General features: G+C 68.8%; 61 protein-coding genes (2 of these 61 cut by a window edge). 30 read left to right on the top strand and 31 right to left on the bottom strand.

Going from position 1 to position 54,942, the window contains the following annotated elements; all coding sequences use genetic code 11:
• The 4 genes in view from AWB94_RS18520 to AWB94_RS18505 are tightly spaced (at most 53 nt apart) and all read left to right on the top strand, a layout consistent with a single transcriptional unit that may run on beyond the window.
• A protein-coding gene (locus AWB94_RS18520; protein ID WP_062656570.1) for a Clp protease N-terminal domain-containing protein crosses the window boundary here: on the top strand, positions 1-184 show its 3' portion. Its footprint begins 545 nt before the window's first position; 184 of the gene's 729 nt are visible here — the last part of the coding sequence; the start codon falls outside the window, past its left edge; its stop codon occupies positions 182-184.
• 8 nt (positions 185-192) lie between these two features.
• Positions 193-618, top strand: a complete 426-nt coding sequence (locus tag AWB94_RS18515) for a PPOX class F420-dependent oxidoreductase (RefSeq protein ID WP_062656569.1) — start codon at positions 193-195, stop codon at positions 616-618.
• Between the two features lie 53 nt (positions 619-671).
• On the top strand, positions 672-1,205 hold the full coding sequence (locus tag AWB94_RS18510; RefSeq protein ID WP_234811776.1) for a hypothetical protein: 534 nt from the start codon (positions 672-674) through the stop codon (positions 1,203-1,205).
• 5 nt (positions 1,206-1,210) lie between these two features.
• Entirely contained in the window at positions 1,211-1,735 is a 525-nt protein-coding gene (locus tag AWB94_RS18505; protein WP_062656567.1) for a GNAT family N-acetyltransferase, read from the top strand.
• Here AWB94_RS18505 and zapE read toward each other — a convergent pair.
• Positions 1,732-2,769 (bottom strand): cell division protein ZapE, encoded by a 1,038-nt coding sequence (gene zapE / locus AWB94_RS18500; protein WP_062656566.1) that lies wholly within the window; start codon positions 2,767-2,769, stop codon positions 1,732-1,734. The two genes, AWB94_RS18505 and zapE, sit on opposite strands and share 4 nt — an antisense overlap.
• A 35-nt stretch (positions 2,770-2,804) precedes the next feature.
• Between zapE and AWB94_RS18495 the strand changes: the two genes are divergently transcribed.
• Genes AWB94_RS18495 through msrB form a run of 4 tightly spaced genes read left to right on the top strand, consistent with a single transcriptional unit; the run spans position 2,805 to position 6,916 of the window.
• Positions 2,805-3,572: a pyrimidine reductase family protein gene (locus tag AWB94_RS18495; RefSeq protein ID WP_062656644.1), complete on the top strand. Its 768-nt coding sequence runs from the start codon at positions 2,805-2,807 to the stop codon at positions 3,570-3,572.
• Positions 3,573-3,630: 58 nt separating this feature from the next.
• Positions 3,631-5,187: an alpha/beta hydrolase gene (locus tag AWB94_RS18490; RefSeq protein WP_062656565.1), complete on the top strand. Its 1,557-nt coding sequence runs from the start codon at positions 3,631-3,633 to the stop codon at positions 5,185-5,187.
• Positions 5,188-5,207: 20 nt separating this feature from the next.
• A complete protein-coding gene (aftC, locus tag AWB94_RS18485) occupies positions 5,208-6,494 on the top strand; it encodes an arabinofuranan 3-O-arabinosyltransferase (RefSeq protein ID WP_062656564.1) in 1,287 nt (428 codons plus the stop codon).
• The gene (gene msrB, locus AWB94_RS18480; RefSeq protein WP_109762183.1) at positions 6,491-6,916 is read left to right on the top strand and encodes a peptide-methionine (R)-S-oxide reductase MsrB; all 426 of its coding nucleotides are present in this window, start codon (positions 6,491-6,493) and stop codon (positions 6,914-6,916) included. Before aftC ends, msrB begins: the two co-directional genes overlap by 4 nt.
• A 16-nt stretch (positions 6,917-6,932) precedes the next feature.
• Here msrB and hemQ read toward each other — a convergent pair whose 3' ends face one another.
• Genes hemQ through hemE form a run of 3 tightly spaced genes read right to left on the bottom strand, consistent with a single transcriptional unit; the run spans position 6,933 to position 10,031 of the window.
• Positions 6,933-7,625, bottom strand: a complete 693-nt coding sequence (gene hemQ, locus AWB94_RS18475; protein WP_062656563.1) for a hydrogen peroxide-dependent heme synthase — start codon at positions 7,623-7,625, stop codon at positions 6,933-6,935.
• A 4-nt stretch (positions 7,626-7,629) separates the two neighbouring features.
• Positions 7,630-8,985, bottom strand: coding sequence for a protoporphyrinogen oxidase (locus AWB94_RS18470; RefSeq protein ID WP_062656562.1), 1,356 nt, complete (start codon positions 8,983-8,985; stop codon positions 7,630-7,632).
• Positions 8,982-10,031: a uroporphyrinogen decarboxylase gene (gene hemE / locus AWB94_RS18465; protein ID WP_062656561.1), complete on the bottom strand. Its 1,050-nt coding sequence runs from the start codon at positions 10,029-10,031 to the stop codon at positions 8,982-8,984. The genes AWB94_RS18470 and hemE overlap by 4 nt, the downstream gene beginning before the upstream one ends.
• Positions 10,032-10,155: 124 nt before the next feature.
• On the opposite strand from hemE, the gene AWB94_RS18460 reads away from it, so the two are divergent.
• Together AWB94_RS18460 and AWB94_RS18455 are read left to right on the top strand one after the other, a co-directional pair.
• Positions 10,156-10,692, top strand: a complete 537-nt coding sequence (locus tag AWB94_RS18460) for a DUF3000 domain-containing protein (protein WP_234811785.1) — start codon at positions 10,156-10,158, stop codon at positions 10,690-10,692.
• Positions 10,692-11,948, top strand: a complete 1,257-nt coding sequence (locus tag AWB94_RS18455; RefSeq protein ID WP_062656559.1) for an HRDC domain-containing protein — start codon at positions 10,692-10,694, stop codon at positions 11,946-11,948. The genes AWB94_RS18460 and AWB94_RS18455 overlap by 1 nt, the downstream gene beginning before the upstream one ends.
• Here AWB94_RS18455 and AWB94_RS18450 read toward each other — a convergent pair.
• The 5 genes from AWB94_RS18450 to AWB94_RS18425 all read right to left on the bottom strand — a co-directional run bounded on the left by AWB94_RS18450 (position 11,928) and on the right by AWB94_RS18425 (position 19,463).
• Positions 11,928-12,818, bottom strand: a complete 891-nt coding sequence (locus AWB94_RS18450) for an alpha/beta fold hydrolase (protein WP_062656558.1) — start codon at positions 12,816-12,818, stop codon at positions 11,928-11,930. The genes AWB94_RS18455 and AWB94_RS18450 overlap by 21 nt on opposite strands.
• 215 nt (positions 12,819-13,033) lie before the next feature.
• The gene (dxs, locus tag AWB94_RS18440) at positions 13,034-14,944 is read right to left on the bottom strand and encodes a 1-deoxy-D-xylulose-5-phosphate synthase (RefSeq protein WP_062656556.1); all 1,911 of its coding nucleotides are present in this window, start codon (positions 14,942-14,944) and stop codon (positions 13,034-13,036) included.
• 27 nt (positions 14,945-14,971) lie between these two features.
• Positions 14,972-16,240, bottom strand: a complete 1,269-nt coding sequence (gene nhaA / locus AWB94_RS18435; RefSeq protein WP_062656555.1) for a Na+/H+ antiporter NhaA — start codon at positions 16,238-16,240, stop codon at positions 14,972-14,974.
• A gap of 62 nt (positions 16,241-16,302) precedes the next feature.
• Positions 16,303-17,475, bottom strand: coding sequence for a class I SAM-dependent RNA methyltransferase (locus AWB94_RS18430; protein ID WP_062656554.1), 1,173 nt, complete (start codon positions 17,473-17,475; stop codon positions 16,303-16,305).
• A complete protein-coding gene (locus tag AWB94_RS18425; protein WP_062656553.1) occupies positions 17,472-19,463 on the bottom strand; it encodes an APC family permease in 1,992 nt (663 codons plus the stop codon). Before AWB94_RS18425 ends, AWB94_RS18430 begins: the two co-directional genes overlap by 4 nt.
• 111 nt (positions 19,464-19,574) lie before the next feature.
• On the opposite strand from AWB94_RS18425, the gene AWB94_RS18420 reads away from it, so the two are divergent.
• Complete coding sequence (locus AWB94_RS18420) at positions 19,575-20,243, top strand: potassium channel family protein (protein WP_109762181.1); 669 nt, start codon at positions 19,575-19,577, stop codon at positions 20,241-20,243.
• A complete protein-coding gene (locus AWB94_RS18415) occupies positions 20,243-20,908 on the top strand; it encodes a potassium channel family protein (protein ID WP_062656552.1) in 666 nt (221 codons plus the stop codon). The genes AWB94_RS18420 and AWB94_RS18415 overlap by 1 nt, the downstream gene beginning before the upstream one ends.
• Here AWB94_RS18415 and AWB94_RS18410 read toward each other — a convergent pair.
• The gene (locus tag AWB94_RS18410) at positions 20,905-21,546 is read right to left on the bottom strand and encodes a DUF3159 domain-containing protein (RefSeq protein WP_062656642.1); all 642 of its coding nucleotides are present in this window, start codon (positions 21,544-21,546) and stop codon (positions 20,905-20,907) included. The genes AWB94_RS18415 and AWB94_RS18410 overlap by 4 nt on opposite strands.
• An 83-nt stretch (positions 21,547-21,629) precedes the next feature.
• Positions 21,630-22,001, bottom strand: coding sequence for an OB-fold nucleic acid binding domain-containing protein (locus tag AWB94_RS18405; RefSeq protein WP_062656551.1), 372 nt, complete (start codon positions 21,999-22,001; stop codon positions 21,630-21,632).
• 124 nt (positions 22,002-22,125) lie between these two features.
• Here AWB94_RS18405 and AWB94_RS18400 point away from each other — a divergent pair, with 124 nt between their 5' ends.
• Positions 22,126-22,833 carry a hypothetical protein gene (locus tag AWB94_RS18400; RefSeq protein ID WP_062656550.1) on the top strand — a complete coding sequence of 236 codons (708 nt, stop codon included), beginning with the start codon at positions 22,126-22,128 and terminating at the stop codon, positions 22,831-22,833.
• Here AWB94_RS18400 and AWB94_RS18395 read toward each other — a convergent pair whose 3' ends face one another.
• Both AWB94_RS18395 and dut read right to left on the bottom strand, forming a co-directional pair.
• Positions 22,834-23,529 carry a DUF3710 domain-containing protein gene (locus AWB94_RS18395; protein WP_084395115.1) on the bottom strand — a complete coding sequence of 232 codons (696 nt, stop codon included), beginning with the start codon at positions 23,527-23,529 and terminating at the stop codon, positions 22,834-22,836.
• Positions 23,529-23,993, bottom strand: a complete 465-nt coding sequence (dut, locus tag AWB94_RS18390; protein WP_036403206.1) for a dUTP diphosphatase — start codon at positions 23,991-23,993, stop codon at positions 23,529-23,531. The genes AWB94_RS18395 and dut overlap by 1 nt, the downstream gene beginning before the upstream one ends.
• Before the next feature lie 25 nt (positions 23,994-24,018).
• On the opposite strand from dut, the gene AWB94_RS18385 reads away from it, so the two are divergent.
• Positions 24,019-24,495: a DUF3093 domain-containing protein gene (locus tag AWB94_RS18385; protein WP_062656548.1), complete on the top strand. Its 477-nt coding sequence runs from the start codon at positions 24,019-24,021 to the stop codon at positions 24,493-24,495.
• Between the two features lie 7 nt (positions 24,496-24,502).
• Here the strand turns inward: AWB94_RS18385 and AWB94_RS18380 are convergent, their stop codons facing one another.
• Positions 24,503-24,805 carry a DUF4193 domain-containing protein gene (locus tag AWB94_RS18380; protein WP_024449775.1) on the bottom strand — a complete coding sequence of 101 codons (303 nt, stop codon included), beginning with the start codon at positions 24,803-24,805 and terminating at the stop codon, positions 24,503-24,505.
• Between the two features lie 160 nt (positions 24,806-24,965).
• On the opposite strand from AWB94_RS18380, the gene cei reads away from it, so the two are divergent.
• Entirely contained in the window at positions 24,966-25,616 is a 651-nt protein-coding gene (cei, locus tag AWB94_RS18375; RefSeq protein ID WP_062656547.1) for an envelope integrity protein Cei, read from the top strand.
• Here cei and AWB94_RS18370 read toward each other — a convergent pair whose 3' ends face one another.
• Positions 25,617-26,450 carry an inositol monophosphatase family protein gene (locus AWB94_RS18370; protein ID WP_062656546.1) on the bottom strand — a complete coding sequence of 278 codons (834 nt, stop codon included), beginning with the start codon at positions 26,448-26,450 and terminating at the stop codon, positions 25,617-25,619.
• A 71-nt stretch (positions 26,451-26,521) separates the two neighbouring features.
• On the opposite strand from AWB94_RS18370, the gene ppgK reads away from it, so the two are divergent.
• Both ppgK and AWB94_RS18360 read left to right on the top strand, forming a co-directional pair.
• Positions 26,522-27,310, top strand: coding sequence for a polyphosphate--glucose phosphotransferase (ppgK, locus tag AWB94_RS18365; protein WP_062656545.1), 789 nt, complete (start codon positions 26,522-26,524; stop codon positions 27,308-27,310).
• Positions 27,311-27,516: 206 nt separating this feature from the next.
• Positions 27,517-28,932, top strand: coding sequence for an RNA polymerase sigma factor (locus AWB94_RS18360; RefSeq protein WP_062656641.1), 1,416 nt, complete (start codon positions 27,517-27,519; stop codon positions 28,930-28,932).
• A 19-nt stretch (positions 28,933-28,951) separates the two neighbouring features.
• Here AWB94_RS18360 and AWB94_RS18355 read toward each other — a convergent pair whose 3' ends face one another.
• The 4 genes from AWB94_RS18355 to AWB94_RS18345 form a co-directional block, all read right to left on the bottom strand.
• On the bottom strand, positions 28,952-29,344 hold the full coding sequence (locus tag AWB94_RS18355) for a nuclear transport factor 2 family protein (protein WP_062656544.1): 393 nt from the start codon (positions 29,342-29,344) through the stop codon (positions 28,952-28,954).
• A 156-nt stretch (positions 29,345-29,500) separates the two neighbouring features.
• Positions 29,501-29,998, bottom strand: a complete 498-nt coding sequence (locus AWB94_RS18350) for a hypothetical protein (protein ID WP_062656543.1) — start codon at positions 29,996-29,998, stop codon at positions 29,501-29,503.
• Complete coding sequence (locus AWB94_RS35855) at positions 29,995-30,234, bottom strand: hypothetical protein (protein WP_234811775.1); 240 nt, start codon at positions 30,232-30,234, stop codon at positions 29,995-29,997. Before AWB94_RS35855 ends, AWB94_RS18350 begins: the two co-directional genes overlap by 4 nt.
• Before the next feature lie 26 nt (positions 30,235-30,260).
• Positions 30,261-31,055, bottom strand: a complete 795-nt coding sequence (locus AWB94_RS18345) for an SDR family NAD(P)-dependent oxidoreductase (RefSeq protein ID WP_062656541.1) — start codon at positions 31,053-31,055, stop codon at positions 30,261-30,263.
• A gap of 18 nt (positions 31,056-31,073) precedes the next feature.
• Here AWB94_RS18345 and AWB94_RS18340 point away from each other — a divergent pair, with 18 nt between their 5' ends.
• Positions 31,074-31,445 carry a RidA family protein gene (locus AWB94_RS18340; protein ID WP_062656540.1) on the top strand — a complete coding sequence of 124 codons (372 nt, stop codon included), beginning with the start codon at positions 31,074-31,076 and terminating at the stop codon, positions 31,443-31,445.
• On the opposite strand, the gene AWB94_RS18335 is transcribed toward AWB94_RS18340, so the two are convergent.
• Positions 31,430-31,801, bottom strand: a complete 372-nt coding sequence (locus AWB94_RS18335; protein ID WP_062656539.1) for a DUF952 domain-containing protein — start codon at positions 31,799-31,801, stop codon at positions 31,430-31,432. The genes AWB94_RS18340 and AWB94_RS18335 overlap by 16 nt on opposite strands.
• A 135-nt stretch (positions 31,802-31,936) precedes the next feature.
• On the opposite strand from AWB94_RS18335, the gene AWB94_RS18330 reads away from it, so the two are divergent.
• Positions 31,937-32,128, top strand: coding sequence for a DUF7455 domain-containing protein (locus tag AWB94_RS18330; protein ID WP_024449764.1), 192 nt, complete (start codon positions 31,937-31,939; stop codon positions 32,126-32,128).
• Positions 32,129-32,145: 17 nt separating this feature from the next.
• Positions 32,146-33,090 carry a YihY/virulence factor BrkB family protein gene (locus AWB94_RS18325; RefSeq protein WP_062656538.1) on the top strand — a complete coding sequence of 315 codons (945 nt, stop codon included), beginning with the start codon at positions 32,146-32,148 and terminating at the stop codon, positions 33,088-33,090.
• Here the strand turns inward: AWB94_RS18325 and AWB94_RS18320 are convergent.
• Positions 33,080-33,316, bottom strand: coding sequence for a DUF3039 domain-containing protein (locus AWB94_RS18320; protein ID WP_024449762.1), 237 nt, complete (start codon positions 33,314-33,316; stop codon positions 33,080-33,082). The two genes, AWB94_RS18325 and AWB94_RS18320, sit on opposite strands and share 11 nt — an antisense overlap.
• A 55-nt stretch (positions 33,317-33,371) precedes the next feature.
• Here AWB94_RS18320 and AWB94_RS18315 point away from each other — a divergent pair, with 55 nt between their 5' ends.
• The 3 genes from AWB94_RS18315 (at position 33,372) to AWB94_RS18305 (ending at position 35,723) form a co-directional block, all read left to right on the top strand.
• Positions 33,372-33,761, top strand: coding sequence for a DUF3099 domain-containing protein (locus tag AWB94_RS18315; protein WP_062656537.1), 390 nt, complete (start codon positions 33,372-33,374; stop codon positions 33,759-33,761).
• A 169-nt stretch (positions 33,762-33,930) separates the two neighbouring features.
• Complete coding sequence (locus tag AWB94_RS18310) at positions 33,931-34,890, top strand: sigma-70 family RNA polymerase sigma factor (protein ID WP_024449760.1); 960 nt, start codon at positions 33,931-33,933, stop codon at positions 34,888-34,890.
• 134 nt (positions 34,891-35,024) lie between these two features.
• Positions 35,025-35,723 carry an iron-dependent transcriptional repressor DtxR gene (locus AWB94_RS18305; RefSeq protein WP_062656536.1) on the top strand — a complete coding sequence of 233 codons (699 nt, stop codon included), beginning with the start codon at positions 35,025-35,027 and terminating at the stop codon, positions 35,721-35,723.
• A gap of 6 nt (positions 35,724-35,729) precedes the next feature.
• Here the strand turns inward: AWB94_RS18305 and AWB94_RS18300 are convergent, their stop codons facing one another.
• Positions 35,730-36,767 carry a DUF4192 domain-containing protein gene (locus AWB94_RS18300; protein ID WP_062656640.1) on the bottom strand — a complete coding sequence of 346 codons (1,038 nt, stop codon included), beginning with the start codon at positions 36,765-36,767 and terminating at the stop codon, positions 35,730-35,732.
• A 162-nt stretch (positions 36,768-36,929) separates the two neighbouring features.
• Here AWB94_RS18300 and sthA point away from each other — a divergent pair, with 162 nt between their 5' ends.
• Positions 36,930-38,345: a Si-specific NAD(P)(+) transhydrogenase gene (gene sthA, locus AWB94_RS18295; RefSeq protein ID WP_062656535.1), complete on the top strand. Its 1,416-nt coding sequence runs from the start codon at positions 36,930-36,932 to the stop codon at positions 38,343-38,345.
• On the opposite strand, the gene AWB94_RS18290 is transcribed toward sthA, so the two are convergent.
• Positions 38,342-39,112, bottom strand: a complete 771-nt coding sequence (locus AWB94_RS18290) for a trypsin-like serine peptidase (protein ID WP_062656534.1) — start codon at positions 39,110-39,112, stop codon at positions 38,342-38,344. The two genes, sthA and AWB94_RS18290, sit on opposite strands and share 4 nt — an antisense overlap.
• A 147-nt stretch (positions 39,113-39,259) precedes the next feature.
• Between AWB94_RS18290 and AWB94_RS18285 the strand changes: the two genes are divergently transcribed.
• The 3 genes from AWB94_RS18285 to AWB94_RS18275 are packed head-to-tail and all read left to right on the top strand — an operon-like array spanning position 39,260 to position 42,060.
• A complete protein-coding gene (locus AWB94_RS18285; RefSeq protein ID WP_062656639.1) occupies positions 39,260-40,261 on the top strand; it encodes a proteasome assembly chaperone family protein in 1,002 nt (333 codons plus the stop codon).
• Positions 40,262-40,305: 44 nt separating this feature from the next.
• Positions 40,306-41,328, top strand: coding sequence for an alpha/beta fold hydrolase (locus AWB94_RS18280; protein ID WP_062656638.1), 1,023 nt, complete (start codon positions 40,306-40,308; stop codon positions 41,326-41,328).
• A gap of 30 nt (positions 41,329-41,358) precedes the next feature.
• Positions 41,359-42,060 carry a PhzF family protein gene (locus AWB94_RS18275; protein WP_062656533.1) on the top strand — a complete coding sequence of 234 codons (702 nt, stop codon included), beginning with the start codon at positions 41,359-41,361 and terminating at the stop codon, positions 42,058-42,060.
• 19 nt (positions 42,061-42,079) lie between these two features.
• Here AWB94_RS18275 and nrdR read toward each other — a convergent pair whose 3' ends face one another.
• Together nrdR and AWB94_RS18265 are read right to left on the bottom strand one after the other, a co-directional pair.
• Positions 42,080-42,544, bottom strand: a complete 465-nt coding sequence (gene nrdR / locus AWB94_RS18270; RefSeq protein ID WP_062656637.1) for a transcriptional regulator NrdR — start codon at positions 42,542-42,544, stop codon at positions 42,080-42,082.
• A gap of 74 nt (positions 42,545-42,618) precedes the next feature.
• Positions 42,619-43,197: a LysM peptidoglycan-binding domain-containing protein gene (locus AWB94_RS18265; protein ID WP_234811774.1), complete on the bottom strand. Its 579-nt coding sequence runs from the start codon at positions 43,195-43,197 to the stop codon at positions 42,619-42,621.
• Between the two features lie 249 nt (positions 43,198-43,446).
• Here AWB94_RS18265 and lexA point away from each other — a divergent pair, with 249 nt between their 5' ends.
• Positions 43,447-44,121, top strand: a complete 675-nt coding sequence (gene lexA, locus AWB94_RS18260) for a transcriptional repressor LexA (RefSeq protein WP_062656532.1) — start codon at positions 43,447-43,449, stop codon at positions 44,119-44,121.
• A gap of 7 nt (positions 44,122-44,128) precedes the next feature.
• Here the strand turns inward: lexA and AWB94_RS18255 are convergent, their stop codons facing one another.
• Both AWB94_RS18255 and AWB94_RS18250 read right to left on the bottom strand, forming a co-directional pair.
• Positions 44,129-46,216: an LGFP repeat-containing protein gene (locus tag AWB94_RS18255; protein ID WP_062656531.1), complete on the bottom strand. Its 2,088-nt coding sequence runs from the start codon at positions 46,214-46,216 to the stop codon at positions 44,129-44,131.
• 134 nt (positions 46,217-46,350) lie between these two features.
• On the bottom strand, positions 46,351-47,508 hold the full coding sequence (locus tag AWB94_RS18250; RefSeq protein ID WP_062656530.1) for an acyl-CoA dehydrogenase family protein: 1,158 nt from the start codon (positions 47,506-47,508) through the stop codon (positions 46,351-46,353).
• A gap of 97 nt (positions 47,509-47,605) precedes the next feature.
• Between AWB94_RS18250 and AWB94_RS18245 the strand changes: the two genes are divergently transcribed.
• Positions 47,606-49,888 (top strand): molybdopterin-dependent oxidoreductase, encoded by a 2,283-nt coding sequence (locus tag AWB94_RS18245; RefSeq protein WP_062656529.1) that lies wholly within the window; start codon positions 47,606-47,608, stop codon positions 49,886-49,888.
• On the opposite strand, the gene AWB94_RS18240 is transcribed toward AWB94_RS18245, so the two are convergent.
• From AWB94_RS18240 to AWB94_RS18225, 4 genes are read right to left on the bottom strand one after another with little or no spacing between them, the layout of a single operon-like run.
• On the bottom strand, positions 49,861-50,463 hold the full coding sequence (locus AWB94_RS18240; protein ID WP_062656528.1) for a TetR/AcrR family transcriptional regulator: 603 nt from the start codon (positions 50,461-50,463) through the stop codon (positions 49,861-49,863). The genes AWB94_RS18245 and AWB94_RS18240 overlap by 28 nt on opposite strands.
• A gap of 8 nt (positions 50,464-50,471) precedes the next feature.
• Positions 50,472-52,700 (bottom strand): acyl-CoA dehydrogenase family protein, encoded by a 2,229-nt coding sequence (locus AWB94_RS18235; RefSeq protein WP_062656527.1) that lies wholly within the window; start codon positions 52,698-52,700, stop codon positions 50,472-50,474.
• A gap of 12 nt (positions 52,701-52,712) precedes the next feature.
• A complete protein-coding gene (locus AWB94_RS18230; RefSeq protein ID WP_062656526.1) occupies positions 52,713-53,123 on the bottom strand; it encodes a Zn-ribbon domain-containing OB-fold protein in 411 nt (136 codons plus the stop codon).
• Positions 53,124-54,329, bottom strand: a complete 1,206-nt coding sequence (locus AWB94_RS18225) for a thiolase family protein (protein WP_062656525.1) — start codon at positions 54,327-54,329, stop codon at positions 53,124-53,126.
• A gap of 154 nt (positions 54,330-54,483) precedes the next feature.
• Here AWB94_RS18225 and AWB94_RS18220 point away from each other — a divergent pair, with 154 nt between their 5' ends.
• Positions 54,484-54,942 carry the 5' end (the start) of a PE-PPE domain-containing protein gene (locus tag AWB94_RS18220; RefSeq protein ID WP_062656524.1) on the top strand. The gene runs 1,203 nt beyond the window's last position, so the window shows 459 of its 1,662 coding nt (coding positions 1-459); its start codon is at positions 54,484-54,486; the stop codon falls past the right edge of the window.

Genomic DNA, 54,942 nt, shown 5'->3' with positions numbered 1-54,942 from the left:
CCGCGAGGCACTTCGCTTGGGGCACAACTACATCGGGACCGAGCACATCCTGCTGGCGCTGCTGGAGTCCGAGGACGGCACCGGCCCGCTGCACCGCGTCGGCATCGACAAAAACCGCGCCGAGACCGATCTGGTGTCGCTACTGTCCTCACTGTCGGGAATGAATCAAGACGCGGCGGAGTAGACAATGCCATGACACTCAACGAAGCCGCGCGCACACTGATCGGGGCGGGCGCCGACGCCACGCTGGTCACCATCAACCCGGACGGCACCCCGCAGGTGTCGGTGGTATGGGTGGCCCTGCAATCCACCCCCGACGGCGACGAACTGGTTGCCGCGCACCTGTCCGACGCCTACAAGAAGGTCCGCAACGTGCGCCGCAACCCGAACGTGGCCGTGACCATCCTGGCTCCGGTCAAGCCCGGGCAGCAGCGCGAGTACCTGTCGGTGAACGGGACGGCGCGCATCGTCGAGGGCGGGGCCCCCGAGCTGCTCAAAGACCTGGCTACCGCGCTGCTCGGCTCCGCGGAACACTTCCCGCCCGCGGACGCTCCCGATGGCTTCCTGACCAGGATCCGCATCGATGCGGTGGGCGGGCACGGCCCCTGGGTCGACTAAAGCTCCCGACGCGCGCCAAGGCATGTGCCAAGATGCCAGACATGCTTCGCGCAATGGCGGCAATGATTGCTGGGTTGACGGCGGTGATGGCGTTCGGGCTGGCGCCGCAGGCATCGGCGGCGCCGAAGTTCACCGACGCCATCGCCCCGATCGGCAATCTGGGTGACACGTTGCACGTGCGATTCGACGATTTCGCCGCCGACGTCACCGTGCACGACGTGGTACCCACCGACGTCCCCCCGGGCTGGACCTGGAACGGTTCGCCGCGCTGGCGCGCCACCGGCGGGCCGTGGAAGGCGCCGATCACCGTGCACGTCATCTCCGCCCCCAACCCGTTCCAGCTCTCCATCTCCACCACTTTCAAAGGTGTCACCCCATACGCCGACGCCTACACCGCCAAGCACACCGACGCCCCGGACTCGCTGGAGACGGCACTGCTCAACGCTCCCCCGGGTTCGACCGTCGACGGCGCGGTGTATTGGGACGTCTACCGCGGTCTGGTGACCAACGTCGTGATGCTCAACCCGCAGACCGGTACGCACCTGGCGCAGTGGAACATCTGGCAGCCGGGCACCCCGCTACCGTAAGGGTCATGCGCGTCGAAGCCGCCACGCGCGAGGATCTGCCCGAACTGGCGCAGCTCGCCGCGACCACCTTCCCGTTGGCCTGCCCGCCTGCAGTGTCTGCCGACAACGTCGCCGCGTTCATCGCCGCCAACCTGTCCGCCGAGAACTTTGCGCGCCACCTCGACGACCCGCAGCGGGCGGTGCTGCTGGCCCGCGACGACGCCCGAATCCTGGGCTACGCCATGCTGATTCGCGGCGTGCCCGACGACGCGGGCGTGGCGGCGTCGGTGCCGCTACGGCCGGCCGTCGAGCTGTCCAAGATGTACGCGTTGCCCGACGTGCACGGGGCCGGGGTGTCGGCGGCGTTGATGACCGAGGTGCTGCAGCGGGCCGCCGCACTGGGCGCGGCCTGTGTCTGGTTGGGTGTCAACCAGGAAAACCAACGGGCCCAACGCTTCTACGCCAAGGCGGGGTTCACCGTCAGCGGTACCAAGACCTTTCGGCTCGGCGAGCACATCGAGAACGACTACGTCATGGTGCGGACTGTTTAAGCGTTCTGCGCGGCCGCGGTCAGCGCCAGTAGGCGCGACGTGGCACGCAGGTACTTCTTGCGAAACCCGCCCGCCAGCATCTCGGCACTGAAGATGGTGTCCAGCTTGGTGCCCGACGCCAGCACGGGGATACCTTCGTCGTAGAGCCGGTCGGTGAGCGACACCAGCCGCAACGCCACGCTCTGGTCCTCGATCGGGTGCACCCCGGTGATGAACACTTCACGCACCCCGTCGATCAGCGCGTGATAGCGCGACGGGTGCATGGTGGCCAGATGCGCGCACAACCCGTCGAAATCGTCCAGCGTCGCCCCGGGCACCCCTTCGGCGCGGGCCCGCACCTGGTCGTCGGACAGCGGTTCGGGCGCGGGCGGCAGTCCGCGGTGCCGGTAGTCGGGACCTTCCACCCGCACGGTGGTGAAGATCGCCGCCAGCGTGTTGATCTCCCGCAGGAAATCCTGGGCGGCGAACCGGCCCTCACCCAACTGCTCGGGCAACGTGTTGGAGGTGGCCGCGATCGACACCCCGCGCTCCACCAGCGCCGAGAGCAGCCGCGAGATCAGCGTGGTGTTGCCGGGATCGTCGAGCTCGAACTCGTCGATGCACACCACCACGTATTCGGCCAGCAGATCGATGCACTCGGTGAAACCGAACACCCCGGCCAGCTGCGTCAGCTCGCCGAACGTCGCGAACGCCGTCGGCGCCACGTCGGCCGCCGACAGCGCGTAATAGGTGGACGCCAGCAGGTGGGTCTTGCCGACACCGAACCCGCCGTCCAGATACACCCCCACCCCGGGCAACACCGCACGCTTGCCGAACAGCTTCTTCTTGCCGGCCCGCCGGGCCAGCGCCTGTTCGCAGAACGCGCGGCACTTCACCACGGCCTCGGCCTGCGACGGCTCGGCCGGATCCGGCCGGTAGGTGTCGAAGCTGACATCGGCGAAGGTCGGCGGCGGAACCAGCCGCGCGACCAGCTGTTCCGGCGTGACCTTCGGGTGCCGATCCACCAGAGCTTCGACACCTGCGCCGCTTTGCATGTCGTGCACCCTATCGACGTGCTGCAATGATCCCCATGCCGGATGCCGCCGCTGGGACAGAACTCACAACCCTGCAACCCACCGGGAGCACCACCGACGGCCAGCTCACCGAGCGTTACGCGTATCCGGACGGGCTCACCGACTGCTGGGTCCGGGCCAACTTCATCACCAGCCTGGACGGCGCCGCCACCACCGGCGGACGCTCCGGCGGGCTCGGTGGGGCCGGCGACCGGGCGCTGTTCGGCGTGATGCGCGAACTGGCCGACGTCGTCGTGGTGGGTGCGGGCACCGTCCGGACCGAGAACTACTCCGGGGCCCACCTGGGCGCCGGTGAACGTGCCCGGCGCCAGAGCCGCGGTCAGGCCGAAGTCCCGCCCATCGCCATCGTCACCCGATCCGGCCACCTCGACAACGATCTGCTGGTGTTCACCAACACCGAGGTGCCGCCGCTCGTTCTCACCTCACACAACGCGGCCGGCGGTGCGCGCGACCGGCTCGCCGGGCTGGCCGAGGTGCACGACTGCTCGGCCGGCGATCCCGACGAGGTGGACCCGCACGCCATGGTCGCCACCCTGGCCCGCCTCGGGCTGACCAGGGTGCTGGCCGAGGGCGGCCCCAGCCTGCTCGGCACCTTCATCGCGGCAGACCTGCTCGACGAGTTGTGCCTGACCATCGCCCCCTTCGTCGTCGGCGGCACCGCCAAACGCATCACGGACAGCCCGGGCGAGGCACTGCGCCGCCTGTCCCCCAGGCACGTGCTGACCGACTCGGAGGGCTACCTGTACACGCGCTACAGCCGTTAGTGCACCAGCGCACCGGATGACCATCGCTACTGTGGTCGGCATGCGTACGGCCCCGGGAATGCGTCCACTTGCGGCCATCGGTCTGGGCGTGACCGTCATGCTGCTCACCTCATGCGCTCCGCTGCTGGCCGCAAACCCGCGCTACGCCACCGACTCCGGCGCCCACCCGCAGGGCCAGCCGCCAACGACGAGCACGGTGGCCGGTCCGCCACCGATCGCCGTGCCGAAGAACGACCTGCCGGGCTGGCGAGACTGCACGGCCCAGACGTTCAGCGCAGCCTCGGTGGCGCCGGTCCCCGGCGTCAAGCTGGAGTGCACCACTTTCGACGCCGATCTCGATCCGATCAGCGGCGCCAACGGCACCCTCCCGATCGGCGTGGTGCGGGCGTCGCGGGCCGACACTCCCACCGACGCCGGGCCGCTGGTGATGACCACCGGAACCGACCTGCCATCGTCGATCCAGCTGCCCGCCTGGCTGACCCGCACTGGCACCGACGTCCTGAAGACGCACCCGATCGTCGCAGTGGACCGCCGCGGCACCGGCACCTCGGCGGCCATCAACTGCCGCGACGCCTACGACCGCCAGGAGATGATCGACCAGGCCCAGTTCGAGTCCGGCGACGATCCTGTCGCCAACCTGAGCGCCATCGCCCAGACCGCCACCACCAGCTGCACCGACACCATCGCCCCCGGTGACTCGGCCTACGACAACGCACACGCCGCCGAGGACATCGAACGACTGCGCAGCACCTGGAACGTCGACACCATCGCCCTGCTGGGCATCGGCAACGGAGCCCAGGTCGCCCTGGCCTATGCCGGGTCCCACCCGAACAAGGTGTCGCGGCTGGTGCTGGATTCGCCGCTACCGCTGGCGATCAACGCCGAGGCCACCGCGGAGCAGAAGGTGAAGGGCGAGCAGGCCGCCCTGGACGCCTTTGCCGCGCAGTGCGCCGCCGTCAACTGCCCGCTCGGGCCCGACCCCAAGGGCGCCATCGACGCGATCCTGGCCTCGGCCCGCGCCGGCAACGGGCCCGGCGGCGCCAGCGTCGCCGCCGTCGCCGACGCCATCAGCACCGCACTGGCCTTCCCGCGCGGTGACCGGGTGGCCGCCACCAATGCGGTGGCCGGCGCGCTCGCCGCGGCCCGCGGCGGTGACGCGGGCGGCCTGAACGATCTGATCAACCAGGCCGACGCGATGCGCCAGACCGACGGCCAGTTCGTCAACGGCTGCAGCGACGCCCTCAACCGGCCCACCCCCGACCGGGTACGGGAGCTGGTCGTCGCCTGGCCGAAGCTCTACCCGCAGTTCGGTGGGGTCGGCGCGCTGCGCATGGTGAACTGCCTCAGTTGGCCCAGCGGCAACGCCCCGAAAGACCCCAAGGACCTCAAGATCCCGGTGCTGCTGCTCGGCGTCCAGAACGACCCGATCATCGGCAACGAGGGCGTCGCCGCGGTGGCCGCGACCATCATCAACGCCGGTGCCACCAGCCGGCGGGTGATCTGGCAGGGCATCGGTCACGGCGCGACGATCTACTCCCCGTGCGCGCTGCCACCGGTGCTCGGCTACCTGGATACCGGCAAGCTGCCCGACACCGACACGTTCTGCCCCGCCTGAACGGAGCCCGGCACGCTGCGGTGTACGGTGCGCAGGTGGCGCCAACCGATCTCATCCTGAGCGTCTTTCGACCTCGCACGTCCGCTCCCAGCACCGCCAATGTGGTCCGGGCGGCCCTCTGGCCGATCGCGATCATGTCGATCATCCACCGCAGCTACGTGCTGTCCACCAATGGCTACATCACCGACGATTTCGGCCCGGTATACCGGGCCGTATCCAACTTCCGGCGGCACTGGGACATCTACAACGAGCACTTCAACTACGTCGACCCGCACTACCTTTACCCGCCCGGCGGCACGCTGCTGTTGGCGCCCTTCGGGTTTCTGCCGGAGTTCGCGTCCCGGTTCTGGTTCGTCGCGTTCAACTCCGTGGCGGTCATCATCGCCGCGTGCATTCTGGTACGGCTGTTCAAGTTCTCGCTGACCTCGGTGGCACTACCCGCCCTGCTGCTGGCCATGTACTGCACCGAATCGGTCACCAACACACTGGTGTTCACCAACATCAACGGCTGCCTGCTGCTGGCCGAGGTGCTGTTCTTCTACTGGCTGCTGTCGGGCAAGGTGAGCCACCAGTGGTGGGCCGGCGCCGCGATCGGGCTGACGCTGGTGGTCAAACCACTGCTGCTGCCGTTGCTGCTGCTGCCGGTGCTGAACCGGCAGTGGCGCGCGCTGGTGACGGCGTTCGCCGTGCCGCTGGTGCTCAACGCGGTGGCCTGGCCGCTGTCGGCCGACCCGATGGGCTTCGTGCGCAACACCGTGCCCTACATCTTCGAAACCCGCGACTATTTCAACTCGTCGATCCTGGGCAACGGCGTCTACTACGGCCTGCCCATGTGGCTCATCCTGCTGCTGCGGGTGGTCGCGGTGATCCTCGCCGCGGTGAGCTTGTGGCTGCTGTACCGGTACTACCGGGTACGCGATCCGCTGTTCTGGATGCTGACCTCGTCGGGCGTGGTGCTCATCGCATCGTGGCTGGTGTTGTCGCTGGCGCAGGGTTACTACTCGATGATGCTGTTCCCGTTCCTCATGACGGTGGTGCTGCCCAACTCGGTGGTGCGCAACTGGCCGGCCTGGCTGGGCGTGTACGGCTTCCTCACCATGGACCGCTGGCTGCTGTGGCGATGGCCGACGACGGGGCGGTTCCTGGAGTACATGAAGATCACCTACGGCTGGTCGCTGATGCTGGTCGTGGTGTTCTGCGTGCTCTACTACCGCTACGCCGACGCCAAGGCCGACGACCGGCTGGACACCGGTATCGACCCGCGCTGGATGACGGAGGACAAGCCACGCGCTAGCGTGGCGACATGACCGATGCAGGACTGCCGGCACCCCGCATCCAGCTGACCGATGACGAGTGGCGGGACAAGCTCACCGCCGCCGAGTTCGCGGTGCTGCGCCGCGCTGGTACCGAGCGCCCGTTCACCGGCGAGTACACCGATACCAAGACCCCCGGCGTCTACGAATGCCGGGCCTGCGGGGCCGAACTGTTCCGCAGCACCGAGAAGTTCGAATCCCATTGCGGCTGGCCGTCTTTCTTCGACCCGGCCAATTCGGACGCGGTGATCCTGCGCCGCGACGACTCGCTGGGGATGACCAGGGTCGAGGTGCTGTGCGCCAACTGCCACAGCCACCTCGGCCACGTCTTCGAGGGTGAGGGCTACCCCACCCCGACCGACCAGCGGTACTGCATCAACTCGGTCTCGCTGCGCCTGGTGCCCGCCGGCGCCTGACCCGTCGGTCGAGGGGTCAGGGCAAGCGGGCCAGCAGGTCCTCCACCGCGACGCGCGGACCGGTGAAGAACGGGGTCTCCTCCCGGACGTGGCGGCGGGCGTCGGTGTAGCGCAGCTTCCACATCAGCTCGACGATGCGCGCCAGATCCGGCCCCTCGAAGGCCAGGATCCATTCGTAGTCGCCGAGCGCGAAGGCCGGCACCGTGTTGGCCCGCACATCCGGGTACTCACGGCCGGCCATGCCGTGCTCGACGAGCATCTTGCGGCGCTCGTTGTCGGGCAGCAGATACCAGTCCAGCGACCGCACGAACGGATAGACGCAGATGTAGTCGCCCGGCGCCTCACCGGCGATGAAGGCCGGCACGTGGCTCTTGTTGAACTCGGCGGGCCGGTGCAGCGCCACGACACTCCACACCGGATCGCTGGCCAGACCCAGGGTGGTTCGCCGGAATGCGGTGTAGGTCGCCTGCAGGTCCTCGACCCGCTCGGCGTGGGTCCAGATCATGAAGTCGGCGTCGGCCCGGAACCCGGCGACGTCGTAGAGCCCGCGCACCACGACGCCGCGTTCCTCCTGTTGTTTGAGGAAGGTGGCGGTCTCGTCGATCACCGCGGTACGGTCGGCGTCCAGCGCCTCGGGCTGCACGGAGAACACCGAGATCATCATGTACCGGGTCATGGAGTTGAGCGCGTCGTAATCGAGCTTGGCCATACCGCTATCGTGCCACGCCCGAGCCGGTCAGTTTCTCGGCCGCCCGGGTGGCCGCGGCCACGCATGCGGGCACCCCGATACCGTCCAGGTAGCCGCCCGCGACGGCCAGCGTCGCGGGCAGTCCGCCGCGGATCTCGGCGACCAGATCGGCGTGCCCGGGGCCGTACTGCGGCATCGCGTCGATCCAGCGCTGCACCCGGCAGTCCACCGGCTCGGTGACGATGCCGAACAGTCGGTTCAAGTCTTCCAGCGACCAGTTCAGCAGCACGTCGTCACCCACGCTGCGGGCCAGCTGGTCACCGAACCGGCCGAACGAGAACCGCACCAGTTCGACGTTGCCGCGCCGGCCCCACTTCTGCGTGGTCAGCGTGATGGCCTTGGTGTGCAACGTTTCTCCGGCAGCGACGAGCACCCCGGACTGGTTGGGCAGCGGTGTCCCGCCGGGCAGCGCCAGGGCCACCAGCGCGGACGAGGCCACCTGTACCCGCCGTGCCGCCGCCGCGCTGTGCGGCGCCACGTGCTCGATGAGCCGACCCAGCCGCGGGGCCGGCACCGCCAGCACGACGCCCTCGGCGCTCCAGTGCCCGCCTTCGTCGTCGACCAGGTCCCAGCCGCGCGCCGACCGCATCACCCGCTCGATACCGGCCTGCACCCACCGCACCCCGGCCCGCCGGGCCAGTTCGTCGACCAGCACGCCGTAGCCGCCCGCGACGGCGCCGAACAGCGCCCCGTCCCGCGGCGGCGGCAGCGCCTCGCGTACCGCGGCACTGAGACTGGCCGCACCCCGGTCCAGGGCCGCGGCCAACGTGGGGACCGCCGAACGGATCCCGATGGTGTTCGCCGAGCCCGCGTACACGCCGGTGAGCAGCGGCTCCACCGACCGGGTGACCACCTGCTCACCGAACCGGTCACCGACCAGCTCGGCGACGGACGGATCCGCGCCGGCACGCCAACGCAGCGGCCGGCCCGGCTCGGCCGCGATGCGGGCCAGGGTGGCATCGTCCACCAGGCCGGCCACCGCGGAGGCCTGGGCCGGGATGCCCTGCAACGTCCCGGTGGGGACCGGGTGCAACTGGCCCTGGCTGTAGAGCAACGGACGAGCCCCGGTGTTGGCGACCTGCCGTCCGGTGAGACCGAGCTCGCCGAGCAGTGCGGGCACCTCCGGCCTGCGGGCGATGAACGCCTCGGCGCCCAGGTCCACCGGCACCCCGCCGATCCGCTCGGTGCGCAACACACCGCCCAGCCGGTCCGCCGGGTCGAACAGCGTGATCGACGCATCCGGGCCGGCCGCAACGCGTAGTCGATACGCGGCGGTCAAACCCGAGACACCGCCGCCGACAACGCAATACGCCGATTTCACAATGAATGCACCAGCTCTACCAAGTCGGTGATCACCTCGGGGTCGGTGGCCGGCAGGACGCCGTGCCCCAGATTGAAGATGTGCCCGCCGGCGCCGGCCGCCTGGGCCCGGCGACCGTCCTCCACGACGGCGCGCGCCGCACGCTCCACCACCGGCCAACCGGCCAGCAGCACGACGGGATCGAGATTGCCCTGCAGGGTCGTGCCGGGCCGCACCCGGGTCGCGGCATCGGCCAGCGAGGTGCGCCAGTCCACCCCCACCACCGTCGCCCCGGCCTCCCCCATGGCGCCGAGCAGTTCGGCGGTTCCCACCCCGAAGTGCGTCATCGGCACCCCCTCACCCTTGAGAGTGTCGAACACCCGCGAGCTGTGCGGTAGCACCGCGGCCCGGTAGTCGGCCAGCGACAGGGTCCCGGCCCACGAATCGAAGACCTGGATGGCGTCCACCCCGGCGGCGAGCTGAGCCTGCAGGAAGGCGATGGTCAGGTCGGTGAGCGCCGTCATCAGGGCGTGCCAGGTGTCCGGGTCGCCGAGCATCATGGCCTTGGTCTTCTCGTGGTTGCGGCTGGGTCCGCCCTCCACCAGGTAGGACGCCAGGGTGAACGGCGCACCGGCGAACCCGATGAGCGGCACGTCGCCCAGCGCGGACACCAACTGGGACACCGCCTGCGAGACCGGCGCCACCTGTTGAGGTTCAAGGGGTTTGAGGGTGTCCACATCGGCGCGGGTGCGGATGGGATGGTCGATGACGGGCCCGACGTCGGGCACGATGTCCAGCGCCACCCCGGCGGCCTTCAGCGGTACCACGATGTCGGAGAACAGGATGGCGGCGTCCACGCCGTGCCTGCGCACCGGCTGCAGGGTGATCTCGCAGACCAGATCCGGGTCGAAACAGGCCTCCAACATCTTGTGGTTGGCCCGCAGTTCGCGGTACTCGGGCAGCGAACGACCCGCCTGGCGCATGAACCACACTGGTATATGCGAGGGCGTACGCCCGGCAGCGGCGGCGAGAAAGGGCGACTCGGGCAGGTCACGGCGGGTATTCATCGGCCACCATGTTGCCACGACGGACAAATCCGGCGCGCCTGCGCACCCGTCGGGCCGGTTGGGTCTAGCGTCATTTGGTGTGACGTCCGCCGAACCGGCTCAGTTCCGTACCGCGGTCGCGGCGATGAATGCCGCGACGGTGCGGCCGGAGATCGAGCTGGGCCCGATCAGGCCCCCGCAGCGGCTGGCCCCGTACAGCTACGCGCTGGGTGCCGAGGTCCGCCACCCCGAGACGGCCGTCGTGCCGGAGCGCTCCGATGGCGACGCGTTCGGCCGGTTGATCCTGCTGCACGATCCCGAGGGCGCCGAGGCCTGGGACGGCACCATGCGGCTGGTCGCCTACATCCAGGCCGACCTGGACTCCACCGAGGCGGTGGACCCGCTGCTGCCCGAGGTGGCGTGGAGCTGGCTGGTCGACGCGCTGGGATCGCACGCGGAGGCGGTGACGGCGCTGGGCGGCACCGTCACGGCGACCACGTCGGTGCGCTACGGCGACATCTCCGGACCCCCGCGCGCCCATCAGTTGGAGCTGCGGGCGTCCTGGACCGCCACCGACCTCGAACTCGGGCCGCACGTGCAGGCGTTTTGCGAGGTCCTCGAGCATGCGGCCGGCCTTCCCCCGGCGGGAGTCACCAGCCTGGGCTCCCGCACGCGCGCCTGATGACCGATCCGGCGCCGCAGGCCGAAGCCGATTCCCCGGAACCCGAGGCCACGCCACTGCTGGCACCCGCCGAAGGGGTGCCCGACGTGTCGGTCTATCCGAGCGATATCGCCAGGGCCGCCGAGAGACTCGCCGGCGGCACCGGCCCCTTCGCCATCGATGCCGAGCGGGCGTCCGGCTTCCGGTACTCGAACCGGGCCTACCTGGTGCAGATCCGGCGCGCCGGCGCGGGCACGGTGCTGATCGATCCCGTCAATCACGGCGGCGACCCGCTGCAGGTGATGGCGCCGGTGGCGCAGGTGCTGGCCACCGACGAGTGGGTGCTGCACGCCGCCGACCAGGACCTGCCGTGCCTTGCCGAACTCGGGATGGCACCGCCGAGCCTGTACGACACCGAACTCGGCGGCCGGCTGGCGGGTTTCGAACGGGTCAATCTCGCCGAGGAGGTGCGCCGGCTGCTGGGGCTCGGCCTGGTGAAAGGGCACGGCGCGGCGGACTGGTCCAAGCGACCACTGCCCCCGGAGTGGCTGAACTATGCCGCGCTGGATGTCGAGGTACTGGTGGAGTTGCGGCACGCGGTTGCCGCCGTGCTCGAGGAGCAGGGCAAAACCGAGTGGGCCGCACAGGAATTCGAGTATCTGCGCACCGTCGAACCGAGCCCGACCCGGCGCGACCGGTGGCGCCGCACCTCCGGTATCCACAAGGTGCGCAACCCACGCGCGCTGGCCGCGGTGCGTGAACTGTGGACCACCCGGGACCAGATCGCCGCCCGGCGGGATATCGCGCCCGGCCGGATCCTGCCCGACTCGGCGATCATCAGCGCCGCTGTCGCCGACCCCGATACCGTCGAAAAGCTCACGGCGTTACCGATTTTCGGTGGCAGCCGGCAGCGGCGCAGCGCCCAGGTATGGCTGGACGCACTGGCCAGGGCGCGCCAGGATCCCGATCCGCCGACCGGCACCGAGCCGGTGAACGGCCCACCGCCGACGTCGCGGTGGTCGCGGCGCAAACCCGAGGCCGCCGAACGACTGGAGAAGGCGCGGGCCGGGCTTGCCGAACTGTCCGAACGGGTTTCGGTGCCGGCGGAGAACCTGCTGACCCCGGACACCCTGCGTCGGCTGTGCTGGGACTGGCAACCGGTGCCCGATGTCGGGGCCGCCGTCGACGAATTCCTGACACAGGCCGGGGCGCGGCCGTGGCAGCGTGAGTTGACCGGCCCGGTGCTGACGGCGGCCTTATCGCCCGACGTGGGCTAGGAACGCTTCCAGCACGGCGTCCGGTGCCTCGATCTGCGGCCAGTGGGCGATGTCGTCGGCGAGCAGATGCACGTCGGGATGCGGGATGACCTCCGAATAGCGTTGTGCCATATGTCGTCCCGAGTTGGGATCGGACGGCCCGTTGATGAAGCGCATCGGCACCGCGGTCTCGCGCATGGCACGCACCCAGCGGTTTCGGTACGTGTAGCGATCGGTGACGAACCGACCGAGCTTGTGGGTGACCCGCTTGCCGTCGTGGTAGTCCAGGATCTCGTGGAACTGGTCCATCATGTGCGGTGTCGGTTTGGTGTTCACCCCGAACATCTCGTTGATGGTGGGGTCGAAGAGCCGGCGCGACAGCGGGCTGCCTTGCAGCGGACTGATGATGTCGCCCAATGGAGTTCGTGACAGCAGTTTCTGCAACAACCGAGGCTCGTAGGCCTCGACGAACAGCCCGCCGTTGAGCCAGGTGATCGAGTCGATGTGCAGCGAGCCGTAGACCTGGTCGCCCCGCTCGTGGCGGGCCAGCAGTTCCTGGCAGACGGATACCCCGAGGTCGTGGGCCAGGATGTGCGCCGCGCCGACGCCGAGGTGCGCCAGCAGCGCTTCGTGCATGTCGGCATGGTCGGGCACCGAGTAGCCGTACCGCTGGGGTTTGTCGGAGAAACCCATGCCGATCATGTCGGGGGCGATCACGGTGAAGCGGGAGGTCAGCTTCGGCCAGATCAGCGCCCAGTCCCAGGAGCTGAACGGATACCCGTGGATGAGAAGGAGATTCGGACCGGTGCCTTCATACCGGTAGAAGATGTCGAAGCCGAGGTAGTCGAACGACTTCCCCGCGGCCTTCCATTGCGCAAGCTCGGCGTCCATCTGCCGAGCCTACGCAGCGCCTGTCGCGACGCGCGCCGCACCCGCTACGAATACCGGCTCACCGAGAAAGGGCTGGACCTGTACCCGGTCCCGATGGCGTTGCGGGTATGGTGCGAGAAGTACCTCGCCCCCGACGGCCCGTTCGTCCGCTACCGACACACGACATGCGGCGGCCAGGTGGGGACGGCCGTGTTGCGACACCTGCGGTGACGGGTTCAGTCGACCTGCTCGCTGACGTCGACACCCACCGGGCTGCCCAACGCCGCCACCCAGCCGGTGATCTGGCGGGCGATGTGCTGATCGGTGAGCCCGATCTCGGTGAGGATCTCCGAGCGTGACGCGTGCTCCTGGAACTGCTGAGGAATCCCGACATCGCGGCACGGCACGTCGATATCGTTGCTGCGCAACGCTGCCGACACCGCCGAGCCGATCCCGCCGTGCACGCCGCTGTCCTCCACGGTGACCACCAGCTTGTGCGCTGACGCCAGCGCGTGCAGCGCGCGCGGCACCGGCAGCACCCAGCGCGGGTCGACGACGGTGACACCGATCCCCTGCCGTTGCAGCCGCTGCGCCACCGCCAGTGCCATCACCGCGAACGGTCCGACGGCGACGAGCAGGACGTCACCGGACAGGCCGTCGGCCGGCACCGCGAGGACATCCACCCCGTCACGCCGCTCCAGTGCCGGGATGTCTTCTCCCACAGCACCTTTCGGGAATCTGATGGCCGTCGGCCCGTCCTTGACGTCGAGCGCCTCACCGAACTCCTCGCGCAGCCGCGTCGCGTCACGCGGGGCGGCCACCCGCATTCCCGGCACGATGCCCAGCATCGACAGGTCCCACATGCCGTTGTGGCTGGCGCCGTCGTTCCCGGTGACCCCGGCGCGATCGAGCACCATGGTGACCGGCAGCTTGTGCAACGCGACATCCATCATCACCTGATCGAACGCCCGGTTCAGGAACGTCGAGTAGATGGCCACCACGGGGTGCATGCCACCCATCGCCAACCCGGCCGCCGACGTCATGGCGTGCTGCTCGGCGATGCCGACATCGAAGAAGCGGTCCGGATAGTGCTGGCGGAACGCGCTCAGCCCGGTCGGGCCGGGCATCGCCGCGGTGATGGCGACGATATCGCGGCGGCGGGCCGCCTTCTTGATCAGCTCGTCGGAGAAGACCGAGGTCCAGCCTGGCGGGGAGGCGGCCGTCGAGCGCCCGGTGCGCGGGTCGATGACACCCGTCGAGTGCATCTGCTCGGCTTCGTCGTTCTCGGCGAACGAATAGCCCATGCCCTTGCGGGTGACGACGTGCACGATCACCGGCGCGTTGAAACCACGTGCGCTGCGCAGCGCCGCCTCGACGGCCCGCTCGTCGTGGCCGTCGATCGGCCCGACATACTTCAGCCCCAGGTCGGTGAACATGACCTGCGGCGACAGCGCGTCCTTGATCCCGGCCTTGACGCTGTGCATGCACTGATAGCAGAGCTCACCGATCAGCGGCACACCGCGCACCGTGTCGCGGCCCTTCTCCAGCAGCTTCTCGTATCCCGGCTGCAGGCGCAGGCCGGCCAGATGGTCGGCCAGCCCACCGATGGTCGGGGCGTAGCTGCGCCCGTTGTCGTTGACGACGATGACGATGGGCCGGTGCGCGGCGGCGATGTTGTTCAGCGCCTCCCAGCACATGCCGCCGGTCAGCGCCCCGTCACCGACGACCGCCACCACATGCCGGTTGCGATGCCCGGACAACTCGAACGCCTTGGCCAACCCGTCGGCGTAGGACAGCGCGGTGCTGGCGTGACTGGACTCCACCCAGTCGTGCTCGCTCTCGGCCCGCGACGGGTAGCCGGACAGGCCACCCTTCATCCGCAGGTTGGCGAACTCCGCGCAGCGGCCGGTGAGCATCTTGTGCACGTAGGCCTGATGGCCGGTGTCGAAGATGATCGGGTCGTGCGGCGAGTCGAAAACCCGGTGCAGCGCCAGGGTCAGTTCGACCACGCCCAGGTTCGGGCCGAGATGACCGCCGGTTGCAGCAACCTTGTGAATCAGGAATTCACGGATTTCACAGGCCAGATCGTTGAGCTGCGACTGGGAAAGGTGCTGCAGATCTGCGGGTCCGCGGATCTGTTCAAGCATCCCGTCAGTTTACGCACGCAACACCGGTCAGTCCCGTCGAGCCTGATAGATGTCGGGCACGCCGTCGCGGTCGGCGTCGGCGGTCTCCAGCGCATGGATGCGCCGGTAGGCGGCATTGCGGCTGACCAGCACGACCGCGGCGAGCGCGCCGGCCAGCACGGATCCGCACAGCACCGCGATCTTGACGTCGGTGTCCGCCGCGCTGCCGTCGGCGAAGGCCAGCTCGCCGATCAGCAGCGAGACGGTGAACCCGATACCGGCCAGCAACGCGACCCCGAGCACGTCGCGCCAGGCCAGTTCGTCGTCCAGGCTGGCCCCGGTGAACCGGGCCAGCAGCCATGTGGTGCAGAACACACCGATCGGCTTGCCCAGCACCAGCGCGGCGATGACGCCGATGGTCACCGGATGTAGCAACGAGTCACCCAGGCCGCTCAGACCGCCCACGGTGACACCGGCCGCGAAGAACGCGAACACCGGCACCGCCACCCCTGCCGACAGCGGCCGCATACGGTGTTCGATGGACTCGGCCGCGGCGTGCCGCCCGAACACCGGGACGGTGAACCCGAGCAGCACCCCCGCCACCGTGGCGTGCACCCCGCTGGCGTGCACCAGCGCCCAGGCGGTGACGGCCAGCGGGATCAGCAGCAGTGGATGCCTGATCCCCTTCTGCACGGCCAAGCCGAACAGCCCGATCGGGACGAGTGCGGCCAGCAGTGGACCGGGCGCGAGATGGTCGGTGTAGAACGCGGCGATGACGGTGATCGCCAGCAGATCGTCCACGACGGCCAGGGTGAGCAGAAAGGTTCGCAACGCGGTCGGCAGGTGGGTGGACAGGACGGCGAGAACGGCCAGCGCGAACGCGATATCGGTGGCGATGGGGACGGCCCAGCCGCCGAGGTTCTCCCGGTGACCGGCATTCACGGCGACGAAGATGGCCGCCGGCGCGATCATGCCGCCGACGGCCGCCGCGATCGGCAGCGCCGCTCGTGACGGGTCGCGGAGGTCACCGGCGACGAACTCGCGTTTGAGCTCGACGCCGACGACGAAGAAGAAGATGGCCAACAGGCCGTCGGCGGCCCAGGCGCTGATCGTCAGATTCAGGTGCAGCTGTTCCGGGCCGAAGGCGAAATCGGAGAGTCTGCGGTAGTTGTCCGCCCACGGCGAGTTGGCCCAGATCAGGGCGGCGCCCGCGGCGACGAGCAGCAGCATGCCGCCCACCGTTTCGCTGCGCAGGATCTCGCTCAGGTGCTTGGTCTCGGGCCAGGAGCCCCGGCTGAGTAGTCGGCGCCTGATCATCGGTCTCCTCCGGGTAGCGGTCAGCGACGCCGACCAGACTTCCCGGCACACCTGGACCCAGGTTATCGCGTCAGCACCGCCACGCACTCCACATGGTGGGTCAGCGGGAAGGCGTCGAACACCCGCACCTGTTCGACGGTGTACCCGTTGCGCAGGTACTCCCCCACGTCGCGGGCGAAAGATGCTGTCTCGCAACCGATGTGGATCACCCTCGGCACCCTGGCGATCATGTCGATCACCTCGCGCCCGGCCCCGGTCCGCGGCGGGTCGAGCACCGCGACGTCCGCCGCCGGGCGGCGCTGCCCCGACAGCGCACGGCGCACGGAGTCCGTCAGCACCGACACCCACGGCATATCGGCCAGCGCCGCACGCGCGGCGCGCGCCGATCCCCGTGACGTGTCGACCGTCAGCACGTGCCCCGACGCACCGACCTCTGCGGCCAGCGCCGCCGCGAAAACCCCTGCGCCACCGTAGAGATCCCACGCCGTCATGCCGGGCCGCAGCCGGGCCGCATCGCGGATCAGGGCGCTGTAGAGCTCGGGGGCGTCCCGGTGCGCCTGCCAGAACGCCGTGACCGGCACCCGCCATTGCCGGCCGCCGATGCGCTGCACCGCCTCGTAGTCGCCTTCGACGACCTGCGTCTGCGCCTTGCGGCCCGGGCCCGTCTGCACGATATGCCGCACACCGTCGTCGTCGACGGCGATGTGCAGTTGCGCCCCCGGCGGCCAGCGCGACCCGGCCACCCCGTCCAGCAGCCCAGGCCGCAGCTGCCCGCAGTTCAGCTCGGGATGCAGCTCGGTGCTGTGATAACGGTGAAACCCGGCGTGACCGGACTCCGACACGTCGAGGCGCACCCGGGTGCGCCAGCCGGTGGCGCCGGTCGTACCGACCTCTTCGGCCACCCCGCTCCACTGGAAGCCACCCAGGCGGGCCAGCTGATTGGCCACCACCTCACCCTTGAGCCGGCGGACGGCCGACGGCTCGGCGAACGCCAGGTCACAACAGCCCGAGCCGTCCACACCGGCGATCGGACACAGCGGCTCGATCCGATCCGGCGACGCCTCCAGGACCTCGAGAACATCGGCGTGCCAATAGGATCCACGCTCGGAGCGCACCCGCACCCGCACCGTCTCCCCCGGCAGCGCGTAGCGGACGAACACCACCCGGCCGTCGTGGCGTGCCACGCAGCTGCCACCGTTGGCCGCCGCCCCGGTGGTCAGCGTCAGCTCGTTCAATCCAGGAAACCTCTGCGCGCATCGCCGGGCGCGGACTGCGGCGCCAGCTTCTTGAGCCGTTCCGACGAATTCAGCTGCCACGGCACCGAGGTCACCATCACATTCGGCTCGAACAGCAACCTGCCCTTGAGCCGCAGCGCGCTCTGGTTGTGCAGCACCTGCTCCCACCAATGCCCCACCACGTACTCGGGAATGAACACCGTCACCACGGTGCGCGGTGACTCCTTGGTGACGCGCTTGACGTAATCCAGTACGGGCCTGGTGATTTCGCGGTAGGGCGAGGCGATCACCTTGAGCGGGACGCTGACATCGCTTTCCTCCCACTCGTGCACCAGCTGACGCGTCTCGGCGTCGTCGACGCTGACGGTGATGGCCTCCAGCACGTCCGGGCGGGTGGCCCTGGCGTAGGCCAGCGCACGCCGGGTCGGCAGATGCAGTTTCGACACCAACACCACGGCGTGGTTGCGGCTGGGCAGCACCATGTCACCCGCCGATTCCTCCTGCTCCTCCAACTCCCGCGACACCGTCGCATAGTGCTTGTGGATGAGCTTCATGATCACGAACAGCGAGGACATCGCCAGGATGGCAATCCACGCCCCGGCAAGGAATTTCGTCAGGATGACGATGACGAGCACCGTGCCGGTGCACACGCACCCGATGCTGTTGATCACCCGGGAGCGCATCATGTGGCGGCGCACCGCCGGGTCGGTCTCGATGCGCAGCAGCCGGGTCCAATGCCGCACCATACCGATCTGGCTGAGGGTGAACGAGACGAAGACGCCGACGATGTACAGCTGGATCAGCGCAGTCACCTCGGCGCGGAACGCCACCACGAACGCGATGGCGGCGAACGCCAGGAACAGGATGCCGTTGGAGAACGCCAGCCGGTCACCGCGGGTGTGCAGCTGGCGCGGCAGGTAGCGATCCTGCGCCAGGATCGAGCCGAGCACCGGGAAGCCGTTGAAGGCCGTGTTCGCGGCCAGCACCAGGATCAGCGCGGTGACGCCCGCGATGGCGTAGAGCCCGATCGGGAAATCGTGGAACACCGCATCGGCCAGCTGCGCCACCAGGGTCTTCTGGTGGTATCCCGGGGGTGCCCCGACCAGCTGATCGGGGCTCTCGGCCATCTTCGCGCCGGTCTCCTTGGCCAGCATGATGATGCCGAGGAACAACGTCGTGGCGATCCCGCCCAGTAGCAGCAGGGTGGTTGCGGCGTTGCGCGACTTGGGCTTCTGGAACGCCGGTACCCCGTTGCTGATCGCTTCCACGCCGGTCAGCGCCGCGCAGCCGGAGGAGAACGCCCTGGCCACCAGGAACACCATGGCCAGGCCCAGCACGTCGCCGTGCTCGGAATGCATCTCGAAGCCGGCGGACTCGGCCCGCAGTTCGTGCCCGAGCACGAAGATCTGGAAGAACCCCCAGCCCAGCATCAGGTACATGCCGATCATGAACGCGTAGGTGGGGATGGCGAAGGCGGTCCCGGATTCCCGGATACCGCGCAGGTTCAGCGAGGCCAACACCAGGATCGCCGCCACCGCGAACAACACCTTGTGCTGGGCGATGAACGGCACCGCCGAGCCGATGTTCGACATCGCCGACGCCATCGACACCGCCACCGTGAGGACATAGTCGACCAGCAGCGCACTGGCCACCGTCAGACCGGCGGTGTGCCCGAGGTTGGTGGTGACCACCTCGTAGTCACCGCCCCCAGAGGGGTAGGCGTGCACGTTCTGCCGGTAGCTGGCGATCACCACCATCATGACCGCGGCCACCGCCAACCCGACCCATGGGGCCACCGAGTAGGAGGTCAGCCCGGCCACCGACAGCACCAGGAAGATTTCCTCCGGTGCGTAGGCGACGGACGACAGGGCGTCGGAGGCGAACACCGGCAGCGCGATCCGCTTGGGCAGCAGCGTGTGCGCGAGCTTGTCGCTGCGGAACGGCCTTCCCAGGACCAGCCGGCGCGCGGCGGTCGAAAGCTTGGACACGAGTGCCAAGACTAAGCCCACCGCCGATTGGCTGTAGCGTTCCGGGTGCGCACGGTTGGATGGCATGTCGGATAGGGCGCTGTTCCTGGCAAACGGGCGAGAGGACCCAGGGTGCGGGTTGTGGTGATGGGATGCGGCCGAGTAGGCGCGTCATTGGCCGACGGGTTGTCCCGGATCGGCCATGAAGTGGCGGTGATCGACCGTGACGGCACGGCGTTCAACCGGCTCTCCCCCGAGTTCACCGGCGAGCGGGTGCTCGGCATGGGCTTCGACCGCGATGTGCTGTTGCGGGCCGGCATCGAGGAGGCCGGCGCCTTCGCCGCGGTGTCCTCCGGTGACAACTCCAACATCATCTCGGCCCGGGTGGCCAGGGAGACCTTCCGGGTGGAGCGGGTGGTGGCCCGCATCTACGACGCCAAGCGCGCCGCGGTCTACGAGCGCCTCGGCATCCCGACGGTGGCCACCGTGCCGTGGACCACCGACCGGCTGCTCAACGTGCTGACCCGGGAAACCGAAACCACCAAATGGCGCGACCCGTCCGGCAACGTCGGGGTGGCCGAGCTGCCGCTGCACGAGGAATGGGCCGGCCGCCCCATCACCGAACTGGAGGCCGCCACCGGCGGCCGGGTGGCGTTCCTGCTCCGGCTGGGAACGGGACTGCTGCCGGACGCCAAGACCGTCATCCAGGCCGGCGACAACGTCTACATGGCCGCCATCTCCGGCCACATCGCAGAAGCCATGGCGATCTCCGCACTGCCGCCGAGCGAGGACGAGAACTGATGAAGGTAGCCATCGCCGGGGCCGGCGCCGTCGGCCGATCCATCGCCCGCGAACTCGTCGACAGCCACGACGTGACGCTGCTGGAGCGCGACCCGCAACACATCGACGTCGACGCCATCCCCGCCGCACAGTGGCGCCTCGGCGACGCGTGCGAGCTGAGCCTGCTGGAGTCGGTGAAGCTGGAGGAGTTCGACGTCGTGATCGCCGCCACCGGCGACGACAAGGCCAACGTGGTGGTCAGTCTGCTGGCCAAGACCGAGTTCGCGGTGCCGCGCGTGGTGGCCCGGGTCAACGACCCCCGCAACGAGTGGCTGTTCGACGAGAGCTGGGGTGTGGACGTCGCGGTATCCACCCCGCGGATGCTCGCCTCACTGGTCGAAGAGGCGGTGGCCGTGGGTGATCTGGTGCGGCTGATGAGTTTCCGCAAGGGCCAGGCGAATCTGGTCGAGATCACGCTGCCCGACGACACCCCGTGGGGCGGCAAGGCCGTCAAACGCCTCCAATTGCCCCGTGACGCCTCGTTGGTGACGATTCTGCGCGGGCCGAGGGTGATCGTGCCGGAGAGCGACGAACCGCTGGAGGGCGGCGACGAGTTGATCTTCGTGGCCGTCGCCGAGGTCGAAGAGGAACTGCGGGAGCTGTTGCTGCACCCCGCCAGGTCCTAACCCTCTTCGGCACCCCTCTGGGAGTCCGGCTGCTCGCCCTGCCCGTTGCTGTGCGCCTCGGCGGCGTGTTGGGCGTGCACGGCGCGCTGGGCGTACCGGATGGCGAAGTACGTGACGATCGCCGCGATGCCCGTCAACGGCCAGCCCATCGCGATACGGGCCACGCCCAGCCAACCGGTCTGGTCGGCGTCGTACAGGCGGTGCTGGACCACGAACCGGGCGGCGAACACCGCGACCCACACCAGGGTGGCGATATCGAAGGCCAGCACCGCGCGGCGCACCTGGCGCCAGCCGCGGCCGTGATCGTTGATCCATCCCCACACGTATCCGACGACGGGCCGGCGGATCAGCACCGACAGCGCGAACACCGCGGCCCAGATCAGCGAGGACCAAATACCCAGCAGGAAGTAGCCTTTCGAGGCGCCGACCAGGTACGCGATCAGCGCACTGATACCGACACCCATGAACCCGGACACCGCCGGCTGCAGCGATTCCCGGCGGAACAGCCGCCAGAACAGAACGAGGGCCGCCACCCCCAGTGCGGCGAAGATCGCGGGCAGCAGGCCCGCGGTGGTCGATACCGGGACGAAGACCACAACCGGGAGCGATGAATAGATCAGGCCGCTGATGCCGCCCATTTGGTCGAGAATCGCCCGCGCACCGGTGCCACCCGGCTTCTCGCCGTCCTCGACCTTGTCAGCTGTCCCCTGGTCGGGACGAGTCACTTCTGAATCTCGTAGTGCGGGTTGTAGATCGCCTTCGATCCATTTTCCAGCTTGCCCAGCCGCCCGTGCACCCGCAGCGTCCGACCGGATTCGATCCCGGGGATGCGGCGCTGCCCCAGCCAGACCAACTGGACCGAGTCGGTGCCGTCGAACAACTCGGCGCGAACGCCGCTGGCGCAACCCTTTGCGTTGGTTTCGACACAACGCAGGGTTCCGACCATCGTGACTTCCTGCCCGCGTCGACAGTCGATCGCGCGCTGCGCGCCGGTACTGGCCGCCTCGTCGCTGAGCTCCTCGACATCGAGCGTCTCGGGGTCTTCTGTGAGCCGCCGGGTGAGCCGGCGCAGATACCCTTCGGCCGTAGCCATGGCCTCTCCCTTGCCGCGAATCCGTCGTGGATTCACTTCCCTAACCCTCGCCACCGTAGACCTGTTGGGTTCGAATCGCCACGTCGTGCCGGGCGCGTCGCGCCGGTGGGTGCAACATCGAGTGATGGCGGTGAATCTGCGCGGGGTCACGACGGTGCTGCTGGCCGGTACCGGGTCCGACGACGACTATGTTTACCGGGCCTTTTCAGGCGCGTTACACGAGGTGGGAGCGGTGCTGGTGACACCGCCGCCGCAGCCGCAGCAGCTGATCGCCGGCTATCTGGCCGCCCTGGACGACGCGGCCCGTGGTGACGAACACAACACCATCGCCGTCGGCGGCGTGTCGATCGGCGCGGCGGTGGCAGTCGCCTGGGCGCTGGCGCATCCCGCCCACACCGTCGCCGTGCTGGCCGCTCTGCCGGCGTGGACGGGCCAGCCCGGCAACGCCCCGGCGGCGCTGTCCGCGCGGCACACCGCGGCGCTGCTGCGCACCGACGGCCTGGCGGCCACGGTGGCCACGATGCGGGCGTCCAGCCCGGCCTGGTTGGGCGACGAGCTCACCCGGTCCTGGCTGGCGCAGTGGCCGGCACTGCCCGACGCGATGGACGAGGCGGCCCGGCATGTGTCGCCGACGAGCGCCGAACTGGCCACCCTGGCGGTCCCGATGGGCGTGGCGGCCGCGACCGACGACCCGATCCACCCGGTCGACGTGGCGCTGGAGTGGGTGGCGGCGGCGCCGCGTGCGGCGCTGCGCACCGTCACCCTGGATGCGATGGGCGCCGATCCGGCCGCCCTCGGCGCGGCCTGTGTCGGGGCGCTGCTGGAGCTCTGACTAGCCGCCGGTGATGGTGCTGCGCAGCTGCTGCATGGCCGACATGGCGGTGCGGCGAGCGTCCCCCTCCGGCGGTGCCTGCTGCTCGGCCTGGGCCTGGGCTTGGGCCGCGGCGGCCCGCAACTGCTCGGCCATCGGACCGGGTAACTGCACCGTAAGCGGCGTGCGCACCGGAAGCGGCGTGTCCCCACGGCGAACCACCGTGTCGGCCAACGCTTCTCGCGCCTCGGCCGCCAGCGCCTCGATCGTCTCGGGCGCGCCGTTGACCACACAGCGGATCATCCATCGGTAGCCGTCGATACCGATGAACCGCACCACGCCGGGCGTCTGCCCCTGCGGGGCGGAGGTACCGACACCTACCACCTCACGACCCCAGCGGCCGTCCTCGATCCGCACCTTTGCACCGTCCTGGCGCAGCGAATCGGCCAGCTCGCCGGCCACCTCACGCCACAGCCCGGCCGACTTGGGTGCCGCGTATGCCGCGATGGTGAAACGACCGTTGGGCGTCACCACCCACACCGAGCTGGGCACGCCCTGATCGGTGAGCTCCACCTGTACCTGGCCGGCCTCGGGCATCGGGATGAGCACCGACCCGAGATCCAGGCGGGCCACCGTGGCCGCCTCCGGGTCGTCGAAATCCTCGATATCGAACGGGCCGTCAAAGTCGTCTTGGAAATCCTCGTCGTTATCTGCCATCACAAACTCGCATGTCCGCCGGAGGAACCGTGGCCACCATCGCCACGAGAGGTGTCAGCCAGCCCGGCCTCGTCGAACGACGACACCTCGACCAGCTCGGGAAGCTCGACCCGCTGCACCAGCAGTTGCGCGATGCGGTCACCGCGCCGGATCACAATCGGCTGCTCCGGGTCGAGATTGATCAGCGTCACCTTGATCTCCCCACGGTACCCGGCATCGACGGTGCCGGGACTGTTCACGATCGAAAGGCCCACGCGCGTAGCCAAACCCGAACGGGGATGCACCAATCCGACCATTCCGTGCGGGATGGCGACGGCGATCCCGGTCGGCACCAGGGCGCGGTGGCCGGGGGCCAGTTCCAGGTCGACGGCGCTGAACAGGTCCACACCTGCATCGCCGTCGTGGGCCCGGCTGGGCATCGGTAGTTCGCGGTCCAGACGCACGACCGCCAGAGAAGTGGGCACGACGCGACAGATTACCCTTGGCCACGTGTCTGACACGCGCGCAACCACCCAATCGGTGCGTTATCGGGAACGGCTGACGGTGCCGTGGTGGTTCTGGCCGCCCGCCCTGGGGCTGGCCGGCCTGATCGCGACCGAGGTGAACATGGGCGTGCAGAGCCTGCCCGACTGGGTGCCGTTCGCGGTGCTGCTACCGGTGGCCGCGGCCGTGCTGATCTGGATGAGCAGGATGGAGGTGCGGGTGGTCGACGGGCCAGGCGGGCCGCAGCTGTGGGCCGGTCCGGCACATCTGCCGGTCAGTGTCGTCTCCCGCTCGGCGGAGGTGCCGAAGTCGGCCAAATCGGCGGCGCTGGGCCGCCAGCTCGACCCCGCCGCCTATGTGTTGCATCGGGCCTGGGTGGGGCCGATGGTGCTGGTCGTCCTGGACGATCCCGACGACCCCACCCCGTACTGGTTGGTGAGCTGCCGGCACCCCGACCGGGTGCTGGCAGCCCTGCGCTCCTGAGCGCGTGCTACGCGGCGCAGTCCGTGCAGATCATCACGCCGTTCTTCTCGCTGGCGAGCCGGCTGCGGTGATGCACCAGGAAGCAGCTCGAGCACGTGAATTCGTCGGCCTGCTTCGGAATGACGCGCACCGAGAGTTCTTCGCCCGACAGGTCGGCGCCGGGCAGTTCGAACGATTCCGCGGACTCGGATTCGTCGACGTCCACGACGGCCGATTGGGCCTCGTTACGCCGGGCCTTGAGCTCCTCCAGCGAATCCTCTGAAACGTCGTCGGTCTCTGAACGACGCGGCGCGTCGTAGTCGGTAGCCATCTCATCCCCTCCGTTACCTTGCAGCAGAGCTTTGTACCAGCGTCGAACGCCTACACCAAATGATTCGTGCCCCGAATGCGCCCCGAACGGGTGTGATTTACCTCACACAGTTGACGGCCGGCCGGGCGACGGTGCCGGCCGGTGCCTCTAAGGTGCAGGGGTGGTCGCTCTCATCACCGACGGCACGGCGTTCGACAAGCACGGTCGCCCGTTCCGCAGACGGAACCATGTGCCCATCCTGTGCCTGTTCCTGGCGCTGGCCGTCGCCACCGGCGTGGTGTGGGTGATCGCGCTGAACCGGCCCGCCGATGTGCACGAGGCGGCGGTCTGCAACGCTCCCCCGCCCGCCACCGACCCGAACGCGCCCAAGCTGGGCCAGCAGGTGTCACGGGACACGATGACCGACGTGATGCCGGCCAAGCTCGCCGACACCAAGATCAAGGTGCTCAACGCCAGCGGCCAGGGCGGCCAGGCCGCCGAGGTGTCCGGCGCGCTGCGGGATCTCGGATTCGCCCAGCCCACCGCATCCAACGACGCCATCTACGCCGGGACCCGGCTGGAATGCCAGGGCCAGATCCGGTTCGGCCCGGCCGGCCAGGCCGCCGCGGCGGCGGTATGGCTGGTGGCGCCGTGCACCGAGCTGTTCCAGGACCAGCGCACCGACGACTCCGTCGACCTCGCGCTGGGCACCGAATTCACCGAGTTCAGCCACAACGACGATATCGACGCCATGCTGGCCAGCCTGCGCCCCGACGCAACCCAGCCGCCGGATCCCGCGCTGCTGCGCAAGATCCACAGCGCCGCCTGTTGATCAGCGACCGCCCAGCCCGTCCAGCGCCGCCCCGAGCGCGGCGGCCACCCCGGGCGCGGCCGCGTAGAGCATGTCCGGGTCCGGCACGTGCACGACGGCACCGGCCTCCGTCGCGATGAGCACCCCGGCCGCCCAGTCCCAGACGTGCACGTCGTCCTCGAAGTAGGCGTCCATCTGCCCGGCCGCGACCATGCACAGATCCAGCGCGCACGAACCGATCCGGCGGATATCGCGCACCTCGGGCAACAATGCGGCCAGCACCTGCGCCTGACGCGCCCTGCGCTGCGCGTCGTACGAGAAGCCGGTACCCACCAGCGCCAGACCCAGATCGTCGATGTCATTGCAGCGCAACGTCGTTGACTGGCCGTTTCGGGTGACGGTGGCTCCGTGGCCGAGCGCCGCCGAGTACAGCTCGCCGGTGGCCACGTTGACCACCGCGCCCGCGACCGACGTGCCGTCGATCTGCACGCCCACCGAGACGGCGTAGTCGGCGATGCCGTAGACGAAATTCACCGTGCCGTCGATGGGGTCGATCACCCAGACCGGACGCCCCGGCTCGGCATCCGCCGAGCCACCCTCCTCTTCGCCGAGCACCTGATCACCGGGCCGCAGCACCGCCAGCCGGTCCCGGATCAATCGCTCGGTCTCGGTGTCCACCACGGTCACCGGGTCGGTGCGCGTGCTCTTGGAACGCACCGACCCGGCCGCGGTGGCCGCGCTCGCGAACACCTCACCGCGGCGACGGGAGACGAAATCGGCAGCCTCGGTGGCCAGTTGCTCGGCCACGGACCGCAACGTCAGCGGATCACAGTTGTTGGTTTGCACACCCACCATCGCAACACAGGCCGTCGCGGGGCACTAATGTGTGTGACGCGTCGCATCCGCCGTCCCGTGAGGAGCGCTCAATGACCGACCCCGAGTCCAGCACCCATCGCCGCGGATTCGGCGTCGACGTCGGTGGCAGCGGCATCAAGGGTGGCATCGTCGATCTGGACACCGGCATGCTCATCGGCGAACGTTTCAAGCTCCCGACACCGCAGCCGTCCACCCCGGAGGCCGTCGCCAAGACGGTGGCCGCCGTGGTCGGCGAGTTCGGCTGGACCGGGCCGCTCGGGGTCACCTATCCGGGTGTGGTGACCAACGGGATCGTGCGTACCGCGGCGAACGTCGACAAGGGCTGGATCGGCACCAACGCCGTAGAGCTCATCAGCAACGAACTGGGCGGTGCGGCGGTCACCGTGCTCAACGACGCCGACGCCGCCGGGCTCGCCGAAGAACGGTTCGGCGCCGGTAAGGACAAGTCCGGCGTGATCGTGCTGCTGACCTTCGGCACCGGCATCGGCTCGGCCGTGATCCACAACGGCGTCCTGCTGCCCAACACCGAGTTCGGGCATCTGGAGGTGGGCGGCAAGGAGGCCGAGCACCGGGCCGCGTCCTCGGTCAAGGAGCGCAAGGAATGGAGCTACGAGCGCTGGACCCAGGAAGTCACCAAGGTGCTGGTGGCCATCGAGAACGCGATCTGGCCGGATCTGTTCATCGCCGGCGGCGGTATCAGCCGCAAGGCGGACAAATGGATCCCCCTGCTGAAGAACCGCACGCCCGTGGTGGCCGCGACGCTGCTGAACGAGGCGGGCATCGTCGGGGCCGCGATGGCCGCCGCGTTGAGCAGCGACGCGGCCCACGGCACCGGCTGATCGGTCGTCGGCGACGCGCGCGAACAGGCCGGATTTGGCGCACGGCACAGCCTTATCTCACACTGTCGTTACAATGGTCAACGGCGGCCGCCTACCGAGATAGCGGCGGGTTTCCGAGCAGAGATCATCGCCAATATTCGACACAGCCGACGCTTTCCGGTGGTGCATGCGTGCGCACCGGGATCCGCAAGACCGAAAGGGTGTACGTGGCAGCGACAAAAGCAAGCCCGGCAACCGACGAGCCGGTGAAGCGCACCGCCGCCAAGACTCCTGCGAAGAAGGCCCCGGCCAAGGCCGCAGCCGCCAAGGCGCCGGCGAAGCGGGCCACCAAGGCCCCCGCCAAGAAGGCCCCCGCGAAGGCGGGGGGCACGGCCGGTATCGATCCCGATGCCGTAGACCTCGGGGACGACCTGGAGGCCGACGACCTCGACGTGGAGCCCGGCGACGATCTCGAGGTCGACGACGTCGTCCTCGATGACGACCTGGAAGCCGACGCCGCGGACGAGGGCGACGACGCCGAGGCCGACGAGGAGGGCGAGGTCGCCGAGGACGCGGCCGACGTCAAGCCGGCCGCCAAGGCCGCCGAAGCCGACGAGGAGCACCCGGAACCGTCCGAGAAGGACAAGGCGTCCGGCGACTTCGTCTGGGACGAGGAGGAGTCCGAGGCCCTGCGCCAGGCCCGCAAGGACGCCGAACTGACCGCGTCGGCGGACTCGGTCCGCGCGTACCTGAAGCAGATCGGCAAGGTCGCCCTGCTGAACGCGGAGGAGGAGGTCGAACTCGCCAAGCGCATCGAGGCCGGCCTGTACTGCACCCAGCTGATGCTCGAACTCGCCGAGAAGGGCGAGAAGCTGACCACCGCCCAGCGTCGCGACTACCAGTGGATCTGCCGCGACGGTGACCGCGCCAAGAACCATCTGCTGGAGGCCAACCTGCGCCTGGTGGTGTCGTTGGCCAAGCGCTACACCGGTCGCGGCATGGCGTTCCTGGACCTGATCCAGGAGGGCAACCTGGGTCTGATCCGCGCGGTGGAGAAGTTCGACTACACCAAGGGTTACAAGTTCTCCACCTACGCCACCTGGTGGATCCGCCAGGCCATCACCCGCGCCATGGCCGACCAGGCCCGCACCATCCGCATCCCGGTGCACATGGTCGAGGTGATCAACAAGCTGGGCCGGATCCAGCGCGAGCTGCTGCAGGACCTGGGCCGCGAACCCACGCCCGAAGAGCTGGCCAAGGAAATGGACATCACGCCGGAGAAGGTGCTGGAGATCCAGCAGTACGCGCGTGAACCCATTTCGCTGGACCAGACCATCGGCGACGAGGGCGACAGCCAGCTCGGCGACTTCATCGAGGACTCCGAGGCCGTCGTGGCCGTCGACGCGGTGTCGTTCACGCTGCTGCAGGATCAGCTGCAGTCGGTGCTGGAGACGCTGTCCGAGCGCGAGGCCGGCGTGGTCCGGCTGCGCTTCGGCCTGACCGACGGGCAGCCGCGCACCCTCGACGAGATCGGGCAGGTCTACGGCGTCACGCGGGAACGCATCCGCCAGATCGAGTCGAAGACCATGAGCAAGCTGCGCCACCCCAGCCGCTCACAGGTGCTGCGCGACTACCTCGATTAGGTCGTCGCCGGTGTGACGGTTAGTGCGTGGCGTGCTGCTTGGACCCGTAGACGCGCTCCATCAACGCGGTGTCGGTGTGCACCTGGACCCGGGCGGTCTTGCCGTCGCGGATCGTGAAAACGTCGGCGTCGCTTCCTTTTTCGTCTCCCACGGCGACTTCGGTGAGCGCGACGACGGTGTCACCGTCGGCCAGCAGCCGGTTCAGTTTCACCGAGACGTTCTTCTCGGCGAGGCGCGCGAGGTACTGCCCGAGTTCGCCCTTGCCGTGATAGGTGCCGCTGATGGTGCTGTTGCCGGGCTGTACCCACTCGATGTTGTCGTCGAACAACGCCATCACGGTGTCCATGTCGCCCTGGGTGAAAGCCTCGTAACCCCGGGTGACGAGATCGATGTTGTCCTGTTCCTGTGACATTTGCTGTTTCCTTCCCGCATGCGCGCGAAGTCGGCTCTCGGATGGGTCGGACCATTCACGCGCCGAAACGACTGTAAGCCCGCTGACCTGGGAATGTACAGGCGGCAAACACGCACTGCTTGCCGAGTTAAGGAGCTTCTGCTAGAGAGCAGCGCGTCAGTGTTTGCGGGGACGCAGTTTGTAGGACGCCGGCCACGATTCCCGGGAGTCGTCTCCGGTCAGCGGCACGCCCTGTGCACCCACCTTCACGTCGTAGGCCTCCATGTCCGCGCCGGCTTCCCGGTCGGCCTTCTCCCTGGCCAGGTAGTACAGCTGGTCGATCTCGAGCTCCTTGAAGGCCACGAAGGTGGTCTTGCGCACCGCGTGGGGACTGGTTGCCGCCGCGACGAGATGCTCGACGAGCGCCCGGGAGGCCAGCATCGCCGCGGCCAGCACCACACACGCGACGACCCACCCGATGCCCGGGACGGTCGCCGACACCGTCATGGCGGCCGACGCGCCCACCCAGACCCAGCTGACGGTCCGGGTGACCGGCGGGTACAGATCGTTCTTCACCACCTCGGGCGCCAGGCCGGCCGTGGCCAGCTCACCGAGGGCCGGCCGGCCGATCAGCGGCCCGGCCAGCGCGGTGACCAGAAGGCCCGCGCAACTCAATGCCGGCGACCAGCGGTCCAGGGCTCCGGGTCGACGGTGACGCTCAGCAGCGTCAGGACCGCGAACGTCACCACGGCCGCGGCCTCCAGCGGCCGCGCGGCGTGACCGCCGATCCGGCCGATGACCGCCGCGGCGACCGCGACGGCCAGCGCCACCGACGCGGCGATCCAGGATGCGACGTTGCCGACCAACATCCAGTAGACGATCCACGGCGCGAGACCCGATAGCATTGCCACGCTGGGTCACTTTACAGAGTGGCGCGTCAACGTAACACCACGGCGCTGGGTTCCCTTGGTGCACCCAATATTTCACGGTGCGATGGCGGCTGACGGCCCCCTTCGTCGGTGATGCCGTACCGCACCGCCAACTCGGCGCCGATCACGGTGTGCCCGCTGTGGCCGGCCAGTTCCGGATCGCCGAACAGCGCATCGATCAGGTGACCGGTGAACTCCGGCGTCTCGGCATGCCGGGCGGTCTCGGCCAGGGCGTCGGGATGCCCGGCGAACGCGGCACGCAACCGCTCGGTGAGCAGGATTCCCATCCAGATCGACACGCACGCCACCGAGGTGCCGCGGAAGTCGACGGCCATATCTGCGGCCATCTTGTCGATCCCGGCCTTCTGCGCCCCGTACGCGGGACCGTGCATGTAGCACACCGAACCGGGCGAGGAGGTGAACGCGATCAGCCCGCGGGGCCGGCGCAGCAGCAGCGGCGCAGCGTGCCAGGACGCCACATACGCCGAACGCAGCCCGACATCGAGCACGTCACCGAGCCCGACCGGCTTCTCCCAGAACGGTTTCGCACCGGTGAGTTCGTCGTGCACCACCGCGGCGTTGTTCACCAACAGATCGAGCCCGCCCTCGTCGGCGCCGACGCGGGCGAACAGCGCGGCCACGGCGTCGTCGTCGCCGTGGTCCACCCGCACCGCGACACCGCCGGGCGGGGCCTCGGTGATGCTGCGGCCCGTGGCGTAGACCCGCCAGCCGCGGGCACTCAAGGCGCCGGCGATCCCGAGACCGGCGCCCCTGCTGGCACCCGTGACCACCGCGACCCGCACTCCCCTAACCTAGACGCCGTGCCAGACTCGCGGATCAATATCGCCTCCGGATCGGAATTCGAAGCCGCGGTTGGCTATTCACGCGCCGTACGGATCGGCGATCACGTCGCGGTGTCCGGGACCACCGCGCCCGGCGGTTCGGTCGCCGAGCAGACCCGCGCGGCCCTGCGGCGCATCGAGGCCGCACTCGCCGAGGCCGGCGCCGCCCTGTCGGACGTGGTGCGGACCCGGATGTTCGTCACCGATATCTCCCGATGGCAGGAGATCGGTGCCGTGCACCGCGAGTTCTTCGGCGATATCCGGCCGGTGACCACCATGGTCGAGGTCAGCGCGCTCATCTCGCCCGAACTGCTCGTGGAGATCGAGGCGGACGCCTACCTGGGCGCCTGATCGCTGGACGGAGCAAACTGTCCGTCCGGGCCGGGCAGGTAGCTCGTGACACTTCTCACAGCCGCCACCGGCAGGGGTCCATATAGGTGCGGGAACAGCATCGATTCCGGATCGGTGGGCACCCCGGGCTCCCAGCGCACGGGGTCGCTCAGCTTGCCCGGATCGACGGCCAGCAACACCAGGTCGGTGCGCCCGGCGTACAGCCGGTTGGCGGGCAGATGGACCTGTTCAGGAGCCGAAAGATGGACGAAGCCCACGTCGGCGAGCGAGGCCGGGCGGTGTTCGCCCGCGCGTTGGGCCGCGTGCCATTCCTCGGATGAGCACAGATGGACGAGGACCTCGGAGTCGCGGATCATGCGCCCAGCGTGCCCGTCCCGCAACGGGAGTGCGCCGTGAGACACGACACACCGATGAACGGTGAGGGAACAAGGCCGGAACCTCATACGTCTGACACAGTAGAACCACGCATCAAGCCGAACGGAGGACGTGCCGTGAACGCAATCCTGACCAGTCCGGAACTGACCCGGGCCGATCGCTGCGACCGCTGCGGTGCGGCTGCGCAAGTGCGGGCCACGCTCCCGTCGGGCGCCGAACTCCTGTTCTGCCAGCACCACGCCAACGAGCACGAAGCCAAGCTGATCGAACTGGCCGCGGTGCTGGAGGTCAAGCCGGTCGACGCGTAGGGAATGCTGGACTGGTCATGAGCGACCAGCCCCCCGCAAAACCCACTCGCCACCACATCTGGCCCATCACCAAGCGCACGCTGTCCAAGGCCTGGGACGACTCGATCTTCTCCGAGGCCGCACAAGCCGCCTTCTGGTGTGCGCTGTCGCTGCCGCCGCTGCTGCTCGGCATGTTGGGCAGCCTGGCGTACCTGGCCCCGCTCTTCGGACCGGATACGTTGCCGGCCATCGAGGAACAGCTGATCGGGACGTCGGGGCGATTCTTCTCGCAGAACGTCGTCAGCGAGATCATCGCGCCGACCATCTACGACATCGTGCGCGGTGCCCGCGGCGAGGTCGTGTCGCTCGGCTTCGTCATCTCGTTATGGGCAGGTTCCTCGGCGATCTCGGCATTCGTCGACTCGGTGGTCGAGGCGCACGACCAGACACCGCTGCGCCATCCGGTGCGGCAGCGGTTCTATGCGCTGGGCCTGTACGTGGTCATGCTGGTGTGCGCGGTGCTGACAGCGCCGTTCATCGCGTTGGGGCCGCGTAAGATCTCCGAATCTATTCCGGAGAGCTGGGACAACGTGCTGCAGTACGGGTACTACCCGGCGCTGGTGATCGTGCTGGTGCTGGCGGTGACCGTGCTCTACCGGGTGTCGTTGCCGGCGCCGCTGCCCACCCACCGCCTACTGGTGGGCGCGGTGCTGGCGACCGCGGTCTTCCTCATCGCGACGGTGGGCCTGCGGATTTACCTCACCTGGATCACCGCGACCGGCTACACCTACGGCGCGCTGGCCACGCCGATCGCGTTCCTGCTGTTCGCCTTCCTCCTCGGCTTCGCCATCATGATCGGCGCCGAGCTGAACGCGGCGGTGCAGGAGGAGTGGCCCGCGCCGGACACGCACGCGCGCCGGCTGCGGGAGTGGATCGAGGAACGCACCGACACCCGCAACGGCACCAACGGCACTACTTCTTGAGCTGTTCGTAGATCCGCTTGCAGTCCGGGCACACCGGGGAGCCGGGCTTGGCGGCCTTGGTCACCGGGAACACCTCACCGCACAGGGCCACGACATGCGTACCCATGACGGCACTTTCGGCGATCTTGTCCTTCTTGACGTAATGGAAGACCTTGGGGGCATCATCATCGGTCCCGTCATCGACGCGTTCGTCGGTGTCCGGGCGTTCGATCGTCTGGGTCTGCATACCCCTATTGTGCCCGGCCCGCGCGCCGGTCCGAAGGTGTGGGACAGTGGAGTTTATGAAACACGGCCCGGAGCTGAGTTTCGACGACGACGGTCGACCGATCCTGATCACCCGCGCCGCCCTGCCCTACGAAGAGCAGCACCGCGCCAGGATGCGCAAGTACTTCACCTTGATGGCATTCCGGATCCCCGCCCTGGTGCTGGCGGCGGTCGCCTACGGCATCTGGCAGAACGGACTCATCTCGCTGGGCATCATCGTGCTGTCCATCCCGCTGCCGTGGATGGCCGTGCTGATCGCCAACGACCGCCCGCCGCGCAAGGCCACCGAGCCGCGCCGGTACGACTCGGCCGGCCCGCGCCGCACTCCCCTGTTTCCCACCGCCGAGCGCCCGGCGCTCGAACCCGTGCGCCACGTCGACCCGGCCGCCGGCACCGACGCGTCCTGACCGCCCGATTTCCCACCTGAGTGCGGTTCTTGCGCACTTCTCAGGAGAATCTCAGGTCGTCGGGAAAAAACCGCAGGTCAGTAGGTGTGACATCGGGAACCAGCGGGAACTCTGAGCCCTGTACGGACGTTGAACGCAGTGACAGTTCCAGCCGATCAGGAGGCCGTAAATGGCGATCGCCAACGCAAGCCGTGTCGACAGCGATCTGGACGCTCAGAGCCCAGCCGCCGATCTTGTCCGTGTGTATCTCAACGGCATCGGCAAGACAGCGCTGCTGACCGCCGCGGATGAGGTCGAGTTGGCCAAGCGCATCGAGGCCGGGCTGTACGCCCAGCATCTGCTGGAGACCCGCAAGCGTCTCGGCGAGGCCCGCAAGAAAGACCTGGCGGCCGTGGTACGCGACGGTGATTCCGCCCGCCGCCACCTACTGGAGGCCAACCTGCGCCTGGTGGTGTCGCTGGCCAAGCGCTACACCGGACGTGGCATGCCGTTGCTGGACCTGATCCAGGAGGGCAACCTCGGACTCATCCGGGCCATGGAGAAGTTCGACTACACCAAGGGCTTCAAGTTCTCGACCTACGCCACCTGGTGGATCCGCCAGGCCATCACCCGCGGCATGGCCGACCAGAGCCGCACGATCCGGCTGCCCGTGCACCTGGTCGAGCAGGTCAACAAGCTGGCCCGGATCAAGCGCGAGATGCACCAGAACCTCGGCCGGGAAGCCACCGACGAGGAACTGGCCGAAGAGTCGGGCATCCCGGTGGAGAAGATCAACGACCTGCTGGAGCACAGCCGCGACCCGGTGAGCCTGGACATGCCGGTCGGCACCGACGAGGAGGCCCCGCTGGGTGACTTCATCGAGGACGCCGAGGCGATGTCGGCGGAGAACGCGGTGATTTCCGAGCTGCTGCACACCGATATCCGGTACGTGCTGACCACGCTGGACGAACGCGAGCAGCAGGTCATCCGGCTGCGGTTCGGCCTGGACGACGGCCAGCCGCGCACCCTGGACCAGATCGGCAAGCTGTTCGGGCTGTCCCGCGAACGGGTCCGCCAGATCGAGCGCGAGGTGATGGCCAAGCTGCGCAACGGCGAACGTGCCGAGCGGCTGCGGTCCTACGCCAGCTAGCGAAACCCTCCCCGCTGATGCCCGTCGCGCTTTCGCGCGGCGGGCATCACATTGCGCCGGGAAGATGTTGCAGCCCTGTTCAAGCGCCTAGACCGGTAGACTCGACAATCGACGGAGGGCCTGGAAGGTAGCGCATGAACGATCTGATCGACACCACCGAGATGTACCTGCGGACCATCTACGACCTCGAGGAAGAGGGCGTGGTTCCGCTGCGTGCCCGGATCGCGGAACGTCTCGAGCAGAGTGGACCCACCGTCAGCCAGACCGTGTCCCGGATGGAGCGCGACGGCCTACTGCACGTCGCGGGCGACCGCCACCTCGAGCTCACCGAGAAGGGCCGCTATCTGGCCATCTCGGTCATGCGCAAACACCGCCTGGCCGAACGGCTGCTGGTCGACGTGATCGGCCTGCCGTGGGAGGAAGTGCATGCCGAGGCCTGCCGGTGGGAGCACGTCATGAGCGAGGACGTGGAACGCCGGCTGCTGCAGGTGCTCAACAACCCGACCACCTCACCCTTCGGCAACCCGATCCCCGGGCTGTCCGAGCTGGGCTACGGCGAAGCCGGCGCCAGTGAAGACGCAAATCTCGTGCGGCTCACCGAATTACCGTCCGGGTCGCCGGTCGCGGTGGTGGTGCGTCAACTGACCGAGCACGTCCAGGGCGATGTCGAACTGATCGGCCGTCTCAAGGATGCCGGCGTGGTGCCCAATGCCAGGGTCACCGTGCAGGTCAGCGACGAGACCGGCGGCGGTGTGCTGATCCTGATCCCGGGGCATCAGGAGGTCGAACTGCCGCATCACATGGCGCACGCCGTCAAGGTCGAGAAGGCCTGACCCGCATCACCCGGCGCGCTGCCCGAACGCGCGTCGCGACGGCAGCCGCACTCCCAGCTGGGCCGCCGTCCGGTAACCGGTGAGTGCCAGCTCGCGGATCTGCCGTGGGTGCATCCCCGACTGCAACGCCTGGTCCAGCATGCCGGCCATCCGGTGTGCGGGCAGCCCGTTCAGCGCCGCTTCCAGCGCGATCCCGGCCAGCGGGCCGTCGCCGCGGGCGTAGGCCGAAAACGCCAACAGCACCAGCGCCTCGACCCGCCACGGGTCGGGCAGGGTGCGGGCCAGCACCGTCCACAGTGCTTCCGCCTCGGCGGCCCGCTCCCCGACCGCCAGTGCGTACAAGGTGTCCTTGACCCGGGGATCGGTCAGCGCGGCGGCCAGGGTGGCCACCTCGGCATCGTCGAGCTCGGAGTCGGCGCGCACCCCGGCCGCCATCCGCAACGCCAGGCGCACGGCGTCGGCCGCCGCTTCGTCGTCGACGACGCCGTCCCGCCGCCGGATCCGCTCGCGCAACGCCGCGCATCGGGCCGGGTCGGCGACCCCGACCACCCGTTGCAGATCCTCGCGCCGGCGGTAGAGCCTGCGCCCGTCGAGCACCGCGGCCGCCGCCAGCGGTGAGGCGTCCGGATCGTCGATCAGCCCGCCGGCACCGCAGCCGTCCGCACAGGACCACCGCCCGCCCGGCGTCACCCGATCGACCAGCAGGACGGCCAGCAGCAGGATGGCGTGGTCGTCCAGCGACTCGGCCAGCCGGTCGGCGAGATCGAGATGGTCGATACCACAGGCGTCGCAGTCGGTGCCGTCCTCGTCGACGACGACGGCGATCGCCGCGTCCGGACTGGACGCCGCGACCACCTCGGCCAGGTGCGCGGTGCCGGCGACGAGCGCCGCACTGAGATCCACCCGCAGAACGGGGCCGATGTCACCGCGGTCCACGGTGACCAGGACCAGCGAACGCTCGGGAACGAAGCCGAGCACCGCGGGCAGCGCCGCGATCAGCGCGGCCGGGCTGTCGAGATCGAAAAGACGGGGTTGGGATGTCATGTCCCCACCGTCACAGCCGGCACCGTCAGCCGGTGCCGCTGCGGCGGTCCGGCGCCGTGGATTGTGGATGAATCCGCAACTGTGCATCGATCGCGAGTTGTTAACCCGCAATTCGGCGTCGTCGGCGTGCGAGATCGGTGCAACCGGCGTAGGACTTCACACATGGGTTCCATGCAGGAGTACGACCTGGTCGTCATCGGTTCCGGTCCCGGCGGTCAACGTGCGGCCATCGCCGCCGCCAAACTCGGGAAATCGGTGGCAGTCATCGAACGCGGCATGATGCTGGGCGGGGTCTGCGTCAACACCGGCACCATCCCGTCCAAGACACTGCGTGAGGCCGTCGTCTACCTCACCGGGATGAATCAGCGTGAGCTCTACGGCGCCAGCTACCGGGTGAAGGAGAAGATCACCCCGGCCGATCTGTTGGCCCGCACCCAGCACGTCATCGGCAAGGAGATCGACGTGGTGCGCTCGCAGCTGATGCGCAACCGGGTCGAGCTCTACGTCGGGCACGGCCGGTTCATCGACGAGCACACCCTGCTGGTCGACGACCCCGGCCGCGCCGAGCGGATCACCATCCGCGGGGCCAACATCGTCATCGCCACCGGGACCAAACCGGCCCGGCCCAGCGGTGTCGAGTTCGACGAGAACCGGGTGCTCGACTCCGACGGCATCCTCGACCTCAAGGCCATCCCGACCTCGATGGTGGTGGTCGGTGCCGGGGTGATCGGCATCGAGTACGCCTCCATGTTCGCCGCGCTGGGCACCAAGGTGACGGTGGTGGAGAAGCGCGAGTCGATGCTGGAGTTCTGCGATCCGGAGATCGTCGAGGCGCTGCGGTTCCACCTGCGCGACCTGGCCGTCACCTTCCGGTTCGGTGAGGAGGTGACCGCGGTCGACGTCGGGGCGGCCGGGACCGTCACCACGCTGGGCAGCGGCAAGCAGATCCCCGCCGAGACGGTGATGTACTCTGCCGGCCGGCAAGGACAGACCGATCACCTGGATCTGGCCAACGCCGGCCTGGAGGCCGACAACCGGGGCCGCATCTTCGTCGACGACAACTTCGCCACCAAGGTCGAACACATCTACGCCGTCGGGGACGTGATCGGCTTCCCCGCTCTGGCCGCCACCTCGATGGAGCAGGGCCGGCTGGCCGCCTACCACGCGTTCGGTGAGCCCACCAAGGGCATGATGGACCTCCAGCCGATCGGCATCTACTCGATCCCCGAGGTGTCCTACGTCGGTGCCACCGAGGTGGATCTGACCAAGGACGCGATCCCCTACGAGGTGGGCGTGTCGCGGTACCGCGAGCTGGCCCGCGGCCAGATCGCCGGCGACTCCTACGGCATGTTGAAGCTGCTGGTGTCCACCGAGGATCTGCGCCTGCTCGGGGTGCACATCTTCGGCACCAATGCCACCGAGATGGTGCACATCGGGCAGGCCGTGATGGGCTGCGGCGGCACCGTCGAGTACCTGGTGGACGCGGTGTTCAACTATCCGACGTTCTCCGAGGCCTACAAGGTGGCCGCGCTGGACGTGATGAACAAGTTGCGCGCGCTGAGCCAGTTCAAGCGTTAACAACCCACCGACGAGTCCGGAGCCTGATCGCCGGGGCCCTGTCCCTCCGCGCGGATCAACAGGTCTTCCGCGGTGTGGTCGAAAGGCGGTGAGTAGGAAAGGTTTTCGGCGCACCCACCGCCGTCGAGGCCGCCCGTCAAACCGGTGATGGTGGAACCGACCAGCCACGGCGAGCCGCTGGTGCCATCGACCAAACCACCGCACCGCAACAACGGGTAGCCCGCCCTGGTGGTGCTGGTCGGGGCGTGACAGCCGATCGGCCCGCCCCCCACGCCCATCGGATAGCCCGTGACCGCGACATCGGTGCCCGGGGCCGGCGCCGTCCCCAGCCGGAGTCCGCCCCCGACCGCCGCCGCCACCGAGCCGCCGCCGTCCCGGCTCACCCGCGCGATGGCAAAATCGGCGCGGGGATTCTGGTTCGCGCTCCACCGCGGATCCAGGTAGATGGTGTCGAGGTGCCACAGCTGGTTCGGGTCGGTGGTGCCGGCGAACCCGGCCGCGAACGTCGCATCCGGGCCGCCGTCCAGGCAGTGCGCCGCCGTCAGGATCAGGTCACCGGCCGGCGAGTCCAGCACCGCAGCGGTGCAGGCGTGCAGGTCACCGCCGCCGACGAAGAGGGCGCCGATGCGCCGATCGGGAAGGACCGGGACCGCCTCGGGCGTGCTTGCCTCCACGGTGGCGAACCGACGGGCCTGCGGCGCGGCCGCGCAGCCGGCAATCAGCGCACCGGCCAGCGCCACCGCCGTCACCCACACCGTCACTCGCACGTCATGATCCTGCCCGACAAACCTGGTGAAAGCGCTGGGAGGAGATCCGGCGGGGCGCCGACGCGACATCGACGGGGCATAGCCGGGGGGCGCACGCTGTTTGAAAGGCAAAATACGAGACAATCTGGTGAAGAGGAGGTGAAGCACATGGTCGATCAATCAGGTCACCCGGAACCGCACTATCAACCCGACCAGACGGGCATGTACGAGCTGGAGTTCCCGGCACCGCAACTGTCCGCGTCGGATGGGCGCGGTCCGGTGCTGATCCATGCGCTGGAGGGGTTCTCGGACGCGGGGCACGCCGTCCGGCTGGCCGCCCAGCACCTGAAAGACACGCTGGACACCGAACTGGTGGCGTCGTTCGCGATCGACGAACTGCTCGACTACCGGTCCCGACGCCCGTTGATGACCTTCAAAACCGATCATTTCACCAGCTACGACCAGCCCGAACTGAACCTGTATGCGCTGCGCGACAGCGCTGGCACCCCGTTCCTGCTGCTGGCCGGGCTGGAACCGGACCTGCGCTGGGAACGGTTCATCAGCGCGGTGCGACTGCTGGCCGAACGGCTCGACGTCCGTCAGGTCATCGGGTTGGGCACCATCCCGATGGCGGTGCCGCACACCCGGCCGGTGACGCTGACCGCGCACTCCACCAACAAGGAACTCATCAGCGAGTACACCCCGTGGGTCGGCGAGGTCCAGGTGCCGGCGAGCGTGTCGAACCTGCTGGAGTTCCGGATGGGCCAGCACGGCCACGATGCGCTGGGGTTCACCGTGCATGTGCCGCACTACCTGGCGCAAACTCCTTATCCACCGGCCGCCGAGACCCTGCTGGCCGAGGTTGCCCGCTGCGCCGGACTGCAGATCCCCCTTGCCGCGCTCGGCGAAGCCGCAGCTGAGGTGCATACGAAGATCAACGAGCAGGTGGCGGCGAGCGCCGAGGTCGCTCAGGTGGTGACGGCTTTGGAGCGCCAGTACGATGCATTCGTCGCCGCTCAGGAAAACCGGTCGTTGTTAGCCCGCGACGAGGATCTGCCCAGCGGCGACGAGTTGGGTGCGGAGTTCGAGCGGTTCCTGGCGCAGCAGGCGGACGACAAGTTCAGAGAAGGCTTCTCCGACGGGTTCCCTGACGGCCAGGACGACACCTAGCCGATACTGCTTCGGCATCGAGGTCGGGGAAGGACATGGCGGAGATGACCGAACGGAAAACCAAGCTTCGGCCGGTGCGCGAGACCACGCCCACCCTGCAGTTCCGCACGATCCACGGCTACCGCCGCGCGTTCCGGATCTGCGGGTCGGGGCCGGCGATCCTGCTGATCCACGGCATCGGGGACAACTCGACGACCTGGCATACGGTGCAGGCCGCCCTGGCACAGCGGTTCACCGTGATCGCGCCCGACCTGCTGGGCCATGGTCAGTCCGACAAGCCGCGGGCGGACTACTCGGTTGCCGCGTACGCCAACGGGATGCGCGATCTGTTGTCCGTGCTGGACGTCGACCGCGTCACGGTGGTGGGTCACTCGCTGGGCGGCGGCGTGGCGATGCAGTTCGCCTACCAGTTCCCGCAGTTGGTCGACCGCCTGGTACTGGTGGGCTCCGGCGGGGTCACCAAGGACGTGAACATCGCCCTTCGGGTCGCGTCGCTGCCGATGGGCAGCGAAGCGCTGGCCCTGCTGCGGTTGCCGTTGGTGTTGCCCGCCCTGCAGGCGGCCGGCCGGATCGGCGGGACGCTGTTCGGTTCGACCGGGGTGGGGCGCGATCTGCCCGATGTGTTGCGCGTGCTCAACGACCTTCCCGAGCCCACGGCGTCATCGGCGTTCGCGCGGACGTTGCGTGCGGTGGTGGACTGGCGCGGCCAGGTGGTCACCATGCTGGATCGATGTTATTTGACCGAATCGGTTCCGGTTCAGCTCGTTTGGGGCAAGCACGATTCGGTGATCCCGGTCAGCCATGCCCACCTGGCACATTCGGCCATGCCCGGGTCACAGTTGGCCATCTTCGACGGGTCCGGGCATTTTCCGTTCCACGACGACCCCGACCGGTTCGTCGAGATCGTCGAGCGTTTCATCGACTCGACCCAGCCGGCCCGCTATGACCAGGATCTACTGCGCGAGTTGTTGCGTTCGGGCATCAGCGAGAAGGCGATCACCGGTTCACTGGACACCCGGGTGGCGGTGCTGGACGCCATCGGCGGGGATGAGCGAAGCGCCACCTGACGCGCGATCACGCCTACTACGATCGGTTGCATGGCGGTCGATGTGAGCGTGCTGCGAGTGTTCACCACTCCCGAAGGCGAGTTCGGCAATCCGCTCGGCGTGGTCGACGCCGCGGCTGTCGACCCGGCCGACCGGCAACGGTTGGCCACCGAATTGGGCTACAGCGAAACGATTTTCGTCGACGTTCCCGCCCCGGGTGCGACGACGGCGAGCGCGCACATCTTCACCCCCGCCGTCGAGATTCCGTTCGCCGGGCATCCGACCGTCGGCGCGGCGTGGTGGCTGCGCGAACGCGGCATCCCGGTCCGGACCCTGCAGGTGCCGGCCGGGCTGGTGCAGGTCGAGTACCGCACCGACGATTCCGGTGCCGACCTCACCGTGATCAGCGCGCGGGCCGAGTGGGCGCCGGAGTTCGCGATCTACGACCTGGCGTCGATCGAGGACGTGCTGACCAGCGACCCTGCCGATTACACGGGCGATGCCGAGCATTACGTCTGGGCCTGGACCGATGCCGCCGCCGGCGAGCTGCGGTCGAGGATGTTCGCCCCGAATCTGGGCATCGTCGAGGATGAGGCAACGGGCGCGGCGGCGGTCCGTATGACCGACTATCTCAGCCGCGATCTGCACATCATCCAGGGCAAGGGGTCACGGATCGACACCTGGTGGGATCCACAGGGCTGGGTGAAGGTCGGCGGACGCGTCGTGCACGACGGCAATACGCTGGTGGACTGACGGCGGCCGGACCGGACGGTCAGCCGGGACTGCTGATCCGGCGGTGAGCGCGCAGTTCGGCGATCTCGCGCTCGAAGTCTTCGGCCGAGCTGAACGACCGGTACACCGAGGCGAACCTCAGGTAGGCCACCTCGTCGAGTTCGCGCAGCGGTCCGAGGATGGCCAGGCCGACGTCGTGGCTGGGAATCTCGGGTGAACCCGCGGCCCGGACGGCGTCCTCCACCTGTTGGGCCAGCAGATTCAGTGCATCATCGTCGACCTGCCGGCCCTGGCAGGCGCGGCGCACGCCCTTGATGACCTTCTCACGGCTGAACGGTTCGGTGACCCCGCTGCGTTTCACCACGGCGAGCACGGCGGTTTCCACGGTGGTGAAGCGGCGGCCGCATTCCGGGCACGAGCGCCGGCGTCGGATGGCCTGGCCCTCGTCGGTCTCACGGGAATCGACGACTCGCGAATCCGGGTGGCGGCAGAACGGACAGTGCATCACCGCTCCTTCGCCGTGCCGCATGTCGACCAGATCGAACGCCTCCGAGCCTACCTGCACCACCCTCGGGCGGCTCAGCCGATCGGCGCGATGAGGGTTTGGCCGGCCAGCACCGCACTCGAGTCCAGTTTGTTGAGCTCCTTGATGCGATCCACCACGGAGTTCACCGGCGCGTCGGGCGCCACCCGCTGTGCCACGTGCTGCAGCGTCTCCCCCGCCTCGACCTGAACGACCGAGAGCCGGGTGGGCACCTGCACCGCCGTTTCGCCGACGCCGCTGCCCACCTGCGCGACCAGACCCAGCCACACCGTGATCGCCGCGGCGATCAACGCCAGCACCACGGTGGTGACCGGCGTGATCGGGCGCCGGCGGCGCGATGCCCGCGACATCAGCACCCCGGTGCCCCGATAGCCGAAGGCCGCCCCCGCCGGCCGGCGCACCTGCGGCCGGCGGCGGCGCACGACGACATCGCGCGGCAGCGGCCATACCTCGGCCGGGGCGGGCCGGCGGACCGCCACCCGGGCCCGGTCGAACTCGCGGTCCTCGAACGGAGCCCGGCGCCGGGCCTCGAAAGGCGCCTCGAACTGAGAATCGAAGCTGGAATCGAACGCATCATCGAATTCGGTGCCGAATCGGGTGTCCATGACGGTCATGGTTGAGCCTTTCCTGGGTTTTCCTGCCGGTCGTTCGCTCTTGTGTTCGAAGATAGTCGATCAGGTGTTCGATCGGTAGAACATGTGATCGAACTGTTGCAAACGATAAAGGCACCCACCGACAAGTCGCGTGCGTCACTCAAGCCACAGAGGTCGCACCAGCCACGCCGGGCCCCGCATTCGACCTCGCGCCGACACGCCTCGAACACATGTTTGATTAATGCCGGCGGTGCGACTAGATTCGGCGCCATGAGCGAGCACACCGACACCCCTGAACCGCGGTCGGGACTCACCGAGCGACAGCGCACGATCCTCGAGGTCATCCGCGCGTCGGTCACCAGTCGCGGGTATCCGCCCAGCATCCGCGAGATCGGGGACGCGGTCGGTCTGACCTCCACGTCATCGGTGGCACACCAGCTGCGCACCCTGGAACGCAAGGGCTACCTGCGCCGCGACCCCAACCGTCCGCGCGCGGTGGATGTCCGCGGCGCCGATGACACCGTCACCCCGATCGTGGCCACCGATGTCGCCGGCTCCGATGCCCTGCCCGAGCCCACCTTCGTGCCGGTGCTGGGCCGGATCGCCGCCGGCGGGCCGATCCTGGCCGAGGAGGCCGTCGAGGATGTCTTCCCGCTACCGCGCGAACTGGTCGGCGAAGGCTCGCTGTTCCTGCTCAAGGTGGTCGGCGAGTCGATGGTCGACGCGGCCATCTGCGATGGCGACTGGGTGGTGGTCCGGCAACAGAACGTCGCCGACAACGGCGATATCGTCGCGGCCATGATCGACGGCGAGGCCACCGTCAAGACCTTCAAGCGGACGCGCGGTCAGGTCTGGCTGATGCCGCACAACCGGGCGTTCGACCCGATCCCCGGCAACGACGCGGTCGTGCTGGGCAAGGTCGTGACCGTCATCCGCAAGATCTGACGGGCACTCACTCCGCCCGGACGAATCCGTTCGTCACCGCGAATTCCTCACTGGCGAACCAGATATCAGCCGGCGTCCGGTCATAGCCGGGCGTTCCCGGAGTCCAGTACAGGCCGGTTCCGGTATCGGCCTTGACCAGGTAGCCGTCGGGCGCGCGGAACGGATCGCTGCCGGCCGGCCGTACCGAGGTGCGCGACGGATCCGGCTCCTCGATCTGGATGGCCGCGTGCCGCCCGCTGGGGAAATCGGGTTCATAAGTGGAGCGTGGAGTGGGTGCCAGGCCGCCCACCAGACTCACTCCGGTCGTCGGCGGTTCGCTATCGGCTTCGGCCGCCGGTTCTTCGCCGGGTTCCTCTTCGAGTTCTTCTTCGGGTCGTTCGGGTCTTTCTTCGGCACGTTCGGCGGGGTCGGCCGGGACGTCGGACTCGATACGCGTCGGCGCCGTGTCGACGAAGTCGGCGTTGTCGGCGTCATCGGAGGTGTCGGCAGGGTCTTCGGCCCCCGGCACCGCCAGCGCCCACGGGCTCTGCGGCGAATACCCACCGGGCTCCTGACCGAAGCCGGCCGGGCCGGTCTCGTAATCGTCGGGCTCGTGCGAGTCGTAACCGTCATCATCGAATCCGGGCTTGTCGAAACCGGTCCGGTCATAACCGGCATTCTCGTAACCGGCGTGCTCGTAACTCTCGCCATAGCCGGACTCGTACTCGGCGTAGTGATCGTCGGTGAAGTGCTCGTCACGGGACCGCCGATTACGCAGCACCGCCACGGCGATCAGGCCGACCAATGCCAGCAGCGGGATCAAGCCCAGCAGCCACCACCAGCTCCACGCGTACCACTTCTTGCCGTCGCCGCCGGTGGGCTCGGCGGCCGGCGCCTTCGGTGCATCCGCGCCCGGCACCTCCAGCCCGGCCAGCTGCGGCTGCAGGCTCGCGGGTTCGGTGCTGAAGGTGCGCGTCGCCCGATTCCAGGAGATGCTGCCACCGCTGAACTGTTGGCTGACGACGTCGCCGTTCTCGGTTTGGTCGCCTTTGGGGGCTCCCAGTTCGCCGGTCGCCCCACCGAGTTTCTGCCATGCGGCGTTCATCGCTCCGCGCACGATCACCGCGCCGAAGTCAGGCGTCCAGAAGATGACGGGCTGGTCCGCGGCGGCGAAGGGCACGAAGCGGCTGGCCGGCGCCAGTCCCCCGTCGGCCTCGCTGGCCGTCGGGAATCCCAGATCGCCCGTCGGACCTCCGACGCTCTCGTATTTGGCCAGCACCTGCCCGGTCACCACGTTGGCACCGGTGGCCGGGCTGTAGAAGATCTTGCCACCGGCGAAGTTCTGACCGACACCGTCGGAGCCGATCGCGTACTGTCCGCCGTCCGGTGCACCCAGCGGGCCGAGCGCACCCCCGGCCGCGCGGCGCGCCGCGGCGATCTCCGACGTTGCGTCCGAGGGCACCTCCAGCCCGGCGAGCTGGTCGGCCAACTCCGGCGGGTTCGTGGTGAACTGCTTGGTCTTGCGGTTCCACGACACCTCACCGCCGGTGAACTGCTGGGAGATCACGTCCCCGCGCGAGGTCTCGTCCCCGGACGGCACACCGAGCACCGCGGCCGAACCGCCGAGCTTGTCCCAGGCGGCATTGATCGGCCCGCGCACCACCCGCGCCCCGTTGTCCGGGGTCCAGAAGATGACCGGATTGTCGGCGGCACTGAACGTGGTGTTGCGACTGTCGGGCGCGCGGCCCGGCCCCTCGTCGATGGTCGGGAAGCCCAGATCGCTGTCGGCCGGCCCGCCGAGGGACTCGTACTTGTCCAGGATCGCGCCCGTCATGATGTGAGCGCCCGTCTCCGGAGTGAAGAAGATCTTGCCCCCGGCAAAGTTCTGCCCGAAGCCCGTGCCGACCGCATAGACGCCACCGTCCTTGGCGCCCAGCGGTCCGGTGTCACCCCCGGCACCGTCCCACGCTGCGCTGATCGCCGCATCCGCGTCGCTCTCGGGTGTGGCGAAAGCCGGTGCCGCGTACAGCACCATGGCTGCCACCATCACCGGCCCCGCCAACCCCAGCAACGCACGCCCGGCGGCGGTGCGCAGCCGGGTTCGCTGCCTGGTCATCAGTCCTCCCGAACTCGTGCAAACCCCACGAAAGTATCGCTTTCGTCAACTCTGCGTCAGCGGGACGCCATCTCGTGGGATATCGCGACCTGTACCGGAGGCGTGTCGGGCGGCCGCGTGCCGCCCAGGGGGCCTCAGACGCCCAGGCTTCGGCCGACGATTTCTTTCATGATCTCGGTGGTGCCGCCGTAGATGGTCTGGATGCGGGAGTCCAGGAAGGCCTTGGCAATGGGGTACTCGCGCATGTATCCGTACCCCCCGTGCAACTGCAGGCAGCGGTCGACCAGGCGCACCTGCGCCTCGGTGGAGTACCACTTGGCCATCGCGGCCTGGTCCACGGTCAGTTTCCGGTCCAGATGCAGCCTGATGAACTCGTCGACCATGATCCGCACCGCGGTGGCCTCGGTGGCCAGTTCGGCCAATAGGAACCGGCTGTTCTGGAAGCTGCCGATCGGCTTGCCGAACGCCTTGCGCTCCTTCGTGTACTGCAGCGTGGCTTCCAGCGTCGACTCCATCGCCGCGGCGGCCATCACGGCGATGCTGATCCGCTCCTGGGGCAGGTTCTGCATCAGGTAGATGAAGCCCATCCCCTCCTGGCCCAGCAGGTTCTCGGCGGGCACCACCACATCGGTGAACGACAGCTCGGCGGTGTCCTGCGCCTCCAGACCGATCTTGTCCAGATGACGACCCCGCTCGAAGCCGGCCATACCGCGCTCGACGACCAGCAGGCTGAACCCCTGCGCGCCCTTGTCCGGGTCGGTGCAGGCGACCACGATCACCAAATCGGCGTGGATTCCGTTGGTGATGAAGGTCTTCGATCCGTTGAGGACGTAGTGGTCGCCCTGTTTCACCGCGCGGGTCTTGATGCCCTGCAGGTCGCTGCCGGTGCCGGGTTCGGTCATTGCGATCGCCGCGATCACTTCCCCGCTGCAGAAGCCGGGCAGCCAGCGCTTCTTCTGCTCGTCGTCGGCGAGCTCCAGCAGGTACGGCGCGATGACGTCGTTCTGCAGGGTGAAGCCCAGGCCGCTGTGCCGTCCCGCGGTCGTCTCCTCGGTGACGACGACGTTGTAGCGGAAGTCCGGGTTGCCGCCGCCGCCGTACTCCTCGGGCACGGCCATCCCAAGAAAGCCCTGCTTGCCGGCCTCGCGCCAGACCTCACGGTCGACGATCTTGGCCTTCTCCCACTCCTCCTGGAACGGCGTGGCATGTCGCTCGAGGAACGCGCGGTAGGACTCGCGGAACAGGTCGTGCTCCGGCTCGAACAGCGTGCGCTCGAACTTGATGACGCCCATGGTGTGACCTCCGGTACTGGGATGTGCGGTGTGGCGCCCAACATATACCAACCAGATGGTTGGTCGGCAGGTCAGGGCGTCCCCCTAGGATTGGTGCGTGTCCCGTGCCAGCCTCGCCCACTGGGGTGCCTTCACCGCCGAGGTGAGCGACGGCGATATCACCGCCGTGACACCGCGCGCCGGTGACGCCGACCCGTCACCCCTGCTGGCCAATCTGCCCGGCTCGCTGCGGCACCGGGCCCGGATCACCGAACCGGCCGTACGGCGTGGCTGGCTGCGCGACGGGCCCGGTCCCAGCACCGCGCGCGGCGCCGACGAGTTCGTCGCGGTGTCCTGGGCGGAGCTCACCGAGCTGCTGGCCGCCGAACTGCGCCGGGTCATCGACGGCCACGGCAACGAGGCGATCTACGGCGGCTCCTACGGCTGGGCCAGCGCCGGGCGGTTCCACCACGCCCAGAGCCAGGTACACCGGTTCCTCAAACTGCTCGGCGGCTACACGTCATCGCGGCACTCCTACAGCCTGGGCGCCACCGGCGCCATCATGCCCCGGGTGGTCGGCACCCATGACGACCTGTTCAAGCGCTCCACCCAGTGGGACGTCATCGTCGAACACACCGATCTGCTGGTGTGCTTCGGCGGGATCGCGCTGAAGAACACCGGCATCAACCACGGCGGCACCACGGCACACCCGGCGCGTGAATCCCCGCGCCGTTTCCGGGACCGCGGTGGGTGCATCGTGTCGTTCTCACCGCTGCGCGATGACATCGAGGGCGAATGCGCCTGGCACGCGCCGGTGCCCGGCAGCGATGTGGCCATCATGCTGGCGCTGGCCCATGTGCTGGCCACCGAGGGCCTGGCCGACCGGGGCTTCCTGGACACCTATTGCGTCGGCTACGACCGGTTCGAGCGCTACCTGTTGGGCACCGACGACGGCGTGCCGAAGTCACCGGCGTGGGCGTCGACCATCAGCGGTATCGCCGCGCAGGACATCACCGCGCTGGCCCGGCGGATGGCCGCCAGTCGCACCCTGGTCACCGTCAGCTGGTCGCTGCAGCGCATCCGGCACGGCGAGCAGGCGCCCTGGATGGGGCTGACACTGGCCGCGATGCTCGGCCAAATCGGGCTGCCCGGAGGAGGATTCGGGCACGGATACGGGTCGATGAACGAACCCGGCCTGGCCCCGCTGCGGTTCCGGCTGCCCGCACTGCCCCAAGGCCACAACCCGGTGTCGACGTTCATCCCGGTCGCCGCGATCAGCGATATGCTGCTGCACCCCGGCGAGGAATACGACTACAACGGGCTGCGGCTGACCTACCCCGATATCCGGCTGGTGTACTGGGCCGGCGGCAATCCGTTCCATCACCACCAGAACATCCCGCGGCTGCGCCGCGCCCTGGCCCGGCCGGACACCATCGTCGTACACGACCCGTACTGGACCGCGATGGCCAAACACGCCGATATCGTGGTGCCCTCGACCACCGCCTACGAGCGGGACGACTTCTCGGGCTCGCGCAACGACCCGCTGCTGGTGGCGATGCCCGCGCTGGCGCGCCCGCATGCGCAGTCCCGCGACGACTACGACACCTTCGCCGCGCTGGCCGCCCGGCTCGGTATCGGGGACACCTTCACCGAGGGCCGCACGGCCCGCCAATGGCTGGTGCACATGTATGAAAAATGGGCGGCCGGACTGGATTTCGCGGCCCCGTCCTTCGATCAGTTCTGGGCCGACGGCGCGCTGCGCCTGCCCACCGAACCGGGCCTGACCCTGCTGTCGGATTTCCGGGCCGACCCGCACACGCACCGGCTCAACACCCCGAGCGGACGCATCGAGATCTTCTCGGCCGATATCGACGGCTTCGGCTACGCCGACTGCCTGGGCCACCCAGCCTGGTTCGAACCGCAGGAATGGCTCGGCGGCGCGCGGGCGGCCACCTTCCCGCTGCACCTGCTGGCCAACCAGCCGGCGTCGCGACTGCACAGCCAGCTCGACACCGGCGCGCTCAGCCAGCAGTCGAAAGTGGCCGGGCGCGAACCGATCCGGATGCATCCCGAGGACGCCGCCGAACGCGGGCTGGCCGACGGGGACGTGGTCCGGGTGTTCAACGACCGCGGCGCCTGCCTGGCCGGTGTGGTGACCGATGCCGGCCTGCGCGCCAACGTGGTGCAGTTGTCGACGGGCGCCTGGTTCGATCCACTGGACCCGTCCGATCCGGATTCGATGTGCGTGCACGGCAATCCGAACGTGTTGACCGACGACGTCGGAACCTCGGCGCTGGCACGGGGCTGCACCGGGGCGCATGTGCTGGTCGAGGTGGAGAAGTTCACCGGGCCGTTGCCGCCGGTGCGGGCTCATCAGCCTCCGGTGTTCGCCGAGCGCTGATCGGCGGGCAGGCGCGGAGCCACCAGGTCGATGAACGCGTCGGATACCCGGTAGGCGTCCCCGATCGGATAGCCGTTGTGGATCGCGCCGGACAGCATCGTACTGACGATGCCCCACAACATGATGGCGATGTCGAAGGATTCCTGGTGCCCCAGTGCGGCGAAGTCGGCGGCCAGGGTGCGCTGCGCGGTCTCGGCGAACTGCCGCATCAATGGCTGGGCGTTGGCATCGGTGGTGTTCTGCAACAGCATGCACACCTTGAAGAAGGCCGGCCAGCGCTCGAAGCTGGTGATGATGCCACGCACCTTCTCGCGCACCCGGCGTTCGGCCGGGCGGGTGTCCTCGGTCGCGTCGGCGAACACCGGCTGCGCCCATTCCATCAGCACCGCGGCGTAGACATGCTCTTTGGAACTGAAGTAGCGGTACAGCGTGCCCAGCGCCACGTCGGCCTTCTCCGCGACATCGCGCATCTGGATCTGTTCGTACTCGTGTTCCTTGAGCGCCGCCGTCGCCGCGGCCACGATCTGTGACCGGCGCGCCTGTTTGTAGCCGGGCAGGTCCGTGCTCACGGTCATCTCCGCGCTCAATTCCTCGGCAGTCCCAGGATCATCGTCGCGATGATATTCAACTGGATCTCGACGGTGCCACCCCCGATCACCTCGGCGGGCATCATCAGGCTGTGCGCGACGGCCGACTGTTCGGCGCCACCCACCATCGCCGCGCGTCCGCTGAACGCCAGCGCCTCGGCGGTGACCCGGCGCACGATCTGCGCGGTCGCCACCTTGCCGACGCTGGACGCCGGCCCCGGCCCGTGGCCGGCGAGCCGGTTGAGTGTGTCCCGGACCGCAAGGGCGGCAATCGCATTCGATGCAGCCCTGACCTCGCCCAGCGCCCGGCGGACCATGGTCACCTCGGTCACCTCTCCGCCCCGGCCGGCCAGGGACCGCAGTTCGCTCTCCTTGTCCAGCTTGATATACGCGCCGATGGCCACCCGCTCGTTGGCCATGGTGGCCAGCGCGTGCGACCAGCCGTCGGTCGGCTCGCCCACCAGCATGGCGTCCGGGACGAACACGTCGTCGAAGAACACCTCGTTGAAATGTTCGTCCCCGCTGGCGGTCCGCAGCGGCCGCACCCGGATGCCGGGGGTGCTCATGTCGACCAGGAAGTAGCCGATTCCCTTGTGCTTCTTGGCATCCGGATCGGTGCGGGCCAACAGTGCACCCCAGTCGGCGCGCTGCGCCGAGGAGGTCCACACCTTCTGACCGTTCACCAGCCAGCCACCGTCGACCTTGGTGGCCCTGGTGGACAGCGACGCGAGGTCCGAACCGGCCCCCGGCTCTGAGAACAACTGGCACCAACCGAGCTCTCCGCGCAAGGTCGGTGCGGCGAATTGCGCGCGCTGCGCGTCGGATCCGGCGGCCAACACGGTGGGCAGGATCCATTCCGCGATGCCCAGGGACGGCCGCACCAGATGGGGCCGCTTCTCGAACTCCTCGTCGATGATCAGCTGCTGAGCCGGGGTGGCGGCCAGCCCCCAGGGAGTGGGCAGGTGCGCGGCGACCAGGCCGGCCTCGGCCAGAGCGGTGCGCTGGGGGCCCGTCCGGAACTCCGCGTCGTCGGGGTTCTGGCGGCCCGGGGTGTCGTTGCGCAGCAGCGCCGCCCGGTCCAGCGCTGCGGCGACCGCCGCCCGGAAATCCGGCTCGACATCGACGATCTCGATGGTGAAATCGCGGCCGGGCGCCGCCGGGTCGCCCAGGGTGTGCGCCCATCCGGTGCCCGAACCGACCGCCGCCGCCAGGCTGATCGCGCGTTTCCAGTAGAGATGCAGGTCGTGTTCCCACGTGTAGCCGATGGCGCCGAACATGGTGAGCGCGTCGACCACCAGCTCGGGCAGCCGGCCCACCGCCACGATGGCCGCGCCGGCGGCCGCGATGTGGTGCTGCGCGACGGACTGGTCGGCGGCGCGCACCGCGTCCCACGCCGCGGCCGCGGCCAGCTCGCTGTCGATGAACAGCATGGCGGCCTTGTGCTGTAACGCCTGGAACGACCCGATCGGCCTGCCGAACTGTTCGCGCACCTTCAGGTAGGCCACCACGTTGTCCACACACCAGCGCACGATACCGGCCGCCTCGGCCGCCAGCATGCTCACCGCCAGGCAACGCGCCCGCACCGCGTCGACACCGCGAAGCACGTCGCCGTCGGGCACCACCGCGTCGTCGACGTGCAGCACCCCGACATCGCGGGTCAGATCGGTGGGGGTCTGCGGTTGCACCCGCACCCCGCAGTCCTTGGTGTCCAAGGCAATCCAGAGCACCTCGCCGGATTCGGCGGCGGCGCTGACCAGGATGCGATCGGCCCCGCACACCCCGATATCGGGACCGGTTGTGCCGGACACCCGCCAGCCGTCGCCGGCCGCGGCGGCACGCAGTTGCCCGGCCTGCGGCAGGATCACCGCCGCGGTGCGCCCGGCCACGATGTCGCCGAGCACGGAGCGCGCCGCCGGCCCCGGGTCGGTGGCGGCGACCGCTCCGGCGATGACGGTGGTCAGCAGCGGCCCGGGCAACAGGCCGTACCCGGCCTCCTCGACGACGCAGGCGGCTTCGGTCAGCCCACCACCCTGTCCCCCGATCCGCTCCGGCAGGTGCACCGCGTGCAGGCCCTGGTCCACCAGCGCGCCCCAGAATCCCGGCCGGCGGCCGGCGGCCAGCTCGTCGAACTGCGCCCGGGTTAGGTCCAGGCCACCGTGCCGGGCGGCGAAACCCGCCATCGCACCGGCGATCTGGACCTGTTCGTCGGTCAGGGCCAAGGCCACGGAGAGTCCTTTCTAGCGCACCGCGGTGTACTGCAGCAGCGTGATCTCGGGCAGGTCGGTGAACACCGGCTCCACCGGCATACCCACCCGCAACCGGTCGGCGTCGACGCCGACCAGTTCGGTGGCCAGCCGCGGACCTTCCCGCCACTGCACGACAGCGAGCAGGTGCGGCACCGCGTCGGCGAACTGCGGGGCCACCGGCCGCTGGGCGACGGCGAAGCTGACCAACGTTGCCGCACCGGAGATGCGGCGCCATTCCAGGTCGTCGGCCAGCGTGCCCGGCGCCAGCACCCGCGGGTAGAACACGTACACCCCGGCCGACGGCGAGAATTGGATCCAGATCTGGTGGCGGCGCAACCCGTCCCAGAACGGCGCCGAGGTCGGGGTGGGCAGGGGTCGCGGTCTGCCCATCGCGATGGTCATCTAGTCGCCCTCCAGCACGAGTGCTTCCTGTTCGCTGAGCACACCGCCGTTGCCGGAGACGAAAGCGCGATGGCAATCGGGCACCTGGGTCTCCCCTGCCCGGCCCATGAGCTGGCGAGCGGCATCGCAGATGTGGTGCATCCCACCGGCATTGCCGGGCTGGCCGTAGCCGAGTTGGCCGCCGGCGGTGTTCATCGGGAAGTCGCCGCGGAAGGTGAGGTCGTGGTCGGTGACGAACTGCATGCCCTTGCCCTTCTCGCAGAATCCGGCGTCCTCGAGGGTGAGCAGCGCGGTGATGGTGTAGCAGTCGTAGATCGACACCATGTCCATGTCGGCGGGCGTCAACCCGGCCATGCCGAACGCCGAATCGGCGACGGTGATCATGGGAGTCTGCAGCGGATCGGCCGCGTACACGGGCGACTTGTAGGGCACCCGTTCGCCGAAACCTCTGACCCACACCGGTCGGTTGCGGCTCGCCCGGGCCAGGTCGGCATTCGTGATCAGCACCGCCGACCCGCCCATGCAGGGCATGACGATCTCCAGCATGTGCAGTGGTGAGGCGATGACGGGACTGTCCAGCACGTCGGCGATGGTCAGTGGTTTGTCCTTGAACACCGCGCCGGGGGTGTGATTGGCGTTGACCCGCTGGTCGACGACGATCTTGGCCATCGCCGCCTCGTCGTAACCGTATGCGGCGGCATACATCTGGGCGACCTGGGCGTACGGCCCGTTCTGCCCGAGGTAGCCGTACGGGATCTCGAATTCGGCCTGGGGCGAGCCGTACCGGAAGCTGGACGCACCGAAATAGAGGGCATCGCCCGGGTCGTACGGCCGCTGCTCGGACATCGGGGTCAGGTAGTTGGCCGGAATGGCGCACAGCACCGCCCGGCAGATGCCCAGCTCGATGGCCGCCGCGGCACGCCACACCATGGCCGCCCCGGAGGCCCCACCGAGGTCGACGATCTCGGCGAAGTTGACGGCCAGGCCCAGGTACTCGGCCACGGTGGACGGGACGAACAGCTGGGATTCCATCACCCCGCAGGTGACCAGCCCGTCGACCTGATCGGCGGACAGGCCGGCGTCGGCGATCGCCGCGGCGGCCAGCCGGGCCCACTGTTCGATGATGAACTCCGGCTTGCCGGTCGGCTTTCGGGTGGCCGGCAGTTCGTGGAAGCCGACGATCGCGGCCTCGCCCCGCAGTCCCATCCGGCGCTCCGTTCGTCGACTCACCCGACAATATTAGAATCAGATTCTACTTTCAATTCCGGCGGGTCGCGCAAATTCGCTATTTACGTCTCCGTTACGCCGCCGCGGTGCGACGATCGCTGGGGCACGCGCCGTCCGATCCCGAGGTGGACAGATGCATATCGCACGACGATCCGTACTGACCGTATTCGCGCTGCTGACCGCGGTGTTCCTGACCGTCGCGTCGGTGCTGGGCATGGCCGTGGCGCTGGCCGCGACCGCCCTCATCGTGCCCGGCACCGGCACCCCCAAAGCGGGTGAGGTGCAGGACTACATGACCAACGCGCTCAAGTACTACATCGCGCCGTCGGACGGGTGGTCACCGTCGGGATGCACCACCACCGCGAACTGCGACCTGAAACCCATCGACTATCCGGCCCAGTTCTGGCCCATCCCGCTGCCCGGCTGGGGCGGCCTCGACGGTGCCAAATGGGACGTGTCCACCGGGGAGGGATTGTCCAACCTCAACTCCACGCTGGTGAACACGCTGGCCCAGGACCCACCGAACACCCCGATCGTCATCTTCGGCTACTCACAGGGCGGCAACATCGTCAGCCGCGAGAAACGCAATCTC

Source organism: Mycolicibacterium canariasense, from assembly GCF_002101555.1.
GTDB classification, from domain to species: Bacteria; Actinomycetota; Actinomycetes; order Mycobacteriales; family Mycobacteriaceae; genus Mycobacterium; species Mycobacterium canariasense.
This window is presented reverse-complemented; position numbering and strand designations above follow the sequence as displayed.

Bases quoted from the DNA above. Each gene is read 5' to 3' on its own strand.
- AWB94_RS18515 (WP_062656569.1), top strand. From the start codon at position 193: ATGACACTCAACGAAGCCGCGCGCACACTGATCGGGGCGGGCGCCGAC.
- AWB94_RS18510 (WP_234811776.1), top strand. From the start codon at position 672: ATGGCGGCAATGATTGCTGGGTTGACGGCGGTGATGGCGTTCGGGCTG.
- AWB94_RS18505 (WP_062656567.1), top strand. From the start codon at position 1,211: ATGCGCGTCGAAGCCGCCACGCGCGAGGATCTGCCCGAACTGGCGCAG.
- zapE (WP_062656566.1), bottom strand. From the start codon at position 2,769: ATGCAAAGCGGCGCAGGTGTCGAAGCTCTGGTGGATCGGCACCCGAAG.
- AWB94_RS18495 (WP_062656644.1), top strand. From the start codon at position 2,805: ATGCCGGATGCCGCCGCTGGGACAGAACTCACAACCCTGCAACCCACC.
- AWB94_RS18490 (WP_062656565.1), top strand. From the start codon at position 3,631: ATGCGTCCACTTGCGGCCATCGGTCTGGGCGTGACCGTCATGCTGCTC.
- msrB (WP_109762183.1), top strand. From the start codon at position 6,491: ATGACCGATGCAGGACTGCCGGCACCCCGCATCCAGCTGACCGATGAC.
- hemQ (WP_062656563.1), bottom strand. From the start codon at position 7,625: ATGGCCAAGCTCGATTACGACGCGCTCAACTCCATGACCCGGTACATG.
- hemE (WP_062656561.1), bottom strand. From the start codon at position 10,031: ATGAATACCCGCCGTGACCTGCCCGAGTCGCCCTTTCTCGCCGCCGCT.
- AWB94_RS18460 (WP_234811785.1), top strand. From the start codon at position 10,156: ATGAATGCCGCGACGGTGCGGCCGGAGATCGAGCTGGGCCCGATCAGG.
- AWB94_RS18455 (WP_062656559.1), top strand. From the start codon at position 10,692: ATGACCGATCCGGCGCCGCAGGCCGAAGCCGATTCCCCGGAACCCGAG.
- AWB94_RS18450 (WP_062656558.1), bottom strand. From the start codon at position 12,818: ATGGACGCCGAGCTTGCGCAATGGAAGGCCGCGGGGAAGTCGTTCGAC.
- dxs (WP_062656556.1), bottom strand. From the start codon at position 14,944: ATGCTTGAACAGATCCGCGGACCCGCAGATCTGCAGCACCTTTCCCAG.
- nhaA (WP_062656555.1), bottom strand. From the start codon at position 16,240: ATGATCAGGCGCCGACTACTCAGCCGGGGCTCCTGGCCCGAGACCAAG.
- AWB94_RS18415 (WP_062656552.1), top strand. From the start codon at position 20,243: ATGAAGGTAGCCATCGCCGGGGCCGGCGCCGTCGGCCGATCCATCGCC.
- AWB94_RS18410 (WP_062656642.1), bottom strand. From the start codon at position 21,546: ATGGGCGGCATCAGCGGCCTGATCTATTCATCGCTCCCGGTTGTGGTC.
- AWB94_RS18405 (WP_062656551.1), bottom strand. From the start codon at position 22,001: ATGGCTACGGCCGAAGGGTATCTGCGCCGGCTCACCCGGCGGCTCACA.
- AWB94_RS18400 (WP_062656550.1), top strand. From the start codon at position 22,126: ATGGCGGTGAATCTGCGCGGGGTCACGACGGTGCTGCTGGCCGGTACC.
- AWB94_RS18395 (WP_084395115.1), bottom strand. From the start codon at position 23,529: ATGGCAGATAACGACGAGGATTTCCAAGACGACTTTGACGGCCCGTTC.
- AWB94_RS18380 (WP_024449775.1), bottom strand. From the start codon at position 24,805: ATGGCTACCGACTACGACGCGCCGCGTCGTTCAGAGACCGACGACGTT.
- AWB94_RS18370 (WP_062656546.1), bottom strand. From the start codon at position 26,450: ATGGTGGGTGTGCAAACCAACAACTGTGATCCGCTGACGTTGCGGTCC.
- ppgK (WP_062656545.1), top strand. From the start codon at position 26,522: ATGACCGACCCCGAGTCCAGCACCCATCGCCGCGGATTCGGCGTCGAC.
- AWB94_RS18355 (WP_062656544.1), bottom strand. From the start codon at position 29,344: ATGTCACAGGAACAGGACAACATCGATCTCGTCACCCGGGGTTACGAG.
- AWB94_RS18335 (WP_062656539.1), bottom strand. From the start codon at position 31,801: ATGATCCGCGACTCCGAGGTCCTCGTCCATCTGTGCTCATCCGAGGAA.
- AWB94_RS18325 (WP_062656538.1), top strand. From the start codon at position 32,146: ATGAGCGACCAGCCCCCCGCAAAACCCACTCGCCACCACATCTGGCCC.
- AWB94_RS18320 (WP_024449762.1), bottom strand. From the start codon at position 33,316: ATGCAGACCCAGACGATCGAACGCCCGGACACCGACGAACGCGTCGAT.
- AWB94_RS18315 (WP_062656537.1), top strand. From the start codon at position 33,372: ATGAAACACGGCCCGGAGCTGAGTTTCGACGACGACGGTCGACCGATC.
- AWB94_RS18310 (WP_024449760.1), top strand. From the start codon at position 33,931: ATGGCGATCGCCAACGCAAGCCGTGTCGACAGCGATCTGGACGCTCAG.
- AWB94_RS18305 (WP_062656536.1), top strand. From the start codon at position 35,025: ATGAACGATCTGATCGACACCACCGAGATGTACCTGCGGACCATCTAC.
- AWB94_RS18300 (WP_062656640.1), bottom strand. From the start codon at position 36,767: ATGACATCCCAACCCCGTCTTTTCGATCTCGACAGCCCGGCCGCGCTG.
- sthA (WP_062656535.1), top strand. From the start codon at position 36,930: ATGGGTTCCATGCAGGAGTACGACCTGGTCGTCATCGGTTCCGGTCCC.
- AWB94_RS18285 (WP_062656639.1), top strand. From the start codon at position 39,260: ATGGTCGATCAATCAGGTCACCCGGAACCGCACTATCAACCCGACCAG.
- AWB94_RS18280 (WP_062656638.1), top strand. From the start codon at position 40,306: ATGACCGAACGGAAAACCAAGCTTCGGCCGGTGCGCGAGACCACGCCC.
- AWB94_RS18275 (WP_062656533.1), top strand. From the start codon at position 41,359: ATGGCGGTCGATGTGAGCGTGCTGCGAGTGTTCACCACTCCCGAAGGC.
- nrdR (WP_062656637.1), bottom strand. From the start codon at position 42,544: ATGCACTGTCCGTTCTGCCGCCACCCGGATTCGCGAGTCGTCGATTCC.
- AWB94_RS18265 (WP_234811774.1), bottom strand. From the start codon at position 43,197: ATGACCGTCATGGACACCCGATTCGGCACCGAATTCGATGATGCGTTC.
- lexA (WP_062656532.1), top strand. From the start codon at position 43,447: ATGAGCGAGCACACCGACACCCCTGAACCGCGGTCGGGACTCACCGAG.
- AWB94_RS18255 (WP_062656531.1), bottom strand. From the start codon at position 46,216: ATGACCAGGCAGCGAACCCGGCTGCGCACCGCCGCCGGGCGTGCGTTG.
- AWB94_RS18250 (WP_062656530.1), bottom strand. From the start codon at position 47,508: ATGGGCGTCATCAAGTTCGAGCGCACGCTGTTCGAGCCGGAGCACGAC.
- AWB94_RS18240 (WP_062656528.1), bottom strand. From the start codon at position 50,463: ATGACCGTGAGCACGGACCTGCCCGGCTACAAACAGGCGCGCCGGTCA.
- AWB94_RS18230 (WP_062656526.1), bottom strand. From the start codon at position 53,123: ATGACCATCGCGATGGGCAGACCGCGACCCCTGCCCACCCCGACCTCG.
- AWB94_RS18225 (WP_062656525.1), bottom strand. From the start codon at position 54,329: ATGGGACTGCGGGGCGAGGCCGCGATCGTCGGCTTCCACGAACTGCCG.